The organism is Plantactinospora mayteni (assembly GCF_016862935.1).
Lineage (GTDB): Bacteria > Actinomycetota > Actinomycetes > Mycobacteriales > Micromonosporaceae > Plantactinospora > Plantactinospora mayteni.
Genome location: NZ_BONX01000050.1, coordinates 1 through 57,671, shown reverse-complemented (window position 1 = coordinate 57,671; position 57,671 = coordinate 1). Strand labels below are relative to the sequence as shown.

At 67.3% G+C, this 57,671-nt stretch carries 36 protein-coding genes; 18 read left to right on the top strand and 18 right to left on the bottom strand.

All coding sequences use genetic code 11. The features are described from left to right. Window positions 1-1,136: 1,136 nt before the first annotated feature. Window positions 1,137-2,279, bottom strand: coding sequence for a DNA cytosine methyltransferase (locus Pma05_RS33230; protein WP_203861469.1), 1,143 nt, complete (start codon window positions 2,277-2,279; stop codon window positions 1,137-1,139). A 309-nt stretch (window positions 2,280-2,588) separates the two neighbouring features. Here Pma05_RS33230 and Pma05_RS33225 point away from each other — a divergent pair, with 309 nt between their 5' ends. Genes Pma05_RS33225 through Pma05_RS33215 form a run of 3 tightly spaced genes read left to right on the top strand, consistent with a single transcriptional unit; the run spans window position 2,589 to window position 9,015 of the window. Continuing rightward, window positions 2,589-4,211 (top strand): sigma-70 family RNA polymerase sigma factor, encoded by a 1,623-nt coding sequence (locus tag Pma05_RS33225; RefSeq protein ID WP_203861468.1) that lies wholly within the window; start codon window positions 2,589-2,591, stop codon window positions 4,209-4,211. Then, the gene (locus tag Pma05_RS33220; protein WP_203861467.1) at window positions 4,208-7,267 is read left to right on the top strand and encodes a helicase-related protein; all 3,060 of its coding nucleotides are present in this window, start codon (window positions 4,208-4,210) and stop codon (window positions 7,265-7,267) included. The genes Pma05_RS33225 and Pma05_RS33220 overlap by 4 nt, the downstream gene beginning before the upstream one ends. An 11-nt stretch (window positions 7,268-7,278) precedes the next feature. Continuing rightward, complete coding sequence (locus Pma05_RS33215) at window positions 7,279-9,015, top strand: DUF8724 domain-containing protein (protein WP_203861466.1); 1,737 nt, start codon at window positions 7,279-7,281, stop codon at window positions 9,013-9,015. On the opposite strand, the gene Pma05_RS33210 is transcribed toward Pma05_RS33215, so the two are convergent. Beyond that, entirely contained in the window at window positions 8,951-9,430 is a 480-nt protein-coding gene (locus Pma05_RS33210; protein WP_203861465.1) for a very short patch repair endonuclease, read from the bottom strand. The two genes, Pma05_RS33215 and Pma05_RS33210, sit on opposite strands and share 65 nt — an antisense overlap. Window positions 9,431-9,592: 162 nt before the next feature. Here Pma05_RS33210 and Pma05_RS33205 point away from each other — a divergent pair, with 162 nt between their 5' ends. The 5 genes from Pma05_RS33205 (at window position 9,593) to Pma05_RS33185 (ending at window position 26,777) form a co-directional block, all read left to right on the top strand. Next, the gene (locus Pma05_RS33205) at window positions 9,593-12,439 is read left to right on the top strand and encodes a helicase-related protein (protein ID WP_203861526.1); all 2,847 of its coding nucleotides are present in this window, start codon (window positions 9,593-9,595) and stop codon (window positions 12,437-12,439) included. Then, the gene (locus Pma05_RS33200) at window positions 12,436-17,139 is read left to right on the top strand and encodes an Eco57I restriction-modification methylase domain-containing protein (RefSeq protein ID WP_203861525.1); all 4,704 of its coding nucleotides are present in this window, start codon (window positions 12,436-12,438) and stop codon (window positions 17,137-17,139) included. Before Pma05_RS33205 ends, Pma05_RS33200 begins: the two co-directional genes overlap by 4 nt. Beyond that, on the top strand, window positions 17,136-23,462 hold the full coding sequence (locus Pma05_RS33195) for a DEAD/DEAH box helicase (protein WP_203861464.1): 6,327 nt from the start codon (window positions 17,136-17,138) through the stop codon (window positions 23,460-23,462). Before Pma05_RS33200 ends, Pma05_RS33195 begins: the two co-directional genes overlap by 4 nt. Then, window positions 23,462-25,597 carry a UvrD-helicase domain-containing protein gene (locus Pma05_RS33190; protein WP_203861463.1) on the top strand — a complete coding sequence of 712 codons (2,136 nt, stop codon included), beginning with the start codon at window positions 23,462-23,464 and terminating at the stop codon, window positions 25,595-25,597. The genes Pma05_RS33195 and Pma05_RS33190 overlap by 1 nt, the downstream gene beginning before the upstream one ends. Window positions 25,598-25,748: 151 nt before the next feature. Then, window positions 25,749-26,777 carry an HNH endonuclease gene (locus Pma05_RS33185; protein WP_203861462.1) on the top strand — a complete coding sequence of 343 codons (1,029 nt, stop codon included), beginning with the start codon at window positions 25,749-25,751 and terminating at the stop codon, window positions 26,775-26,777. 722 nt (window positions 26,778-27,499) lie between these two features. Here the strand turns inward: Pma05_RS33185 and Pma05_RS33180 are convergent. From Pma05_RS33180 to Pma05_RS33165, 4 genes are all read right to left on the bottom strand, one after another. Beyond that, the gene (locus Pma05_RS33180; protein WP_239313631.1) at window positions 27,500-29,038 is read right to left on the bottom strand and encodes a tyrosine-type recombinase/integrase; all 1,539 of its coding nucleotides are present in this window, start codon (window positions 29,036-29,038) and stop codon (window positions 27,500-27,502) included. Between the two features lie 123 nt (window positions 29,039-29,161). Continuing rightward, a complete protein-coding gene (locus Pma05_RS33175; RefSeq protein ID WP_203861461.1) occupies window positions 29,162-30,133 on the bottom strand; it encodes a replication-relaxation family protein in 972 nt (323 codons plus the stop codon). Window positions 30,134-30,326: 193 nt separating this feature from the next. Then, complete coding sequence (locus Pma05_RS33170) at window positions 30,327-30,617, bottom strand: helix-turn-helix domain-containing protein (protein WP_203861460.1); 291 nt, start codon at window positions 30,615-30,617, stop codon at window positions 30,327-30,329. A gap of 129 nt (window positions 30,618-30,746) precedes the next feature. Next, window positions 30,747-31,658: a replication-relaxation family protein gene (locus tag Pma05_RS33165; protein ID WP_203861459.1), complete on the bottom strand. Its 912-nt coding sequence runs from the start codon at window positions 31,656-31,658 to the stop codon at window positions 30,747-30,749. 2,348 nt (window positions 31,659-34,006) lie between these two features. On the opposite strand from Pma05_RS33165, the gene Pma05_RS33160 reads away from it, so the two are divergent. Continuing rightward, window positions 34,007-34,477, top strand: a complete 471-nt coding sequence (locus Pma05_RS33160; RefSeq protein ID WP_203861458.1) for a hypothetical protein — start codon at window positions 34,007-34,009, stop codon at window positions 34,475-34,477. Window positions 34,478-34,924: 447 nt separating this feature from the next. Then, a complete protein-coding gene (locus Pma05_RS33155) occupies window positions 34,925-35,365 on the top strand; it encodes an NUDIX hydrolase (protein ID WP_203861523.1) in 441 nt (146 codons plus the stop codon). Here the strand turns inward: Pma05_RS33155 and Pma05_RS44120 are convergent. The 10 genes from Pma05_RS44120 to Pma05_RS33105 form a co-directional block, all read right to left on the bottom strand. Continuing rightward, window positions 35,331-35,795, bottom strand: coding sequence for a histidine phosphatase family protein (locus Pma05_RS44120; protein ID WP_372441602.1), 465 nt, complete (start codon window positions 35,793-35,795; stop codon window positions 35,331-35,333). The genes Pma05_RS33155 and Pma05_RS44120 overlap by 35 nt on opposite strands. Window positions 35,796-36,249: 454 nt before the next feature. After that, the gene (locus tag Pma05_RS33145; RefSeq protein WP_203861456.1) at window positions 36,250-36,885 is read right to left on the bottom strand and encodes an L-threonylcarbamoyladenylate synthase; all 636 of its coding nucleotides are present in this window, start codon (window positions 36,883-36,885) and stop codon (window positions 36,250-36,252) included. Window positions 36,886-37,172: 287 nt separating this feature from the next. Next, window positions 37,173-37,916 carry a phytanoyl-CoA dioxygenase family protein gene (locus tag Pma05_RS33140; protein ID WP_203861455.1) on the bottom strand — a complete coding sequence of 248 codons (744 nt, stop codon included), beginning with the start codon at window positions 37,914-37,916 and terminating at the stop codon, window positions 37,173-37,175. Window positions 37,917-37,941: 25 nt separating this feature from the next. Next, window positions 37,942-38,739 (bottom strand): creatininase family protein, encoded by a 798-nt coding sequence (locus Pma05_RS33135; RefSeq protein WP_203861454.1) that lies wholly within the window; start codon window positions 38,737-38,739, stop codon window positions 37,942-37,944. Next, window positions 38,736-39,527: a class I SAM-dependent methyltransferase gene (locus Pma05_RS33130; protein WP_203861453.1), complete on the bottom strand. Its 792-nt coding sequence runs from the start codon at window positions 39,525-39,527 to the stop codon at window positions 38,736-38,738. The genes Pma05_RS33135 and Pma05_RS33130 overlap by 4 nt, the downstream gene beginning before the upstream one ends. After that, window positions 39,524-40,189, bottom strand: a complete 666-nt coding sequence (locus Pma05_RS33125; RefSeq protein ID WP_203861452.1) for an HAD family hydrolase — start codon at window positions 40,187-40,189, stop codon at window positions 39,524-39,526. The genes Pma05_RS33130 and Pma05_RS33125 overlap by 4 nt, the downstream gene beginning before the upstream one ends. Beyond that, entirely contained in the window at window positions 40,179-40,676 is a 498-nt protein-coding gene (locus Pma05_RS33120) for a hypothetical protein (protein ID WP_203861451.1), read from the bottom strand. Before Pma05_RS33120 ends, Pma05_RS33125 begins: the two co-directional genes overlap by 11 nt. Next, the gene (locus Pma05_RS33115; protein WP_203861450.1) at window positions 40,676-41,728 is read right to left on the bottom strand and encodes an enolase C-terminal domain-like protein; all 1,053 of its coding nucleotides are present in this window, start codon (window positions 41,726-41,728) and stop codon (window positions 40,676-40,678) included. Before Pma05_RS33115 ends, Pma05_RS33120 begins: the two co-directional genes overlap by 1 nt. After that, complete coding sequence (locus Pma05_RS33110; RefSeq protein ID WP_203861449.1) at window positions 41,725-43,872, bottom strand: phosphoketolase family protein; 2,148 nt, start codon at window positions 43,870-43,872, stop codon at window positions 41,725-41,727. The genes Pma05_RS33115 and Pma05_RS33110 overlap by 4 nt, the downstream gene beginning before the upstream one ends. Then, window positions 43,869-44,990 carry a hypothetical protein gene (locus tag Pma05_RS33105; RefSeq protein WP_203861448.1) on the bottom strand — a complete coding sequence of 374 codons (1,122 nt, stop codon included), beginning with the start codon at window positions 44,988-44,990 and terminating at the stop codon, window positions 43,869-43,871. The genes Pma05_RS33110 and Pma05_RS33105 overlap by 4 nt, the downstream gene beginning before the upstream one ends. 395 nt (window positions 44,991-45,385) lie before the next feature. Between Pma05_RS33105 and Pma05_RS33100 the strand changes: the two genes are divergently transcribed. From Pma05_RS33100 to Pma05_RS43035, 8 genes are all read left to right on the top strand, one after another. Further along, window positions 45,386-46,018 carry a GOLPH3/VPS74 family protein gene (locus tag Pma05_RS33100; RefSeq protein WP_239313628.1) on the top strand — a complete coding sequence of 211 codons (633 nt, stop codon included), beginning with the start codon at window positions 45,386-45,388 and terminating at the stop codon, window positions 46,016-46,018. A 46-nt stretch (window positions 46,019-46,064) separates the two neighbouring features. Further along, entirely contained in the window at window positions 46,065-47,585 is a 1,521-nt protein-coding gene (locus tag Pma05_RS33095; RefSeq protein ID WP_203861447.1) for an APC family permease, read from the top strand. A gap of 5 nt (window positions 47,586-47,590) precedes the next feature. Next, window positions 47,591-48,238, top strand: a complete 648-nt coding sequence (locus Pma05_RS33090) for a GNAT family N-acetyltransferase (protein WP_203861521.1) — start codon at window positions 47,591-47,593, stop codon at window positions 48,236-48,238. Further along, a complete protein-coding gene (locus tag Pma05_RS33085) occupies window positions 48,235-48,825 on the top strand; it encodes a hypothetical protein (RefSeq protein ID WP_203861446.1) in 591 nt (196 codons plus the stop codon). Before Pma05_RS33090 ends, Pma05_RS33085 begins: the two co-directional genes overlap by 4 nt. Before the next feature lie 41 nt (window positions 48,826-48,866). Continuing rightward, window positions 48,867-49,679, top strand: coding sequence for an SAM-dependent methyltransferase (locus Pma05_RS33080; RefSeq protein ID WP_203861445.1), 813 nt, complete (start codon window positions 48,867-48,869; stop codon window positions 49,677-49,679). 71 nt (window positions 49,680-49,750) lie between these two features. Then, entirely contained in the window at window positions 49,751-50,425 is a 675-nt protein-coding gene (locus Pma05_RS33075; RefSeq protein ID WP_203861444.1) for a hypothetical protein, read from the top strand. Between the two features lie 199 nt (window positions 50,426-50,624). Further along, window positions 50,625-51,584: an FAD-dependent oxidoreductase gene (locus Pma05_RS33070; RefSeq protein WP_203861443.1), complete on the top strand. Its 960-nt coding sequence runs from the start codon at window positions 50,625-50,627 to the stop codon at window positions 51,582-51,584. A gap of 473 nt (window positions 51,585-52,057) precedes the next feature. Then, complete coding sequence (locus Pma05_RS43035) at window positions 52,058-53,848, top strand: S9 family peptidase (protein WP_239313625.1); 1,791 nt, start codon at window positions 52,058-52,060, stop codon at window positions 53,846-53,848. Here Pma05_RS43035 and Pma05_RS33060 read toward each other — a convergent pair. Both Pma05_RS33060 and Pma05_RS33055 read right to left on the bottom strand, forming a co-directional pair. After that, on the bottom strand, window positions 53,835-55,130 hold the full coding sequence (locus Pma05_RS33060; protein WP_203861442.1) for a helix-turn-helix domain-containing protein: 1,296 nt from the start codon (window positions 55,128-55,130) through the stop codon (window positions 53,835-53,837). The two genes, Pma05_RS43035 and Pma05_RS33060, sit on opposite strands and share 14 nt — an antisense overlap. A gap of 383 nt (window positions 55,131-55,513) precedes the next feature. Beyond that, window positions 55,514-56,521: a hypothetical protein gene (locus Pma05_RS33055; protein ID WP_203861441.1), complete on the bottom strand. Its 1,008-nt coding sequence runs from the start codon at window positions 56,519-56,521 to the stop codon at window positions 55,514-55,516. Window positions 56,522-57,671 lie beyond the last annotated feature (1,150 nt).

The following is a 57,671-nucleotide window of genomic DNA, read 5'->3' as shown; positions in this document are numbered from 1 at the left end:
GGGGATAGAGCAACGGTTTCCTAATCGTGGTCGTACACATTGGCGCAGGTCGACAACCTGCAACTTCCGTTACTAGCGTTCTGTATTTTTGTGCTACGCCGCTCGTTGCGTGCTCCCTGAATCAGCGGGGCTGAGAAATGCGCTGGCTGTTACTCCGCCCTCCATTTATCGAGAAGCAGAAGAGGTCGGGCATCTTCAGGCCGTTGAGGGCAAGGCGGCCGGCCGCACGTCGTCCGGGCCGGCGATCGGACCAGGCGGCTGGTCGGCCCGCTGTATCCGAGCATCGGTTGGGTCGGTTGAGCCGACATGATGATTGGCGTCGGAGACGGCTCGAGGCGGGTAGATTCGGCGGCAGCCACAGCTCGTACCGGCCTTGGGTGATAACGCCGCCGTCGATATGAGCAGACTTCGGCCACGGACGGAATGTCAGCTGTCCACGCCGCCGGACCAGGTTCAGTCGCGATCGGCGGAAACAACGCAGGCCCGGTGCGGACAGCGGTCAGCAGCACCGACGACCTTGGCGAAAGCATCACTCCTGAGGCACGGAGGTGTGACTGTTCGGACGCTGGTCTCCGCGTACCCCTGCTACGCTGCCCAGTCATCGAGGATCGCGGTGAACACGGTGGTTACCGCATGGGAAACGCTACCCCGTCCTTATCACGAGCGGAGCCGAGTCCGGCAGCTGAGCACCCTGGGCCAGACCGCCCGCCTCATCGCGGAGCCGCTGTCCACATTGTCGTCGCACTGGAACGTGTGGTCGACCTGTTGATCGGCAACCTCGTCTGCGCCTGGGCCGGGGCCTCCCGGGCGATCCGGATGCGCTCAGCGGCGCTTTTACGCGCGTCCTGCCGCTGGCGTGTCACAACGTCATGTCCGGCGCCTCCCCGCCGACGGATCCGGCAGCCTCGCATCAACGCCCACGACGGAGTAGGCGTTGCAACCGCGTCAGCAGCACGCCGACTGCAGCTAGACCGAAGGCTGTGACAGCGGACGGATTCCCGACGGACGCCATATTGGTGCGCCGTGGACCAGCTAACGGGGACGAGGTGTGGCGCTCGGTCCAGGGGGATCGCCGTCCCGGTTTCCACCTGGACTGACGATCTGAAGGTGCCTTGCGTGGCCCGGCCGGCACCAATTCATGCGACCGCTGTGGGCGACGGAACTGGGCATGGCGTCTTCGCAGATGAAGGTGGAATCGTCACACGCCGACGGACTCGACTGACTGGTACTCTGACGGTCGCTACATGCTCCACGATCGCTTCGCCCACCGCTTGAGCGAGCTTCGGCGGCACGGCGTTGCCGATGAGCCGCCCGAGAGGCGCGAACTGCACCGGTTCCTTGGGCGCGACGAACTCGTAGTTCCGCGGGAAGCTTTGAAGGACCGCAGCTTCGCGCAAAGAGATTGCCCGGTCCTGTTCCGGATGGCCGAAACGGCCGGCACCGTAGTTGTAGGACAACGTCGTGATGGTGGGTGATGGTTCGTCCCAGACCATGCGGGCGTAGACGTTGCGAAAGGTGGAGCCGGACGACTTGCGGTGGCACGGAGCGCGAAGCTCTTCACGCCAGTCCTCCCAGGTGCCGCCCGGTTTCGAGCTTCTGATCCTCGCCAGGTTGACTGGCGTCAGTGTGCGGCTCTTATGGAGGCGATCGGCAGAGTCGACTTCCCCGTGGCCGAGTGCGGGTAGCCCGCGAATGGCCTGCTCGACGGTGACGTAGTCGGTCGGTGCAACCGTGCCTCTGGGGACGCGGATCTCGCCGAGGAGTGAGGCGACGAGGACCAAGCGCCGCCGACGTTGGGGGACCCCGTAAGCCGGGCAGTGACAGGATTCGTACTGCACTGAGTAGCCGAGTTCTTTGAGCTTGGCGACGAATGCCTTGAAGATCGGAGTGCTTCCGATGCGAGGAACGTTCTCCATGGTGACGATCTCGGGCATGGTGCCCTCAATCAGACGGCTGACCTCGTCGAGCAGTGGCCACTGGGCTTCCTGGGAGGTGTCGGCGCCACGGCGGTACGAGGAGAATGGCTGACACGGGGCACAGCCTGCCAGCACGCGAACCGACCCCCTCGGCCACATGGCGGCAAGTTCCTCAGCGTCCAGCTCGCACACGTCCTTCTTGTGGAAGGGGGCGTGGACATTGGCCTGGTAGGGGTACGCGCACGCCGGATCGATGTCGACACCTGCGGCGACCTTGACACCCGCCGCTTGCAGACCGTATGAGAGACCCCCAACCCCGCAGAAGAGGTCGACTGCCGAGATCTTGATGGTTCGCGGGGCCATGCTGGGACTGTAGTTGGTCGACGGGCGTCGACGCCGACCGGCGTCGACGCTTGCACCTTCGGCCCCCGCGCCAGCGACGTACGGTCGGAATCTTTGACTGCTATGCGACGCAGCCTCGGCTCGATCAATGGCCGACAGGAAGGCTAGCGTGCCCACAGTGACTCTCGGCCTGGCGCTCGAGCGTTGCGTGCCACCTCGGGCGAGGTTGGCGCACCACCACCACCACCACGGCCAGAACATTTGTTCTAAATGTCCCTTCTTGTCGTACCCCAGCTCTACGCTCGGATCGCCATGGAGGGGGAGGGACCAATGACCGCAGCCACAAGGTCTTCGGTACTACCAGCCGCAAGCGTTTCTGCAGCTCTGGTCAACGAATTGCGGACGATTCTCGATCGCCACGAGCAGGGCCGGGCACAGTCCTTGGTGGCAGACTTCGTTCTCCGTCACCAGCTTACCCACAACGACGTTGACGCCCTGCTGGTGATGCTGACTCGCCAGCGAGCCCCGAACCGCCCGGTGGTTCCGCCCAAACGTTCCGCAAGTCAGACACATGCCCTGCTCGAGACGGACAATTCAGCCAGTTCATCGGTAGCCGAAGGTCGCGTAGCGGAGAGCAATCCACTCGAAGCCTCGACCGCTGGCGGGATGGACACCGGTGGAACTCGGGACGAGGAGACCACGGACGACGGCCTCGACTGGATGTTCGGCGAGGCCCCCGAGCAGCCCGTCTCATTGGCGTCAGACGAAGCTGTGGAGAAGTCGTTCGAGGATCTGCTCGGTGACTGGACCCGTACGGGCGGGAGGCTGACGCGCGCCGAGGTCGCCCTTCTCGTCACGCGGCGGGGCCTTTCCGCCATGCAGCATGGTGAGCTGCTGAGCCTGCTGGAGGAAGCTGGCGTAGACCTGCCCCCATCCGTTGACACGCGTCCGTCGCGGTCTGCCGTCAAGGGCTATGAGCTGCACGGGGACACGGTCCGCCAGTACTTGCGGGAGATCAGCCGATACCCGCTGATCAGCGCCGGTCGTGAGGTGGAACTCTGGTCGCTGATGAGGGAGGGCGATGCGGCAAGGCGCGCTCTCGACGCTGGGTGGGGCGAACTCTCACGCAAGGACCGACGGTCGTTGCGTGACCGCGTCGAGGAGGGTCGCAAGGCGCACGCCGCGTTGGTCTGTGCGAATCTACGGCTCGTCGTGTCGATCGCCAAAGCCGGGCGTTACAACCAGACCGGCGTCGAGTTCGCCGACCGCATCCAGGACGGCAACATGGGCCTAATGCACGCTGCCCATCTCTTCGACGGGTCCAAGGGCTACAAGTTCTCCACCTACGCAACCTGGTGGATCAGGCAGCACATCGAACGGGGCATCGCCGATCGCGGCCGGACGATCCGCATACCGGTCCATGTGCACGAGCAGGTTCAGAAGATTCGGAAAACGGCCCGGAAACTCACCGACCGTTTCGACCGAGAACCGACGCTCGAGGAACTGGCCGACGCCACCAGCATGGAAGCCGGCAAGGTACAGGCGATGCTGGAACTCGGCCAACCGGTGCGCAGCATCGACATCCTTCTCGGTGAGGAGGGTGACCTTCGCCTCTCGGACGTTCTGGTCCATGACGAGGAGCGCGATGGGCGTACCGACCCGGCGTCGATCGTCGAACACGCGATGCTGCACGACGACATCGATCACGTTCTTCGCGAGGTGCTCCCGGACCGAGCTGCCGACGTGATCCGACGCAGATTCGGTCTCGGTACCGGTGAGCAGGAGACTCTGGACGACATCGGTGCGGACTACGGCATCACCCGCGAACGGATCCGCCAGATCCAGGGGAAAGCCATGAGCAAGCTTCAATTGTCACCCGAGACGTTGGCGCTGCGCGTGTACTTGATCAACGAGCCGGGGAGCGGCGGTACAGCGGAAGGGAAGACTCGATGAGCGGCAAAGCGGTCCAGTCGCTGGAGGAGGCGTGCGAGGCCTTCGTCACCTGGCTCGATGGGCGGGTGGTCGCAGCAGGTCGAGGCGACGGCCTGGATCGACTGGAAGTGGATCCCTCGGGGACCTTTTGGCTGGGGCGGCTCGCCTGCGAGGACGAGGTGCGGAAGGGCACCAGCGACGACCGCGCGGAGCGGCTCGACCCGTGCGCAATCGGCATCCGGTTCCGTCCGGCCCAGGCCCCGCCGTGGTCGATGACGGTGACGGTGCGGGCCCGCGCCTGGGTCAAGGACCCCAAGGATGGTCCGGACCCGGACCGGCGCTGGTGGCGTACCGGTCTCGTCGAGGAAAAGATCTCCGTCGTGGTCGGCGCCGATGGTGGAATCTTCGGCGCGAAGCAGCTACGAGATGCCCTCGCCGCGGTCGGTGCGCCGGGCCTGACCGCTGAGGTTCGGGTCGACGTGGAGGATTGGCACCGGGACACCGAGCTTGTCGTACAGCTGGTAAACACCAGCCCGGAGAAGTCGCGCGGCGGTGTGACCGACTCGCACCTCTACGAAACGCAGCTGGAGGTCTCGGGGCTCGCCACCACCCCGTTTCAGTTGGAGGCCCTGCCGGACAGCTTCCGCTACGACCGCGACGTTCCGGCGTATGGCATCAACGTCGGTGTCGAGGTGCCAGCACCCGGGGTGTTCCGCAGCTCCGACACCATCACGGTGCAGACCGTCCGCCCCGGATATTGGAACAGCAGCCGGCCGGAGCCGACGCTGTCGTTCGAGCGGCTCGCCGCCGACCCGATGCCGGAACTCGCCGCGCTGGTCAAGGCGCTCGAAGAGTACGACCACACCCACTGGTCGGAGCCGGCGTTGGCGGCCAGGGAGGTGGCCGAGGGCTGGACATCGGGGATGCGTGCCGAGGCGGACAAGGCGGCAGCCGAGGTGTTCGCCGAACTCGGCCGGCTGCGGACCGGGCTGGAGCTTCTGCAGACCAATGGGGAGATCCGCCTGTCGTTCCAGCTGATGAACCGGGCGATCGGGCTGAGCGCGAAGGGACGCGGCTATGACGCCTGGCGACCGTTCCAGGTTGGCTTCTTGCTGTCCGCCATCCGCTTCCTCGCCGACCCCGCCGATGATGCGAAGATCGTCGACACCGTCTGGTTCGCCACCGGTGGCGGCAAGACGGAAACCTACCTGGGGCTGTTGTTGACGACGGCCTTCTTCGATCGGCTGACAGGCAAGCGTACCGGCGTGACGGCCTGGTCCCGGTTTCCCCTCCGGCTGCTGAGCTTGCAGCAGACGCAGCGTTTCGCCGATGCGCTCGCCGGCGCTGAGCTGGTCCGTCAGGAGGCGAACGTCAAGGGTGCTCCGTTCAGCCTCGGTTTCCTGGTCGGCAAGGCTGGTACGCCCAACAAGATCGTGCCCAAGCCGGAAGAGAACGAGATCGACCCGGACAGCCCGGGCATGCCTGACAAGTACCGGGTGCTGCTGCATTGCCCGTTCTGCCGCGACGAGAACCTGCGGATGAAGTTCGACCGGCAGCGGTGGAAGCTGGAGCATCACTGCGCCAACAAGCAATGCCCCTGGAAGCGGGGTGCGTTGCCGGTGTACATCGTCGACCAGGAGATCTTCCGCTTCCTCCCGACCGTCGTAGTGGGGACGCTGGACAAGGCCGCGTCGATCGGCCTGCAGCAAGCGATGCGCGGTCTCGTCGGGCCGCCGCAGAAGCTGTGCTCGGTCGAGTGGCACGGTTTCACCTACGCGACCAGGTCGAAGACGCCCAACGGCTGCCTGGTGCCCGACTGCCAGGGCACCCTCAACCCTCTGCCGATGCCGGCGGAGCGGTTCGCGCCGTCGCTGCGGTTGCAGGACGAGTTGCATCTGCTCCGCGACAGTCTGGGTGCCGTCGACTCGCACTACGAAAGCCTGCTCGACTACCTGCAGAACGAGCTGACCGGTAGCCACGCCAAGATCGTCGCCAGCAGCGCGACCCTCACCGGCTACTCCCACCAGGTCAAGGTCCTCTACCAGCGCGAAGGCCGGGTCTTCCCACAGCAAGGCCCCCGCTCCGGCGAGTCCTTCTGGACGGTGCGGAAGGCAGAGAAGCTGCGGCGCTTTGTCGCGGTCGCGCCGCGCGGGGTGACGCTGGAGCACGTCAGCGACCGGACCCTGGATGCCTTGCAGCGCTGCGTCCGCAGGCTGATCGACGAGCCGTCGGCCGTCTGCACGGAAGCCGGCATCGATCCGAAACATGTCGACGAGCTGCTCAGCCTCTACGGCACGAACGTGGTGTACGGCTCCACCCTGTACGACGTCGAGGCCGCCGGTCGAAGCCTCGGCAGCAACAACACCGTCGACGGCATCAACGTCGAGCAGCTCACCGGGCAGACCGACTTCGACGAGGTTCGCGACATCCTGGAACGGCTGGAGAAGCCCGAGGCGAAGTTCGAGGATCGCATCCACGTGATCGCGGCCAGCTCGATGTTGTCGCACGGGGTGGACATCGACCGGCTCAACACGATGGTCATGCTGGGTCTGCCGTTGACCACGGCCGAGTTCATCCAGACCACCGCCCGCGTCGGCCGCCGGCACCCGGGACTGGTGTACGTACTACACAAGATCGGCCGGGAACGCGACGCCCAGACTTTCCGGCACTTCGACAAATACGTGAGCCAGGGCGACCGGTTCGTCGACGCCATCCCGATCACGCGCCGCAGCCGGCGGGTGCTGGCCCTCACGCTGCCCGGGATGGTCGCGGCCCGCACTCTGATGGTGCACGAACCGGCCAGCAAGCAGCGATTGAGCACACCGGCGAAGCTGCGCCAGTATGTCCGCGACGCGAAACTGACGCCCGATGACGAGGCGTCGGCCGTGGCTGAGATTCTCGGCCTCGTCGGGCCGGAGGACACCCTGCACCGGCAGCAGATCGTCGAGTGGGTCCGTGACTGGTTCGCCGACCTTGAGGACCCGGCCACCAAGGCCCAGTTCATCAGTCAGATCGGCCACCCCTCCCCCATGAGAAGCCTCCGCGACGTCGAGGCCCAAGCTCCCATTCATGACTGAAGGCGGACGAGATGACGAAGCTGGGTTCTCGCAGCGGCAGCCAGATCCTGCGTACCTTCCTGCCGGAGCAGACGGTCGACCTGCGTGGTGACATCTACCGGGTCGACGAGTGGTCGGCCCCGAGCCCGATCGAGATCGACTCCGACGTGGTGCGGTGGAGTCTGTTGACCGAGATCGGTGCGTGGACCGCCAACGACAAGGATGGCGGGATGGCCGGCGATCTGCTGCGCAAGGTGCCGGTGGAGGTCGTCGAGCTCGACGACCGCCGTGGCGTGACGGTGGAGCGATACCCCCGAGTCTGGCTGTGCCGGGTCTGCAAGCGTATCGGCAAGTCCGAGGATGCCCGCTGCAAGTGTGGCAAGCGGGCCTGGGGTCAGCTCCATTTCGTCGGCGTGCACGAGTGCGGTGCGATCACCGAGCCGTGGATTCGGCGCTGCCCGCAGCACGACGACGTGCGGGTGGTCGTGCCGAAGAGCGCCAAGGCCGCGGATATCAGCTTCATTTGCCCGATCTGTGACACGCCGACCATGCAGGGGCTGGGTTTCAACAAGAAGTGCGTGTGCGGTGACGGTGCCGTGCGGTGGAACGTGCACAAGGCCCGCATGGTCTACGTGCCGCGCGGCATGGTGCTGATCAACCCACCGCGGCCCGAGCACCGGGAGAACCTGAAACTCGCTGGGGGCCCGCGTAAGGCGCTGATCTGGGTGGTCGAGGGGTTGGCAGCGGCCAAGCCCGCCGACGTGACGGCGAAGCAGACCCGCGAGGAACTGGTCGCCCAACTGGTCGCCAGCAAGATGCCGGTGGAGATCGCGGAGCAGATGGCGACGGTCGCCGAACAGGCCGGCCAATTGGCCAAGGCCGGCGATCATCCGGCCGACCGGCTCCCTGCGGCTCGACGGGAGGTGGCCGAACGGGAGGCCGTCGACATCGCGATGGCGTTGGCGGAGAGTCGGACACCGACGACGGCGTTGCGCCTGCCGGATCCCGACGACCCGCTCGAGAAACGCTACCGGGAGAAGTACCCGCCGGCCCTGCGGCGGGCCGGCATCGACGGGCTCGACTTGGTCGACAGGTTCCCGATCCTCAACGCCATGTACGGCTACACGCGGGGCGAGGACGATCCGTCGAAGTGCCGGCTGGTGCCGTTCCGGCGCAAGCGGGGCGGCTACCGGCTCTACGGCAACCTCGCCGAGACCGAAGCGTTCCTGATCCGGCTCGACCCGATCCGCGTCGCGACGTGGCTGGCCGGTCGCGGTCACCGGCTGCCGGGATGGACGCCGGAGTGCACCGACCCGGTCGTAGCGCGAGTCGCCATCCTGGAGTCGGCCCCGGTTCCCGGCAAACGCGACGACCCACAGGTGGAGTCGGTCGGCGCCGACGTGCTCAAGCTGATTCACACCTACGCCCACCGGCTCATCCGGCAGTCCGCCGTCTTCTCCGGCATCGAACGCGACGCGCTCAGCGAGTATCTCGTGCCTCATCATCTCGGTTTTTTCCTGTACGCCGCCGCCCGCGGTGACTTCGTGCTCGGTGGCATGCAGGCGGTGTTCGAGTCGAACCTCGACGACCTGTTGACCGCGTTCGTCGACGCGGAGCACCGTTGTCCCTTGGATCCGGGTTGCGGGATCGGAAGTGGGGCTTGTGCGGCCTGCGTGCACCTGGGTGAGCCGTCGTGTCGATTCTTCAATCGGTTCCTGGACCGTGGCGTGTTGTTCGGGCGAAACGGCTACCTCCGGATCTCGACATGATCCGCTGTCGCCAAATCGACTCCACGCGTTCCGCAGCGTCGGTCACCGTCTCGTGTTCCCACACATGGACGGCGATCCACCCCAGTTCGGCCAGCGCGGCGTCCTTGGCCCGGTCCCGGACGACGTTGCGATCGAGCTTGGCGTCCCACCAGTCGCGGTTGTTGCGGGGCGTCGTGCCGTGCTCAGGACAGCGGTGCCAGAAACAGCCATCCACGAACACCGCCACTTTCGCCCTGGTCAGCGCGATGTCCGGACGTCCGGGTAGCCCTGGATGGTTGATCCGATACCGTACCCCGCGCCGATGCAACTCGCGGCGCAACGCCAACTCCGGTTTGGTCGAGGCGCGGGCCTGCCGACTCAGGCGAGCCGAGGTTGCGGTGTTCAGGGGTGTTGGCGGGGTGGACTTTCGGCCCATCTCTCCAACCTATCTGGGGAGATCCGTGAGGCGGTCCAGAGGTTAGGCTGCCCGGACAGAACAACCGACTTATTGCTTGGTGTTCTTTTTGTCGAAATATTGGAGATCAGGTCTGTGACGACATCCAAGCCTGACGTCCGCCGTTGGCTCGCCCCCGGTGCAATGGTGGTGATCCGCGACGAGGAGTGGCTGGTCCGAGCGACCGAGGACACCACCGATGGTGTCGCGGTGCATGTGCAAGGTCTCGGCGAGCTGGTACGTGACACGACGGCGACGTTCTACGACACCCTCGACGACGTCACTCCACTGGACCCGGCTGAGGCCCGGGTCGTCGCGGACGCCAGTCCCCGATACCGCACCGCCCGACTCTGGCTGGAGTCCACCCTGCGCAAGACCGCCGTTCCGCTCGCCGATCAGTCGCTGTCGGTGGCCACTCGCGGCCTCGCCGATGCGCTCGGCTATCAGCAGGTGGCGGTCCGCAAGGCCCTGGATCCACAGAACTTACGACCGCGCATTCTCCTCGCCGATGCGGTCGGCCTCGGCAAGACCCTGGAAATCGGCATGATCCTGTCCGAGCTGGTCCGCCGCGGGCGAGGTGACCGCATCCTCGTGGTGACCCCACGCCACGTACTGGAGCAGATGCAGCAGGAGCTGTGGACGCGGTTCGCCCTGCCGTTCGTACGCCTGGACACCGCCGGTATCCAGCGAGTCCGGCAAAAACTGCCTGCCACCCGCAACCCGTTCACCTACTACCGCCGGGCGATCATCTCGATCGACACCCTGAAATCGGATCGCTACGTGGCCAGCCTGCGCAAACAGCGCTGGGACGCGGTTGTCATCGACGAGTCGCACAACCTGTCGAACGCCGAGACGCTCAACAACCGCCTCGCGCGGCTGCTGGCCCGCACCACGGAAGCGCTGATCCTGGCCTCCGCCACCCCGCACAACGGCAAGGCCGACTCCTTCGCCGAGTTGATCCGTATGCTCGACCCGGTCGCCGTCCCGCCGAGCGGTGAACTGGACCGGGACGAGATCCGGCGGCTCGTCGTGCGACGCCACCGGCACAGCCCGGAGGTCGCGAGCGCCGTCGGCGCCGACTGGGCCGAACGACGCGAACCGAACAACATCCTGATACCGGCCACCCCAGAAGAAAACGCGGTCGCCAGCGAACTGGAGCACACCTGGCTGTGGCCGGGCACCGGCGGGAGTCCGTACTCGGGCGCACGCGGGACGTTCTTCCCCTGGACCTTGGCGAAGGCGTTCCTGTCGTCACCGGCGGCGTTGCAGGAGACGATCGACGGACGCATCGAACGGGTCGCCAAGGACACCAAGGTGCCCTTCGATCGGGCCGAGGCAGAGCTGAGGGCACTGCGCCACCTCGCCATCCTCAACGAGCGCACCATGCGTACGCAGGCGGCCAAATACACCCGGCTGGTGGCGTACCTGAAGGAGATCGGCGTCGGGGCGGGCTCCGCCACCCGGGCAGTCATCTTCGCCGAGCGCCTTGAAACGCTGTACTGGCTGCACCGCAGCCTGCCGGGCGACCTCGGCCTGCCGGCCGACGCGGTCGAGCTGATGCACGGCGGCCTCACCGACCCCGAGCAGCAGGAACTCGTCGAGCGCTTCAAGCAGGAGCAGTCGGCGGTACGCGTGCTGGTCACCGGTGACGTGGCCTCCGAGGGTGTCAACCTGCACGCCCAGTGCCACGAGCTGATCCATTACGACATCCCGTGGAGCCTGATCCGCATCGAACAACGCAACGGCCGCATCGACCGCTACGGCCAGAAACACCCGCCGCAGATCACCGCCCTGCTGCTCGACCCGGCCAGCGAACGATTCGCCGGCGACGTCCGGGTGCTGGCCAAGCTGATCGAGAAAGAGGACGAGGCCCATGCCGCCCTCGGCGACGTGGCATCGCTGATGGGCCGCTACGACGTCAAGGGCGAAGAGGAGGAGATCCGGGCGGTGCTCGCCGGCGTCAAACAGCTCGACGACGTCCTGCGGCCGGTCACCGAGGTCGCCGCCGGTAACGACGTCGCCGCGATCTTCGCACAACTCTTCGACACGCCAGGGCAGGTCGACGAGCCGGCTGCGGCCCCGGAGGTCGTACCGGAGGCCGGAGCCGGCCTGTACGACGACGAAGTCTCCTACCTCGAGGAGGCGCTGCGGGAAGCCTTCATCGATCCGACGGCGACACCGGCTCGCGGCGGAGTCGGGTGGCGCCGGGACGAGGCGTTCGGCACCGTCGAGCTGACCCCGCCGCCCGATCTGGTGCAACGGCTGGAGGTACTGCCGCAGAGCTATCTCGCTGACCGCAAGGTGACCGAGCGTCTGGTGCTCGCCACCACCGCCGCCCGGGGCAAGGACAGGTTGGCCGCCGCGCTGCGCGACGACAAGGGTACGAGTTGGCCAGACGCACACTACCTGAGCCCGCTGCACCCGGTGCTCGACTGGGCCGCCGACCGAGCGTTGGCGGCGCTCGGCCGCAACGAGGTGTTCGCGGTCTGCGGCGAGGTGGAGTCGTCGACGGTGCTGCTGCTCGGCACCTTGACCAACAAGCGCGGACAAGTGGTCTCCACCGCATGGCTGACCGCTCAGTTCCCCATTCCCGACGACCCGTCGTTCGCGCTGGTGACCCCGCACGACTCCATCCGCGACGCGCTGCAGGCGCTCGGCTGGACCACGCCCCGGGCCAACCCGGGTGCCCTCGCCACGACCGATCACCTTCAGCCCTTGATCCGGCCAGCGGTCCATGAGGCTGCCGCCTACCTGGAGAAGACCGTCTTCGAGGCGGCGAGACGGGACGCCCAGCAACGCGTCGACGCCTGGCGCCGCAAGCTCGACGCATGGGACGGAGAGACGGCGGTCCTGATCCGGCGCAGCGACGCCGCAGCAAGTCGGGAACGCATCGCCGAGGAACGGAAACTGACCGAGTCGATGGCACCGGCCCGGCAACTGGTGCGCCCGCTACTGGTGGTCGTGCCCGACACCGAGGGGGAACTCCAGTGAGCAGGTCGGACGCGATCCTCGTCGGCGAAGGCTGGATCTCCGAGCACTACTTCACCACCGACGCCACCAAGGAGTCGTTCCGGGCGAAGATCCTGGAACGCCGCGCCGGATGGGATGCCGAGGAGGACGCCGGACGGTCGACACCGCGATCCCGATTCCTGGCGGCCCGCCGGAAGTTGGAAATCGACCTGGCCACCCTCTCCGAACTGTTCGACCCGGCGTCGGCCACCGAGCAGGCCGGAAGCCGAACCGCACACGAGGTGCCGGGACAGGTGCTCCGCGTGGTACGCGATGTCCTCGGTCTCGACGCGCCGGGCCTGATCGTCTCCGAATCCGGGCCGCTCAGCCGGGTTTCCTCAGTCGGCGCATCGGGCCCGGCACCGCTGGTCGTGCTCGCCGCCCTTCCGGTGGCCGCGATCGAGGAACTACTCGCCCGGGACGCGGTCACGCTCGGGGAGGCGGTTCAGCTCACCGAAGATGGCGAGGAGATCAAGAGCGCGGCCCGACTGCTCTCCGCGCTCTTCGTCGCCGACGACGCACCCGAGCTGGCGCTGGTGCTGGCCGGCCGGTGGGCGCTGCTCGCCGAACGTGAACGCTGGGCCGAGGGCCGCTACCTCGCCGTCGATCTGCAATCGGTCTGCGAACGCAACGACACCAGGAAGGGCGGAGAGATCGACCGGGCGCTGGCCTGCCTCTGCGCCGAGTCGATCGCCCCGGACGCGGACGGCAAGCTGTGGTGGCACGGCGTGCTGGAGGCGTCGGTCAAGCACACCGTCGGCGTCTCCCAGGACTTACGCGACGGCGTACGTCTCTCCATCGAGATCGTCGCCAACGAGGTCGTCACCCGCCGCCGCGCCCAAGGGTTGCCGCCGCTGCCGAAATCCGAGGCGCAACCACTGGCCCGGCAGTCGCTGCGCTTCCTCTACCGGATCCTGTTCCTGCTCTACGCCGAGGCGTCGCCGGAGCTGGGCGTCCTCCCGGTCGGCGCACCCGAGTACGACCAGGGATACAGCCTCGACCGGCTGCGTGAGCTGGTGCAGGTCGAGCTGGCCACACCCCGGGCCCGCGCCGGCACCCACCTCTACGAGTCGCTCGGCGTACTGTTCCGCCTGGTCGACAAGGGCCACACCCCGGCCGTCGCCGAGGAGAGCGACACGTCCGCCGCCGGGCTGATCTTCAACCCGCTGCGCGCCGACCTGTTCCGACCCGAGGCCACCGCCCACATCGACGAGGTGGGCCTGGGCAACGTCGCCGTCCAGCAGGTGCTGGCGCACCTGCTGCTCAGCAAGGAACAACGCGGTAGGGATCGGGGCTTCATCTCGTACGCCGAACTGGGCATCAACCAGCTCGGCGCGGTCTACGAGGGCCTGATGTCCTACACCGGTTTCTTCGCCGACACCGACCTGTACGAGGTGGCGAAGAACGGGGACGGGTCGAAGGGCTCCTGGGTGGTGCCGGTCGATCGAGCCGACGGCATCGCCGCCACCGACTTCGTGACGACCATCGACCCGGCAACCGGCGAGCGGCGGCCGGTGCTGCATCGCCAGGGAACGTTCGTGTTCCGCCTGGCCGGCCGGGAACGCCAGCAGTCGGCTTCCTACTACACCCCCGAGGTGCTGACCCGCTTCACCGTCGGACAAGCCCTGGAGGAGCGGCTCACCGACGACACACCGGCCGAGCAGATCCTCACGATGACGATCTGCGAGCCGGCACTCGGCTCGGGAGCATTCGCCATCGAAGCGGTCCGGCAACTCGCCGACGAATACCTCAAGCGCCGCCAAAAGGAGCTTGAACAGCGCATCGACCCGGACGAGTACCCGAAACGTTTGCAGGAGGTCAAGGCATATCTGGCCCTGCACAACGTCTACGGCGTCGACCTCAACGAAACCGCGATCGAACTCGCCGAGATCTCCCTCTGGCTGGACACCATGGTCGAGGGCCTTTCCGCACCGTGGTTCGGCCTGCACCTACGCCGCGGCAACTCACTGATCGGCGCCCGCCGCGCCGTCTACCGCCGCAGCCAGGTCACCGACAAATCGTGGCTGGGCGAGGTGCCGCAGGAAGTGCCCCTGACCCGGCTGGTAGAGGACATCGAAGCCGGGCGGACCGCCACCGACGGCATCCACCACTTCCTGCTACCCGCCGACGGCTGGGGTTCGGCCGCCGACGCGAAAGAGGCCGCCGCCCTGGCACCCGAGGCAGGGAAGCGCCTCAAGGACTGGCGACGCACCGTGAAGGCCAAGCCAACCAAGCAGCAGGTCGACGCCCTGGTCGAGCTGGCTCATAGGGTCGAGACGCTGTGGCAGATCGCCCACCGCCGCCTGACCATCGCCGAGCGAGAGATCCGCCGCGCCATCCCCGTGTGGGGCGCGAAGGACATCCCCGTCGGCGGCGCTGTGCAACGGGAGCAAATCGAGCAGGCACTCGCCGATCCCAATGGCGCCTACCGGCGGCTGCGCCGAGCCATGGATGCCTGGACCGCGCTCTGGTTCTGGCCGCTCACGGCCGAACTCACCACAGTCGACGGGGTGCGCGTCCAGCCGCCCTCTCTCTCCGATTGGATCGCCGGGCTCCAGGCGCTTCTCGGTCGCGCCCACGACCTTCGCCCGGAGAAGACGAAAGTCAAGGCATCGACCGCGCAACTCAGTTCCACGACCGACTGGGAAGAGCTGAACCAGGCGGAGCAGATCGACCTGGGTTTCGCACACGCAGGGCTTGTCTCAGACGTGCTACGCAACCACCCGTGGATGACTGTCTGCGAGCGAGTGGCCGCGCGGCAGGGCTTCTTCCACTGGAACCTGGACTTCGTCACGGTCTTCGCCCGAGGCGGCTTCGACCTGCAAGTCGGTAACCCGCCGTGGGTACGGCCCCGCTCCGACGTTGACGCTCTGCTCGCCGAGGGTGACCCGTGGTGGCAGCTCGCCCTCAAGCCGACTCAGGCTCAGGTCGCCGCCAAACGAGCCACCACCCTCGCTCTGCCAGGCATGACGGAATTCGTCATTGACGGCACGACGGACGTGTTGTCGACAGCCGCGTTCGTGGGCGCTCCCGCGCAGTACCCGCACCTCGTGGGGCTGCAACCCGATCTCTACCGCTGCTTCATTGAGGTGATGTGGCGGCATGGGTCTGCGCGCGGCAAAATCGGGATGATCCACCTGAACTCGCACTTCGTGGATGAGGGTGCTGGTCCACTCCGTTCCGAGCTATACCTACGGCTCCGCCGGAACTGGCATTTCATTAACGAGTTGAGCCTCTTCGAAATCGGACACCAGAAGCATTTTGGCGTATCCGTCCACGGCAGCCAGCAGTCCGCGCCCAGATTTCTGCACGCTAGTTGGCTGTACCACCCTGAAACTGTGGTGCGATCCTTGGCCCACGACGGTTCCGGGTTGGAACCCGGCCTCAAGGACGATGACGGAAACTTTGACGTGCGCCCACACGTTTCGCGAATCACACTTGTCACCGATGAGACGCTACGCGCCTGGCACGCCACGATGGAGACCGCCGAGTTGCCGTTCCGGCAGACCCGGATGGTCTACGCCGTCAACCGGTCCAGCGCGGCCGTGCTGGAAAAGCTCTCCCGGGCATCGCGTATCGGAGATCTTGGACTGCGGTTCTCCGCTGGCTGGCACGAAAAGAACGACCGAACGAAGGGCTATTTCGAGTCGGAGTGGGCGGTGCCAGCTTCTTGGGACGACGTAATCCTACAAGGGCCGCACCTCTTCGTCGCCACCCCGCTCTACAAGAACCCGAACCCGACCATACGAAACAAGCAGGACTGGTCTGCGACCGACTTCGAGCAGTTGCCGGCCGATGCCATACCGGCCACCGCATATCAGCCCATCGGCGACCGTTACGACTACGACTGCGCGTACACCGACTGGGGCGACGAGGACCACCCCAACCCCGCCCGCGATCATTACCGCATCGCCTGGCGCGATATGGCGGCAAATCAGGGTGAGCGCACATTCATTCCGGCGCTTATCCCGCCGGGTCCGGCACACGTTCATACCGTTAGGTCAGCGGCTCTCCCTTCGGCGCCGCAACGCTTGGCTCAGGTGCTTGGATTCTTCACATCGCTGAGTCACGACTTCTCCGTGCGTGTTGCCCCGAAGTCGACCATCTCGCCGGGAACCGCGAATCGCCTCGCCTTCACAGATTCACCTCTAAGTCCTGATCTCACTATTCGTACACTTCGCCTTAATTGCGCCACCACTGCATACGCTGATTTCTGGCAGTTGTGTTACCTGGACGAGTTCGTCAGGGACACCTGGGCTGGCGGGCTTGAGCACCGACGACGGGTGCCGCTCGGAGACGTCGGGCCGGAGTGGACGCCGGAGACGCCGTTGCGGATCGCGGCCGATCGACGGCAGGCTTTGATCGAGATCGATGCACTGGTCGCGTTGATGCTCGGGTTGACCGCCGACGAGCTCTGTTCGATCTACCGCACCCAGTTCGCCGTGCTACGCGGCTACGACCGCAACGTCTACTACTACGACGTCAACGGGCGGCTGGTGCCGAACTCGGTGCTCAGCGTGTGGCGGAAGAAGGGCGATCGGATCACTGCGGATGAGCGGACCGCGACGAACCAGGCCGGCTACACCTACACCTACGAGCTGCCGTTCGTCACCCTGGACCGGGAGGCGGACATGCGGCAGGCGCACGCGGTCTTCGAGCAGCGGTTACGGGAGCGGCAGTGACCGAGCTGCTCCCCACCTTCCAGGCGGCCCGGATCCAGCATGCCTTGGTCGACTACCTGACGACGACGTTCGGGCTGACCGACGGGGACGCGCGGGACGGACTGGACCGGTTCCTCTCCGACCCCGACAGCGGCATGTTCAAGGGCCCGTACGTGCGGCTGCGGTTGCCGTTCCGACCGGCCGACGAGGGATGGCGGTCCAGCCTGGAGTGGTACGAGGGGTTCCCGCCCTACGGACATCAGGCGGCGGCGTTCGCCCGGTTGGCGTCAGCGGTGGACGGTCAGCCGCGTCGGCCGTTGCCGACGCTGGTCACCACGGGCACCGGTTCCGGTAAGACCGAGGCGTTCCTGCATCCGATCCTCGACCATGTGCTGCGGGCCCGGCGTGCCGGGGTGACCGGCACCAAGGCGCTGATCCTGTATCCGATGAACGCGCTCGCCAACGACCAGGCGGCGCGGCTGACCAAGCTGCTCAGCACTGAGCCGGCGCTAGCCGGGGTGACGGCGGCGCTCTACACCGGGCAGGTGACCGCCACCCGAATGGCGGTCACCCCCGATGGGCTCATCAACGATCGTGCGGTCATCCGGGAGACCGCTCCGGACTTGCTGCTCACCAACTACAAGATGCTCGACCAGTTGCTGTTGCGCGCCGAGGATCAGGAGCTGTGGCGGCAGTCCGCGACCAGTCTGCGTTACCTGGTGCTGGACGAGTTCCATACCTACGACGGTGCGCAGGGCACCGACGTGGCGATGCTGCTACGCCGGCTCGGCCTGGCTTTACAGAGTCACTGGCGCGACGACGACCCGTTGATCGACGAGGCGGCCCGTAGCCGTCCGCTGGGTCTGATGACGCCGGTCGCCACGTCCGCGACGCTCGGCGACAAGGGCGACCCGTCGGTGATGCGTGGGTTCGCCGCCACCGTCTTCGGGGAACGGTTCGACTCGACGTCGGTGGTCACCGAGACCCGGCTCAGCCTGGCGGAGTGGACCGACAGTGCGACCGAGACGGTGGGGGCAGCTGGGTTCGCCCCGGTCGCCGTGGGCGAGCTACGCGCCGCCGGGCTCCGGCGACTGCCGGAGGTGAGCACGGACGCCTCCGGCGAGGAGGCCGCGTACGCCGTACTCGGTCTGCTCTATGGGGTGACCGCCGACAAGCTGGCTGGTGCGACACCGGCGCTGTTGTCGGCGTTGTGCCGTGCGCATCCGCTCGTGGTCGAGCTGGCCCGCACGGCCGGTCAGGCCGTCGCCCTCAGCGACCTGGCCCTGCGGGTGTTCGGTCCGCAAGACGAGCCGGAGCCCGCCGAGGCGCTGTTGTCGCAGGTGTTGGCGATGCTGGGGCACGTACGCAAGGTCGTCGGCCGGGATGCTCTCTCGGTCGAGGCGCACCTGTGGGTGCGGGAGCTGACCCGCATCGACCGGTCCGCGGCGGCGGCGGCCCGGTTCCGGTGGAGCGACGACGGTCCGCCGGTCGCTGCAGACGAGGCCGAGGAGGCCCGGCCGTCCTTCCCCGCGATCTACTGTCGGCATTGCGGGCGATCCGGCTGGGGTATCGGTCTCGCACCGGTGGGCGACAGCCTCGCCTCAGACGACGAGGGCATTCGCCGGCAGCACGCCGCTCGGGAGGGACGGTTCCGGCCCCTGCTGTACGCGCCTGCCGAGGCGATCGTCCGGTGCGACGGCGAGGAGCCGCCAGACGGACTGGTGTGGTTCGCGATCCGCAGCCGGGAGCTGCTGCACCGGGTCGCCGAGGACGACCCTGATCTTCGCGACGGCTGGATCCTGCCGGTGCTCACCAACGTGGGTGCCGCCGCCGACGAACTCAGCCGCAAGGACACCTGCCCGTCGTGTGGGCAGGAGGACGGCATCCGGTTCCTCGGCAGTGCCATCGCCACGCTGTTGTCGGTGTCGCTGTCGACCCTGTTCGGGGCGCCGAAGCTGGCGCCCGAGGAGAAGAAGGCCCTGGTCTTCACCGACTCGGTGCAGGACGCGGCGCACCGGGCCGGGTTCGTGCAGGCTCGGTCGCACATCTTGACGCTCCGTTCGGTGCTGCGCGAAGCGGTCGTGGACGGAGCACTGACTCTCGACCGGCTGGTCGAGGAGGTCCTGGCGCAGGCCGGCGACGATCCGATCCGACGGTACCGACTGCTGGCCCCGGAGTGCGCCGACCGGGAATCCTTCACACCGTTCTGGCAGGAGCCCCGGCAACGGGCGGTCAAGCCGTCGGTGCAGTCGCGGGTGCGTAAACGGTTGGCCCTCGACGCGGCTCTCGAGTTCGGCTTGAACTCGCGTACCGGCCGCACCCTAGAACTGACCGGATCCGTCACCGTCGAGGTCGAGGCCGGGCTGCCGGCGCGCGTCGCCGGCCTGGCCCGGGCCGCGCTGAGCGGCACCTCGTGGCAGGAACGTCTGGGCGAGGCGAGCGTCGGCGACGCCGCGCTGGTGCAGTGGGTACGCGGTGTCCTGGACCGGATGCGGGTCCAGGGCGCGATTGACCATCCATGGTTCGAGCGCTATCGGGCGGAGGACGGCCGCCGCTGGTCGATCTGGGGTGGCCGGCCCCGGAGCGACGGCATGCCGGCATTCCCCCGCGACCGCCCCGCCCCCGCCTACCCGAAGGTCGGCGGCCCCGCAGATTTCGGCGGTCTCGACCCGGTGACCTCGCCCCAGTCCTGGTACGCCCGCTGGACCTCGCGGGTGCTCGACGTCTCCCCGCTCGATGGCGGTCGACTCGCCCGGGTGTTGTTCGACCGGCTCGCCCGCGACGGTGTGCTCACCACGACGACCAGCCAGTCCGGCGCGACCGTCTACGCCCTGCCCGTCTCCGGAGTGGTGGTGGCCCCCACGCAGGAGAGCGACCTCGCCGCCGGACGGCACCTGCTGGTCTGCGACACCTGTCGAGCCGGTACCCCGGGCAGCCTCGTCACCGTCGACCAGTTGACGGACGCGCCCTGCCTGAACGTGCGTTGTCGCGGACGGCTGCGCCAACAACCGATGTCGCCGCGCAACTTCTACCGAAGTCTGTACGCGTCGCCGGACATGCGCCGGGTCGTCGCCCGGGAACACACCAGCCTGCTCGACGACGCGACCCGGCTGGCGTACGAGGATGGTTTCCGGGACGCGGCGACCAGCCCTCAGTCGCCGAACGTCTTGGTCGCCACGCCCACCCTGGAGATGGGCATCGACATCGGCGATCTGTCGGCGGTCATCCTCGCCTCGCTGCCCCGTACCGTCGCCTCCTACCTGCAGCGGGTCGGGCGGGCGGGCCGGCTCACCGGCAACGCTTTCGATCTGGCCTTCGTCACCGGCCGTGGGGAGCACTTGCCGAAGATCGGCGACCCGTTGTCGGTGATCGACGGCGAGGTGCGACCGCCGGCCACCTACCTAACCGCCGAGGAGATCCTGCGCCGGCAGTACACGGCGTACCTGATCGACGCGTTCGCGCGGGAACCCGGGCGGCGTCGTCCGCGCAAGGCCAGCGGAGCGATCGGTTCGTACGCGCCAGGAACCTTCCTCGGCGACCTGGTGTCGCACGCCGAGCAGTCGTGGGAAACGGATCTGGACCGGTTCGCGGCAATGTTCGACGCGCTTCCCGTCGAGGTGGTGGACCGGCTTCGCGACTGGCTGAAACCGGTCGCCGGTCCGCGCAGCAGCGGCTTCGCCCACCGCGTTCGCGACGCCAGTGACCGCTGGCGGCAGACCGTGACGCTGCTCGAAGAGCGGCAAGCGGCGATCACCGAGCTGCTACCCGAGCTGGAGGCCCGGGTGCAGTCGCAGGCGGCGACCGACGACGACAAGCAGGCACTGCGGTCGGCACAGGCGACCCGGCAGTTGACCAGAGGGCAGCTCGCTCATCTGCGGAGCAGCTACTGGATCGGTGTCCTGGAGGAATACGGACTGCTGCCCAACTACACCCTCCTCGACGACAGCGTCACCCTGGACGTCGGCCTGTCCTGGATCGACCCGGACGACGGCAAGTACCGCTACGACAGCGCCCAGTTCCAGCGAGGTTCGGCACAGGCCCTGCGTGAGTTCGCCCCCGGGGCCACCTTCTACGCTCGCGGCTGGGAAATCGAGATCGACGCGGTGGATCTGGGCCTGGACGGCGCGTCGATCCGTGCCTGGGTGTTCTGCCCAGCCTGTGGTCACGCGTGCGACATCGCCGCGACCGGCCGCGAAGCTGTTCCCGTCGTCTGTCCGCGCTGTGGCAGCCGGGGCATTCACGACACCGGCCAGCGCCTCGACGTCGTCGAACTCACCCGGGTGTCGGCCGAGGTTCGCCGGGACGAGGTCGCCATCTCCGACCGGCACGACGAACGCGGTCGCGTCGCGTTCCAGATCGTGACCGCTGCGGATGTCTCCCCCGAGCACATGGATGACCGGAGATTCGTCGAAGGAACCGGGCTGGGCTGGGTCCACCTGCGGTCGGTCGACATCCGATGGCTCAATCTCGGGCCGACCGGTCACGGCACGGCCCGAACCATCGCCGGAGCCGAGCGGCAGGGAACCTTGTTCCGCGTCTGCTTTGGCTGTGGAAAGCGCGACACCGAGAGCGGACGCAACCGCGCCCACGAACACCGTCCATGGTGTCCCTACCGGACCGCGCCGAACGAGGTGACCAGCACCGTCGCGTTGTCCCGAACCCTGCGTACCCAAGGGTTGTTGATCCGGCTGCCGCACACGGTCAGCCTCGGCGACGACTTCGCGGTGCCGAGCCTGTCCGCGGCGCTGCTGCTCGGACTGCGGGAACAGATGGGCGGTCACCCCGACCACATCCGGGTCGAGCAGGTCGTCGACCCGACGCTGTCCGACGGCAGCGACAACCACGATGCGATCCTGCTGCACGACACCGTTCCCGGTGGCACCGGTTACCTGGCGGGTGTCGCCGAGCCGGACCACCTGCGCGAGTTGCTGGTCCTTGCCTGGGACCGGGTGCGGGACTGCCCCTGCCGCCACGAGGAGCGCCTCGCCTGCCATCGCTGCCTGCTACCGTTCACCGCACCGGGAGTGACCCGGCGAGTTTCGCGGGCATCGGCCGAGCGTCACCTCCGTACCCTGCTCGGGTTGCCTGCCGACGTTCAGACGGCCGAGGACACGACCTGGACGGTGACCAAGCTGGCTCCACGCGAAGAACCCGAGTCACATCTGGAACGCTCCTTCCACCGGGTGTTCCTCGGTCGGCTACGCCGCATCGGCGCCGCCGTCACCGAGACCCCGTCGCCGGTCGGCAACACAGCCCGGTTCACCCTGCCCGGCACGCACCGCCAATGGACCCTCAGCCCGCAGGTCAACGTCGCGGACTCCCGGCCGGACTACCTGTTGAAGACCGGCGACATGAACGTGCCCGACATCGCGATCTTTACGGACGGGCGGGCCTACCACGCGACCGCCGCGGTCAACCGCCTCGCCGACGACGCCGTCAAGCGGGCCCATCTGCGCGAGCTGGGCATCCTGGTCATCACACTGACCAGCGCCGACGTCGCCGCCGCCGAGACCGCCACGAACGTCGCACCGCCATGGTGGAATCCGACCCTGGCCGGCAGCCTGGTGAACGTCCCCGGCTTCCAGGCCCCGCCGGAAACCTACAAGGCCCTGGGACACGGCATGGTCGACTGGCTCGTCGGCTGGGTTCGCGATCCCAACCCGGCTGCGGTTCAGGCCACCGCCCGAGCCGTGCCCATGTTCCTGTCGGCCGGCGCCCAGCCGATCCAGACCTCCACCACGGTCGCCCTTCCCCAGATTGGTCGAGCAGCGCTGCTCGGGGAGGACCTACCCGCTGGTGAACGCCGGGTCCACCTGCGCCGCTTCGGATCCCTCGCGGCGGTCATCGAGATGATGGGCGGCGGTGTCGAAGTCGCTGTGGTGCTCGACGATCGCAGCGAGATGCTCGGCGACAACCACGCCGACTCCTGGCGGGCCTGGCTGCGGCTCGCCAACGCGCTCGGCCTGCGCGACTGGCCGACGACTGTGACGACGACCAGTCTGGTCGAGCCGGTGACCGCGCAGCCGGACCAGGCCGGACCAGGCCGACCGGTCGGAGCCTGGGCCGACGCCTACGACGCGGCGTTGACCGAGAACGAGAAGGAACTGATCAGCGCGCTCGCCGGCGAGAACGTCGCACCGCCCACCATCGGCGCGGAAGGGCCCGATGGCATTCCGCTCGACGTCTGCTGGCCCGCTCTCCGGGTGGCTGTCGCCTTCGCCCACATGTCGCAACAGGACCGAAGCGACCTGGCCCAGCACGGATGGCACCTGGTGGAACCCGACCCTGCCAAGGTCGTCACCGCCCTGACCCACGCCGCCACCGAGACGGACGAAGGAGACTGATGCCGACCATCATCATGGGAAAACTCGCCAGCAAGATCGATGGGTCGGTCCGCGGCAAGGCGATGAGCTTCCTGCAGAAACTCGGGGCCGACGACACCGCCCCCGGCCTGCACATCGAACCCATCCAGCACAGCGCCGACCCGCGGGTTCGTACCGGACGGGTCGACGAGTTCTGGCGGGCCGTCATGTTCCGCCTCGACGGGGACGGCGACACCCACTACGTCATTCACGGCATCTGGCCACACGATGACGCCATCACCACAGCGCAACGCGTACGCCTGAAGGTCAATCCGATCAACGGTCTGCCCCAGGTGGAGGAGATCGAACCGGCGTTCGTCGCCATGACGCCGCCCCCCGCAACCACCGACCCGGAGTCGGCGAAGCCGCTGTTCGCTCGCCTCGGCCACGAACACGCCGACCTCGTCGACAAGCTCGGACTTCCCGAGGACGTCGCCACTCAGGCAGCGGCAGCCGCAGACGAGGACGCCATCCTCACGCTCGCCGAACGTCACGACGGTTGGATCGGCACCATCCTGGTCGACTTGGCAGCCGGCGACGACATCGACGCGATCGTCCAGCGGATGCAGCTGGAGAAGACCTCCTCGTCCGACGACGACGCCGACGTGCTGCAGTCCCTCAAACGACCGGCGGCTGCGCTGCAATTCGCGTTCATCGACGGCCAGGAAGAACTCCGCCGCGTCATCGAAGGCGGAGACTTCGGCGCCTGGCGCATCTTCCTGCACCCCGAGCAGCGTCGGTACATCGACCGGCCGTACAACGGGCCGTTCCGGCTCGCTGGCGGCGCCGGCACCGGCAAGACCGTCGTCCTCGTCCACCGGGCGCGTGCCCTCGCCCAACGCGACCCAGCGGCCCGAATCGTCCTCACCACCTTCACCACCAACCTCGCCGACGCACTCGGCGACAGCCTCACCCAGCTCGACCCACGGGTACCCCAGACCAAGACGCTCGGACAGCCGGGCGTGTACGTGATCGGCGTGGACGCGCTCGCCGCAGCCGTGTTGCGGACCGCGGGAAACGGTCTCGCGCCGGCCATGCGCGACGTCCTCGGCGAGGAGCGCGCGGCGCCGCTGTCGCGTACTGCACCGAACCTGTGGCGTGAGGTCGTCGAATCGACCGGTACGTCGCTCCCGCCAGAGATCGCCAACGAGACGTTCCTGGCCACCGAGTACGCGCATGTCGTCCTTCCCAACAAGGTGCACGACGAGACCGGCTATCTGAGGGTGCGGCGGCCGGGAAGAGGTGTCGCCCTGGACCGCGCCAGACGCCGTGCCGTCTGGGCATTGATCGATTCCTACCGGGCACGATGCCGGATTGACGGCAGCCTCGACTTCACCGAAGCCGCTGCGGTCGCCGCGTCACACCTGGCCGCAGGCGAGGACCGCCCTGCCGATCATGTGCTGGTTGACGAAGGGCAGGACCTCTCTCCCACGCACTGGCTCCTGCTCCGGGCCGCCGTCGAGGAACGTCCTGACGACCTGTTCATCGCCGAGGACTCGCACCAGCGCATCTACGGCAGCCGCGTTGTTCTCGGGCGCTACGGCATAGCCATCGTGGGCCGGTCCCAGAGGTTGACGCTCAACTACCGCACCACGGCACAGAACCTGCGCTACGCCATGTCGGTCTTGGACAATGGCCAGTACGTCGACCTGCAGGACGAACCGGAAAGCACCGGCTACCGATCCGCCCGAAGCGGTCCAGCGCCCACCGAAGTGATCGTTGACTCGCTCTCGGACGAACTCCAAGCCATCGTCCACCACGTTCGCTCGTGGCTAGGAGCCGGAGACGCTCACGAGACGGTGGCGGTCCTGGTGCACGACCGGTTCCACCGCGACCGGGTGGTCACTGCTCTCACCGAGCAAGGAGTGGACGCACGGGCCGTCGACCGCGATCGTCCCTCGCCCGGCCGGGTGCCGGTCCTGACGATGCATCGAGCGAAGGGCACCGAGTTTTCCAAAGTCGTACTGGCGGCGGGCAAACCATCGCCAGCCGAACTCGAGCGCCTCGCCATGCTCGACCCCGCCGAGCGCGCAGACGCAGAGCTTAGGGGCCGGTCGCTGAGATACGTCGCGGCGACCCGGGCACGCGACCAGCTTGTGGTGGTGCAGCGCAACTGATGGCCTCGCTTCGACCCCGGCGTCTGATGGCGATGCCCGCCTCACCGCAGGTCCTCGCGAGTTTGCGGCGGGAGTGGTGGAATCGTCTGATTCGGGCACACTCCCGTTGGACACTGACAGTTGATTCACGGCGTACTAAGGGTGTCGGACCTTGGTCTTTGATTTTCGCGACTACGTCGAGATCCAGCCCAGCGCGGCGCGTGAGCAGTGGCGCTCGGTTGGGGCGCGTTCGCCCGTCGTCGCGGGGAGACAGGTCGCGTTCCTCCCGGTCGAGACGCTCACCTGCCTCGCGGCGAGTCTGTTGGTTAACCATCGCCGGTACGGGGGATCAACTGCGCATCGGGCGGCCGAACCTGTGCCGACTCTGGCGCGCCTGATCCGACGGCCGAACAGCAGTGTCCTAGCAAAGATGGCCAACCTCGACGGGAGTCGACGCAACGGCGCGAAACACGAGGTCGAGGTCGCGGCTCAGCTCCTGTGCGAGCCGGGGCGGCTCGGCGCAGTCTATCGGCTCGTCCTGAGGGCCGCGCGTGGCGTTGGTATCACGCCGGAGGCGTTGCCTGATTTCCTCGGGCTCGCTGACGATGACAGGGAATTGGTCCTAATCGGCCAGCGTGAGTTGGACGAGGTGGATGTCGCCGCCGCCGTGCGGCCGGCGGCGGCGGGGTGGTCGCGGGAGCGGACTGACCTTGAGGAACGGGTGACCGAGCGTCTCCTCATCGCCGCAGTGCGGATCGGTCAGCATCGGTTCGCAGGGGAGGTGCTCCGCAACCACGCGCACCGATGCGTGTTTTGTGGGTTGTCCGTCGACCTATCGGGCAGACGCGCAGCGCGGATGCTGGTCGCCAGCCACATCAAGCCGTGGCGAGTGAGCACGCACGCCGAACGACTCGACGCGCGCAACGGGCTGGCCGCCTGCCCGACCCATGATGTTGCATTCGACACCGGGCTGATGACCGTCAACGGCGGTTTGCGGATTCATCTCAAACCCGCGCTCGCGGCGGCTGTCCAGGCCGACCCGGCCGCGCGGGCCGCGTTTGGTCGTCCGCCGTTGGCGGAACGGCTTCTGCTGCCCGCCGCCGCCTCGCCGCCCCGGGAGAGGTATCTGCGATGGCACCACCAGCACGTCTTCGGCGAGATGATTCCGTCGACCGAGACCTGCGGGGATGGCCCGGACTGACTCGCATGAGAGTGATGCGCCGGACCCTGTGAGGCGAGGAATCCCTGGGTGGGACGCACGCGTCATGGGCGGCAAGGGCGATGGCAGATGGCCGTTCTGGAGGAGGACGCCACCCAGCCTTTGGCGGACGCGCTGACCGCTGTCCTACCGTGTGCCTCATCCTTTGTTGATGTTGGCATTCCGGCCCACGTGACCAGGCCCATCACGATGAAGGGCTCAATCCTTCGTCGGCGCGGGCACCCCCCGTCGATGACGGCCACCGCCGGAAGCTCACCGAGACCTTCGTTAGCTCGCCGTCGTTGAGTGGTCGGCCGGCAGGTGAGCCCGCCACCCAGTGGCGCAGCGGCTGGCCGCCATGGTCAGCGACGGGTTGGACATCGACTGCCTCATTGTGGCCGTGGGCTCCGGGGCGTCGCGGTAGGGGCCTCTGCGATCTTGCCGCTCAGCGGACGAGGTTGGGAGTTCACCAACGCGAGTCGACGGTGCACACCAAACACCCCCGATGTCCTCGGGTGGCGAACAGCCGGCGGAGGGGGCCGGCGTTGCGCACCGGCCCACCTCGCGGCTGCCCGCGATGATGTAACTCACTCCCGAATCGTGACCGCCGCCAGACGGCGAATCGTCGCACAAAATCGCACTCCATCTGGTGCCCCCCGTGGGCTGATTGTGGTCGGGCTGCCACCATTGATGCGCCCACGCCAAAGCTTGGTTGCTTTGGAGTATCAGGCGCTTCTACGGCGCTTCTTTTTGATTCTTTCGGCGACTGCGTCGGCGGCGTTGTGGTGGAGTTCTTTGGTGACGCTCTGATAGGTGTCGCGGGTCAGTGTGGTCGTGGTGTGGCCGAGTTGTTCGGAGACGACTTTGATGTCGATGCCGGCGTCGAGGGCGATGGTGGCGGCGCCGTGGCGGAGGTCGTGGAGGCGGATGGGTGGTAGTCCGGCTCGTCGGACGAGTTTGTTGAAGCGTTGGGTGACGAGGTTGGGGTGCCAGGGGTGTCCGTTGGGCCGGACGAAGAAGAGTCCGGTGTCGGGCCAGGCGGGGCCGGCTTTGAGGCGTTGGGCGGCGCGGCGTGCGCGGTAGGCGGTGAGGACGGTTGCGGTGTCGGCGTCGATGGTGAGGTCGCGGTTGCCGGCTCTGCTCTTGGGTGGTTTCTGTCGCGTCCGGTGGCCGTGGGTGGCGATTTGGTTGTTGATGGTGACCTCTCGTTTGTCGAGGCGGACTTCGGAGTCTCGTAGGCCGCAGGCTTCGCCGCGGCGGGGGCCGCGGTAGGCCATGAAGTGGAACAGCGGGTGTAGGTCGGGGTCGTGCTCGGCGGCGTGGTCGAGGAACTGGGCGAGGAGTTCGTCGGTCCAGACCATGACCGGGCCGGGGACCTTGCCGGTGGTTCTCCAGTGTTCGACGCGTTCGGGTTCCCAGACGATGGGGTGCGGGCGGTCGCCTCGGGTTTTCACGAGGGTGGCGGGGTTGGTGACGCCGACGATGATCTCTTCGGCGAGGGCGTCGTTGATGGCCTTTCGTAGCGTGGCGCGGATGAGTCGGCGGGTGGACGGGCCGCAGGGCCGGATGCCCTTGACGGTGGCCCGGACCTTCGGGTCGGGGCTTGTCTTGGCGGCGTGGACCTCGGCTGTGCGTTGTTCGATGGCGGCGAACATGTTCTTGATGTGGTGGGGGCGGAGTTTGTCGAGGGGGATGGTCCCGAGGTGGGGGATCAGGTAGTTACGGACGTGGGATTCGTAGCTGAGGATCGTGTTCTCGTCGATCTGGAGGCCGGTGAGCCAGGTCGTCAGGTGTTCAGCGACGGTGGGGGCGTCGGCGAGCGTGCCGCCGGTGCGTAGCCGTCGGCGGATCTCATCGGGGTCGGGTAGGGGGCCGCGGGTGTGGGCGACGTGTTGGAGCATGTCGCCGATCTCGACGCCGCGGGCGCGGTCGCGTCGGGCGAGGGCGAGCAGGGAGCGGGCCTGGTCGAGTTCGTCGGCGGCTTCGGTGCGGGCGTTGAAGCCTCCTCGGCGGAGTGGGCGGCGGCGGCCGTCGGTGGTTTTAGGGAGTTCGAGTTGGTAGTGCCAGTGGCCGTGGTCGGAACTCCACGAGCCGTTGGCGCGGCGGAGTTTGGGGCAATGGATGCCGATCAGCTTGCCGGTGTTGGTGTCGCGGCAGCTGCATCGTTTGAAGATTGATCCGTCAGGCATGGGATCGGAAAGCTCCTTGGTGAGGGGTTTGCTGGTTGTGGTGCTCGGGTGAGCAGCGGATTCGTTGACTGACATGGACGCGTGCCTTGCGGGTGGGATCAAGTCGTCACCCACGGCGCGGTCGTGGCTGGTGTCCGCTGGCGCCTCCCTGACCGCCTCGGCGATGGGCCGGGGCGGTCAGGGAGGCGGGTCTGGTTGTCAGCGGTGCGGCTGGTAGCTGTAGTCGCCGTCGGCGATGGCTTCGTCGCCGGGCCGCTCGGGGTCGTGGATGGGGTGTGGGGCGAGTGGCTCGACGTCGCCGCGGATCGGGTCGTCGGGCGGCCACAGCTGCCGGGTGTGTGGGAGTTCGGTCAGGGCGAGCCGGTGGCGTTCGCCGGTCGGCTGCCACACCGGGTCAGCAGGGTGGCCCTGTTCGGGGTTGCTGGTGGCGATGGTGAGCTGCCGCAGGTTGTGGCGGTTTAGGTGCCATCGCAGTTCGTCTTCGCGTTGCGGGTCGGCAGCCTGGAACAGCAGGGTCGTCAGGCCGGTGCGTTTCGCCAGCGGCGGGTAGGCGTGGACCCGGTCGGCGAGGGCGGCGGTGCCGATCCCGCCGGGGTCGGGTTCGAACCAGAAGCCGTGCCGGCCGCGGTTGTGGATGTACTCGCCGTGCCAGGTGGCACGCCGCTCAGGCCGGGTGACCATGGCGCAGGTGCGCGGTGACCACCAGGTACGCAGGTCGGTGCCGGGCTGGGTGCGGGCGCGTGTGGCGAGGTCGACGAAGAACTGGTTGGTGTGGAGCAGGCTGAGCAGGCTCGGGTGGACCCACAGTTGGTCGCGGGCGCGGTACACCCGGGCCGGGGTGACCCGGCCGGCGCCGTCCGGTTGGGTGATCTCGGCGCCGAGCGGGCCGAGGCACCACCAGGTGTCGAGGGCGTTGAGGTGGATGTTGGTGGGGAGGCGGTCGATCCAGCCGCGGCGGGCCAGGATCATGAGCCGTCGGGCGGCCGACGCCGGGGTGTCGGCGAAGCCGAGGTCGGTGAGTTGGGTGGTGGTCAGGGTCCGGTGTTCGGCGAGCATCTGGACGGACCACCGGTCACGGGGGTAGAGGCGGCCGAGTTCGGCGATGAACAGTTCCGCCGGGATCGGCCTGGTGGACGGGACGGTGAACTGAGGATGGTGTGGGGTCTTCACGACCTGTGCCTCCGGTAGGTGTGCCGCGGTTCGCGGCGGGGTTGGGACAGGGATCCCGCCGGGGGCGTCGTTGCCGTTCGGCGGGTGAAAATGGGTCCGCCGCCCGGCGCGGTGCGCGGGCGGCGGAGGCTGAGAGGGCTGGGCCGTCGGCCGGTGTCGGTGTCGACACCGCCGGACGGGCGCGGGTTGCGTACTACGGTGGCGGGCCGTCGGCCCGCCTTGGTGCTGTCGGCGTGAGGCCGAGGGCGGTGAGGATCGGGGCGACGGGTACCCGGTAGTGGGCGCCGGCGCGGATGACGGGTACGGGGAACGCGTTGCGTTTGACCAGCCGGTAGGCGGTGGCGATGGAGAGGTTGAAGATCTGGGCGGCGGTTGTCAGGTCGGTGCTGACGCCGAGGGCGTGGATCGTTTCGGCGTCCCAGACCGGGCTGGCGTCATCAGTTCCGGTGGAAGGGCGGGTACGGCTTGTTCGTCGGGTGGTCACAGGTAGCTCCTATGGAGAAGGGGTGAGCGGGGGTGTGCTCGAGGTCGTATGCCGTGGCGCCTCCCTCCGTCCGGGGCGGTGACGGTCATCGGCCACGCGACGGAACCGTGCGTCGGCGATGTTGACCGGTCAGATTGAGCTCGATGGGGACACGATCGAGTCGGGCCCGTGCTCGGGCTCTTCGAGGTAAGGGAGCGCGTCGGCGAGGCCGGCCAGGGTGACCAGGCCGTGGTGGCGGTGGAGCCACCACAACGGGCCGGCGGGGCTGCTGCCCGCACGGTCGGCGTGGTCACGGCTCGCGGTCGCGACCGGAACGAGCAGGGCCTCGCCGGCCAGGCGCTGGTGGAGGTGGTGGGCGCGCTCGGCGGAGTGGAGCCAGAACAGCACGGGCCAGCGGGGGCCACGGTGTTTGGCCATCAGGTGGTAGCCGGCGAGTTTGCGTACGAGTTCGGTCAGTGGCTCGGTGCCGGTGTCGTACTCGAGGAAGAACGGCACCCGGTGGTTGTCGGCGCGCCAGACGGCGTGCCCGTCGGGGTGGATGGGCGCGGGGTGGCCGCCTAGTTCGATCAGGGCGTCGGGGCCGGCGAGGGCGCCGGGTTCGCGGCACCGCGTTTCCGACCACCACCGTTGCAGTTCGTGGTCGGGATGGGTGCGGGCGTGGCCGGCGAGGTCGGTGAAGAACTCGTTGACCCCGAGCTGGTGGGCCAGGACGCGGGCGACGGTCCAGCGGCGGCGTCGGGCCTTCGTCTGGCTGGGGCGGGGCGGCGGCTGGTCTCGTTGGGCGGCGACGATCTCGGCGCCGAGCTGGTCGAGGACGTAGTGGTACGGGTAGGTGCCGCCGTCGGTCTTGAGCGGGCGGAACCGGTCGACGACGCCGACGTTTCGTAGCCGGCGGAGCCGGCGTTGGGCGAAGTCCAGCGACGGGAACAGGGCGTGGGCGATCTGGGGCGTGGTCAGTACGCCGTGGTCGGCCAGCCAGTCCAGGAGTAGGTAGTCGCGGGCGATCAGCGTGGACTGCACACGTAGAACCTGGTCAGACACTGTTTTCTCTTTCTGCATGGATAGGGGAGGAGAGACCGGAAGGTCTCTCTGAGTCGAGGCGGGATCTGTCAACGGCGCGGCGTGCTGGGACGACAGGCACAGCCGCAGTCCGTGTCGGGGTCAGGTTCAAGAGCGACCCAGGAACGTGGGCAGACACCGACGGAAACACCGACCGCGGAACCGTCCCGGCACCGCCCGACCTGCAGCAGGGCCAGGGCGAGCAGGTATCGCTGGGGTGCCGGCACAGTGAGACGCTGCGGCCCGAGCGACCCGATCGGCCCTGGCCAGCATTGGAGATCCGCCGACGGTCGCCATGACGTCGCCTGCCCGGCGGTGACGGCGGCGCGGTGGATGAATCCCGGGATGACGGCGGCCGAATCGGCTCTCGCGCACAGGGCTGGACGGGCCCCGTGCCTGCCTGACCGTGCACCTTGTGGCCGCCCGCCGCCGTGGGGCGCTTGGCTGGTTCCGGCGTCGCCGCCACGCCCTCGTACCCAAACCGGTGTTTGTGTGCTCTGGCGAACACATGCCGATCTCACAGGCGCTCACAGCCGCTTACAGGGCGAACGCCGTCCGCGCGGCGGCTTGCTGGGAGAATCACCCTCCGTGTCGGTCAGGTTATCCGCCGCTGGACTGTGAGCGGGGCAGGGGTACGGATGCGATGCTGATCGACCGGGCGGCCGACACGGTGGATGCCGCTCCGCGTCCATCCCCAACCGGTCCGGCCGGCTGCCCCTGCCACCATCTGTGCTCCGCATCGGGGCCGTTACCCGTCACCTCGAACAACGCTGTCGATCGAAAGGGGCACCTGCGGTGCGAGGATGGCGGACACGGCGATGTCCGTCGTCTGTCCGGCGCTGAGGACAACCACTTTCTGACATCGAGGATCGTGTCTGGACATGACATGGCACCGATGTCCATGACATCGCATGGCGTCGATGTCCGTGACATTGATTGACGTCGGTGTCACGGGTTGTCCGAGGGAGGTCGTGTCATCGACGTCTGTCTCCCGACATCGGATCCCCTGGCGCTTGTCAACGGAGATGACATCGATGCTCGACCGAGGTGGCCCCGACGACGCGGTGGTCGCCGATGTCGGTCTGCCCGGACGCGTTGACCGCCGGTACCGAGCGCCGGTCTCCGAGGGGTCCGCCAAGCTGCGTCCCCTGGCCTGGCGGGAGCGGCGGCGAGCCGGAGGATGCACCGTCGGTCCAGCTCACGGTCGTCCCCGTCAACGCAGGCTTTAGGCGAGGTGGGCGCCTTCGGCGCGCCGTCGTACGCCTCGGCGGATGCGTGGCCAAGGGCGCACCGCGGCCTTCGTGACGTCTCAGGGCCGCTGACAACTGTCATCGCCCGACCCGTGACAGTCATCGATGTCGTGGACGCCCGAGTGCCGCCGACAGTTTTGACATCGGTCAATATCTATTGACAGCCGGTAGGTCGCGAGTCCCGTGACATCGACGTAGATCGTTGACATGAGGGTGCTGTCAAAGGCGTCCGGAGGGGCGGACGCCCCCGGGATGCCGAATGACCGGCGTCGCGACGGCCGTCGCGGCCCGCCACCCCGATGTCACCGACCTTGCGTGCCCCGCGCCTGCCTCGGCGCCTCGGCGGGCCCCGGCCGAGGTCCGCGGCGACCGGCATCCGACCGCGCTGCTCCGCGTCTCCCACATCTACCAATCGGGCTTTGTCAGACGTAGCGAACACTTGCCGATCTGACACGATCTGACAACGCTGAGGACTCATCCGCTCAGGCCGCCACTGACAGACGCGTAGCGTAACCGCCGTCGGCGTATACGGTCTGTCAGGCCAGGTCAGGTGCCCGACTCGGACGCCGCCGCCCGTCACATCGGCTACCAAGAGTGATTCTCCTGGCGCCTGCCCGCAGGCGCCACCGGTCACACCGGTCTGCCGGGTTCTTTCGTGCTGCCGGCGTCGGGCCCGCCACCTTGTGAGAACGCTGTGAGCGCCCTGTCAGAAGCCGCCGGCCCGCCCGCAGGTGTAGGCCCTATGTAGCCGCTGTGATCTCTGACGGAACAGCTCAGACATAACAATTTATCCGCAATAGTCGATCTAAAAGATCAACTCCTGTGAGGGGTGGTGTGGTACGGGCCTTGCGGGCGGTTGCCGCTGTGAGACCCGTGTCAGATCGCCGAGTGTTCGCTACGTCTGACAAAGCCCGATTGGTAGATGCGGGAGACGACATCGGGCCGAACGCTCCGGACGACTTGATCCCCGGCAAGAGGTGAGCGTGGATCGTCCTGGCCGACGTCGAAGCCCGGCCGCAGTCCCGCCGATGCGGCCTCGACGACGGCCACGTTGATGTCGTCGACGCGAGGAGATCGAACATGGCCACCGGGAACACCGCCCTGGACCTCGGGAGCACCACCCACGACTTGGGCCAGAGCGTCCCGCAGGACGTCGTGGACGTACTGCTCTGGCGTATGGCCGCCAGAGTCATCGCCGTCCACCAGCCCCAGCCGGGACAGCCGACCCGATGCGTGAGCCTACTCTGCACTGGACAGCGCTACCCATGCCAGCCGGTACGCGCCGCCCACCGCGCGCAGCAGGTCAGCCGCCGCGTAGCGGCGGCAACGGCGAGACCCGAGGTGCAGGCGGCACGTCAGGTGCGGGTGTACGGTCGACCGGCCGAGCACTCGGCACGCCGCAGGTTCGCCGACTGGTACGCCGCCACCCGCTCCATGATCAACTCGCAGCGGATGAGGGGGCGGCCGTCCGTGCCGCTCTCCGTTCACGCGCCGTTGACCGTACTCGTGACGACAGATCCCGTTCCCATCCGCGGCCTGTCGACCGGTTGATCTCCACAACATCAACTGCGGGACCGGCTACGTTTCGGCATTGGTCTGCTGGACGACGGGGTTACGGTGCTGGACGAGCGGGAGTGCTTGAATCGGTGGCGGGTTGATCCGGCAGGGTCACCGGCGCGCTGCGGAGCGGCACGAGCGCGAACTCAGTGACGACGCGATGAGCTTCGGCGCCACCGCGTGGCCCACCTGTCCGACCTCGGCGAAATCACCTTCGACGGCATCGACGATGCTACGGGTCCGGCTCGAGGAAGAACTCGCTGGAGGTAAACGCTTCAGTTCTGCTCCGGTCGCGAAAGCACGGAATCTCCCGTCAATCATCTTCCTTTCCCCGCGACCAAGACGCTTTCGGTGGTACGTCTCGTTGTGCTGCTCAGTTGTGACCAGGTACCTTCACCCTGCTGTCAGTGAATCGTCCCGTGCGTGGATAGGGGGCAGGTCGTGCGTCAAATCATGCGTAGGTCGGTGCGGGCCATCCTTCTGGATGAGGACGACCGACTTGTGTTGATCAAGCGGACCAAGCCCGGCCAGGCTCCGTACTGGACAACGCCGGGTGGTGGGCTGGAGTCGACGGACGCGTCGCTGGAAGCAGCACTGCGCCGAGAGCTACGCGAAGAGCTCGGTGCCGAGGCAGACCGGTTTGCCCAGGTGTTTCTGTTCACCGCCCCTGATGGTGGGGGTGTTTCCGTCCAGCACTTCTTCGCTTGCCGGCTACTCCAGATGAACGAAGACGCGCGTACCGGGGAAGAGTTCGTCGATCCATCGCGTGGTGACTACCAGCTTGACCGGGTGGGGATCGACAAGCTGCCCGCAGTGGATCTCAAGCCGGACGTGCTGAAGGAGTTCATCATCTCCAACGAGGAGGCGCTGCTTTCGGTGTAGGGCAGGCTGGCCAGATCATTGCCGGCCGAGTGTGAAGTCTCGGGTTGCCTGGAATGTTTCTTGAGGGCTGCGAGCGCCTTGTAGGCATGCGGCCACGGCGGCAATGAAGACCGATGAGAGTCATGCCGTCCCGGGCAGCCTCGTCTCGGCCGCGCGATGCAGCTTTCATCGCGCCTCGCCGGAGCTCGGTCAGACTCTCCCCGCGTGGTAGAGCCGACTCCGGACGACGGAGACGCTCGCTGCGCCACGCCTGGTGCTCGCTCGGATAGTCGTCTGGGCCTACGCCGAGTACGCAGTCCGGGGCGAGCCACTCCGCGTAAAGCGGATCTGGCGGTGCGATCGGCGCGCCAAGGATTTCGGCCAGGATGCGGGCGCTCATCGTCGCCTGCGGGAGAGGGCTGGCGAGGACCACCTCTGGCTGATGTTCCAGTCGAGCAGCCGGCGGCCTGTGGTGACAAACTCGATGACCCCACGCATGGTCAGTGGCGTCTCGGGGCGGGCATGGGCGGTGGCGGCGGCAGAGGCCGTCGAGGCTGGTGCCGTAGCGGATCCAGAGAACGCGTTCCCCGACACAATCGCAGCACGACTACGACTACGGGCGTTCACCGGCTTCACCAGCCAGGGATAACCCGACGAGGTGCGGGGCGGGGGACCAGCCGTGTTCCCTACCCCCACCTAAGCTGATGTCTCGGGAGCAACACCGACGGGACAACGGTTGTTGGTCGCACGGGTCCAGTTCTGACCAAGATGCTCCTGGTAGACATTCTCGACCCGCCAGTCACCCGGAACCGCAAGCCCGACCCGTACGACGTTCCGCTGCTCGCGTTCGGTCCGCCGTCTCCGCCATCTGCTTAGCGACAGCGATGGATTAGGTAGCCCGGGTGTCATTCAACCGTCGGCAGTGTCGCCATGATCGCGCGGATGTGCACCGCGCCTTCGCGGACCAGTTCCGTTCGGTCGTCCGCGCAGCGCACGATCGTTAGATGGTTGGCGGTGGGGCAAACGCCGCCGTCGATCACGACCGACACGTCGGCTCCGGACTTCGCGACGAACTCCCGGACCTCGGCGAGGTTGATGGAGGGTCCGGGGGCGTTCGGGAGCGAGAGGTTGGCCGTCGTGGCGGCAACCAGACACGACGCTCGCGCCGCCAGGTCGCCCAAGACGCCGGAGGCATAGGTGACGAGAGCCTCCGGGCTGCCCACCATGTGGTACCGCGTTTCGTCTGCCGGCTCACGCCACGGGAGAAGCAACGCCAGCTCCCCTGGCCAAAACGAGTCAGCCAGCCGCTCCGCGTCCGTACTCAGGCGGAAGCGCTGCCGCACGGCGTCCATGGAACGCGCCACCAGAACCATGGACTTCTCGATTGGCCGCTGCTTGGCTGCGAAAATCCGGGCGCAGGCATCTACATTGCCCGCATCACAGCAGATCATGTACCACCGACTCGTTGGGATGACGACGAGATTGCCGGCCTCCACGGCCTGCATTGCGAGGTCGACCTCGGATGGGGCTACGACGCGCATGTGATCTCCGGTTGGCTGAGTTTTTCCATGGAAGAGGCTGCGCCAGTGGCGGGGCGTGTCCGGACGCGCCGCAGCCGGTCCAGCGGTGAGCTCGCCTGTCCGATCGCGGCCATCCCTCCGGGCACGATGCTCGTCGGCTCACAACTGAGGCATGGTTACTCAGGGCATGCGGTACAGCGGCCATCCGGTCGAGGGGCCGGACGACGAGCAGAGGCGTAGCGATTGTTCTTCAGCAGGGCTACGGGCACGACGTCATGGTCGCCCTGGCGCGTTCTTTCTTGTCCAGGTCAGACTGCAAATGACCGCAGCGGCGCATACTCCAGCCAAGGGTCGCGCAGCGCCTGGAGCCGCTGGTGGGCATGGCGGGTGTGCGCGACCCTGAAGTACGCCATCACGCGGGGTGCCGTTGACGAGTTTTGGCCAACGGCGTGCGGTACGAGGTGGTGCATCAGCAGCACATCTCCTGGTTGTCCGAGCAACGGTGTGCCCTCTTCGCCGTCGATGTGCGGTGGAACCTGATCGGTCATGCCTACCGACCACTCAGTGCTGAACCACTCCGCCATGCGTAGGTGCCCGCCAGGCACGTAGCGCAGCGCGCCGCTGTCGCGCTCGTTGACCTCGGACAGCACGATCCCGACCAGGAGTGTGAACGTCCGCAGCTCGGCCGGATCGAGATGAGGGCAGGACACTCCGTCTACATGCATGGCCTTCGCCGACTGGGTCACACCGGTGACCGCGTCGGGTACGCGAATCTGAATCTGGGTCGTCGAGACCGGCTGCGTGTCGGGAACCAGGGATTCGACAAGGTCTGCGACGCCGGATCGGTGGAACAGGGCAAGCACATCCGGGTGCGTTCCCAGTCCGGGTGCGAATGTTCGCTGCGTGTATGACTCGATAAGGTCTGGCTGAAGCTCCCGGCGGTACCAGTCATCAATCAACGAGCGCGCCCGGTTAACGAGATCAGAGGGTACGAAATTGCGCCGGATTATGGCGCCCTCCCGGACAAACTCGGCCATTTCCTGTTGCGTCATAGCGGGCATATAAGCCTCCGAGGGGTCACAGTCCGGACGGTAGCGGCTTTGCCTTGGTCAGGCGCATGATGACATCGGGGCACTGGTCGAGGGCACTGGAGACGATCTGCTCGCCGAGTTCGGCGGTTGCGCGACGGGGGTCTCCGCCGATGATCCCGAGCCGGCTTATGGACGGGTCGTACGAGTCCCAGGGCCAGGCGGTGCCTCGGTCGAGAATGAACCGGTGAATGTTATCGGCTTGGGCCGGGTCGGGGGCGTGGTCGTCGGGTAGCCGGTCCAGCCGTACGTCCTGTGAGGACAGGGTCAGCATCATCGAGGTTTCCCGGAGCCCCGCGTGGATATCCGGCAATTCACTGTCAGGTCGGAAGGTCGCCATGGAGCTGGGGTGCAGGACGCAGACGTTGACCCGATGTCGTTGACGCAACTCGTAGACGACGGCTTCGAGGATGCCGCGGTTTCCGCCATGCCCGTTCACGATGAGCAGGTTGCGGGCCGCGGTGGCGCGAATGTACTCGCCGGACACGGCGTCCAGGAGGTTCGTCAAGACCGAGAGAGGCAGAGTGATCGTGCCGGGCGCCCAGGCGTGCTCGGGCGATAGCCCGTACGGAATCGCTGGCAACGCCCATAGGTCATGGCTGTCGCCGTAGCGTTGGATCAGGCGGTTGGTGAACCGCTCCGCGATCACGGTGTCTGTCGACAGCGGCAGGTGTGGCCCGTGCTGCTCGTATGAGCCGATGGGCAGGCAGAGTACCGATGTCTCTGTGATCGCGGTGCGGATCTCGTCGGTGGCCAGCTGACCGAGTTGCCGGCCGGACCGGGTCATGACCGGCTCCGGCGGCCGATGCGGATGAGGAACTCGTTGTCTTCTTCGAAGATGTCGTTGTCACTGAACCTGGCAAGGGTTCGCTGGATGGCTGTCTCGAACTCCTTCAGTCGGTCGCCGAACAGCTGGGGCGCGGCGAACGAGGTGGAGTAGAGATATCCGAGGATGCTTTCGGTCGACCAGGTTCGATGTACTGGCACCCGCAGTTCTTCGACGTCGTTGAAGGTGGACTCGTGCATGATCTCGCTGTACGGGCGGTCGTGATGGCGGAATACACCGCCGCCAGCACGGCGTTCTTCACCCAGGAAGTCCTGGATGACGCTGCGGACGGCGGACTTCCAGGGGCTGCCTGCCGCCCAGAAGCTGCTGTCCCCGAAGATCGCGACAGCGCCGTCGGGAGCGACCTGGTTGTCCAGGCGATGTAGCACTCCAGCCTGGTCGAGCCAGTGGAACGCGCGACAGATGGTCACAAGGTCGGCCTGCCAGCCACTCGGCGGAGTGAAGTCCTCGGCCGCGCAACTCTGCAACACCATCCGGGTTCCGGCCGGGACCTGTGGTCTGATAGCCGCCTCCGCTGCGGCCAACATGTCGGCGTCGGTGTCGATGGCGATGATGTAGTCAAACTGCGTCAGCAACGCCTCGACCACCAGGCCGGTGCCGGTTCCCACATCGAGCAGGCGCCTTGCCTGGCGCTCGGGCGTTGCCCCTGCCAGGATTTCTGCGACCTCGGCAGGAATCCCCGGGCGGTACCGGCGGTAATGGTTAACCGTTCCGGCGAACGTACTCATTGGGGTCTCCTCATGCACAGGTTGTGAACATGTTCGACGGCAGCTCCGAGATCAGGTGCCGTCAGCACGTTCGACCTAACGAGCCGGTCTGTATCGGGCATCGTGCGACCGCCGGAAATCCAGACAGCGCGTGCCCCGGCACGGACAGCCCCGATGATGTCACACTCCCAGTGATCCCCAATATGCACAATCTCGCGGCTCTTCACGCCCCGCTGCGAGGCCACCGTCTCGAACGCACGACGGTCAGGCTTGGCGTACCCGATCCGGCAGGACGGAAAGTGGTCCACCACCCAAGGGCCCAACATTGATCTCAAGCCGTCGAGGTCCGCTTCGACGCAGGCGACGTTCGACAGGGTCACCACCGGGAGCAACGCGCTGATCTGCTCAAGCGCTTGGGTCGCTCCGGTGAACAGCCGTAGCGGTGCGGCGGTCGTGTCGCGGGGAAACTCCGCCATCGGTATTCGCAGGGCCGCGCACACCTCGGCGACGAGTTGATCGGTGATCGACGGCGCGGTGTGCAACCGGTGCCGAAGCACCCGCACGGCGTCGCGGGCGTCCAGGGGAGAAGCGGCCACGAGCGCGGCGGTGATCCCGGGACGGTCGGCTATGCCCAGTGTGCCGCCCACGTCCACCGTGACGAGCGCTGGTGAGTCAGCAGCCATCCGGACGCTCATTCCTTGGTCGCGCCGTTCCGCCGGCCCGCCGCGCTGCACGTTCGGCCACCGGGGGCAGTGCGGCAACAATCGCGGCGATGCGGACCTGCCGAATGTCGTTCGTGGTTGCCTCTTCCAAGAAGGTCAGCGCGTAGCGCAGTTCGGCGTCGTCGAGATGGTCGAGCACCCGCTGGTGTCGGTGCGCTGCGGCCGTCAGGTCGGCGGGTATCGCACGCCGTCGGACGCCGTGCGGTAGATGCAGCAGCCCAGCCCAGGTGGCTTTAAGGTCGGTGAACGTCCCCGGGGCAACAGGGCGCAGTACCGTCACGTCGTCCAGCGTGATGATCCGAACGGCGATTCGCCGGTCGCCGAGTTGAAGCACACCGGTGAGGAACGTGTCGTGGCCGCTGAGCCGCTCGGCGAGTACGAACTGTGAAGTGCCCTCGGCGTGGCTGACCGATCCGGCCACCGCCACGCTCCCTGCGGTGGCGGGCATCAGCGCCTCCTGGGCGTGAGGCCAAGGCCTGGTGCCTCGGGCACGAGCGCTCGACCGGCGTCGCACTGGATTGGGTCGACGAACAGGGTTTGCCGCCGCGGTTCCCACTGCACCTGGTACTCAACCGCGGCGACAGCGTCGGGGAACGCGGCGGCCAGGTGCACAGCAGGGACGAGAGACCGTCCGTGCGGGTACACCGGTACGCCGATGGCCATCGCTTGCCTCACCATGGACAACGCGGCGGTGAGACCACCACAGCCGACCACGTCGGGAGTGAACGCCCTCAGCGCCGGCAGGCCCAACAACGGCATGGGATCGTCGCCCAGATGCAGACGCTCTCCGAGTGCCAAGGGCGGGCGTGGCGTGGCCAGCGCTCCGTATCGCGCCATGTCGTACGCGTTCAGCGGTTCCTCCAGCCAGACCAGCCCGGCGGGGTCCACCAACTCGCCGAAACGCAGCATCAGCGCGTCATCCCACGACCACAGGGCATCGAAGGCAGCTGGCGCGCCCACGGTTTCGCTGACCTGTCGGACGATCAGCGCCAGCCGTTTCGCGTCGGCCTCGACATCCAGTTGCGGGTCAGGTCGCAAGCTCCATTTGGTGAACCACCATCCCTGGCCGGCGACGCGCCGAACCATCCGCGCACTGAAGCCGGCGCCGAGGTCGAGGCGCAGCCACGAGGCGTATGCCGGAACAGCAGATTGGTCACCAGACGATCCGAGAAGTACGGAAACCGGCCTTTCTTCCATCCGGCCATGAAGATCCCAGACCGCGCAGTCGAGAGCACCGATAGCCCATGAGGCCAGCGTCCCGAGCGGCGCGCCCAGAGCACGGTGTAGCCGAATCAGCAGATTGTCGTGGTCGACGACGGGCACACCGATCGCGAATGGCGCGACGCAGGTGTCGAGCAGAATCGCGACCGGGCCGCTCACTGGCCCATACCAGCCGGTGTGACCGGCAGCGCGTACGGCAATGAGGTAGGCGTCGTCGCCGGGCATCACCAGATCCGAGCAATCGACGGTCTCGATGCTCTCTATCCGTGGCCGACTCACGCCGGGACTCCGTCCACAGGTCGGCGCGGGGTGGACAGGGGCATAGGCGCGCCACCGGCTTGTCCGCCCGCCGCCGACGCGAGTTGGCCGGCTCCGGCGGCCCGGTTTGTCGCCAGCAGGCGTTCCGCCGCCGCGCATAGCCCGGCGACGTTCATCCCAGCCGCTTCCGCCAGCCGGTGCTGTGGCATCGGGCCGTCCGGTTCGCACCACCCGATCACTTCCACCGGGCGGTGCAGCCGATCCTCGATCAGACCCCAGACAGCCGCAGGGTGGCCGAGCGTTGCGATGACCAGTGGCGCGGTAGGTCCGAAGTACCGCTGCAACTCGGCGTCCGACAGACCCGACGGCCAGGTCGCCGGGTTCCCGAGGACGGTCAGATCCTGCACGGCAACAACTCGGACCCGGAGGCCGTGGCGCAGTCTGAGGGACAGCGCCGTGGTGCAGGCGGTCGTTGCCGGCAGGTCCCCTGCGGCCAGGAGAACGATTTCTGGCTCGCCCTCGTCGCTGGCGTGTGGCCAGACCGCCAGGCCGCGACTGCACTCCTGTTCGAGGGTGTCCAATGGCTGCTGGTCAGTCGGATGCTTGCCCGCGAGAATCACGTTGAGCTGACCGGTCGAGCCGAGCACGCGGTCGAGGGCTATCGCGAGCCGGCTCGGATCCGCCGGAGTCAGCACCCGGACCGACGGATCTCGGATCGCGAGCAGGGCCGTGACCAGCGACGGATCGCCGTGAGTGTACGTGTTGTGCCAGCCGTACGAGGTGAGGAGCAGGTTCAGGCTGGGCACTCGCTCCGACGGGACTACGAGTCGACGTTGCTTGAGGAACTGGACAAGGCCGGTCAGCAGAAGCGGCGCGAAGGCCTCGTACGAGATGAGCAGCCCGCGCCGGCCCGTGGCGGTCCAGCCGCCGAGCCAGCCCAGCAGCACCTCTTCCGCGAGAACCTCGGTGGCCCAGGGTTCTTCGGCAAGATCCCCGAGCCGATTCGATGCCAGCTCGTCGGGACTGAACAGATGGAAATCCCCGTCCCTGGCGTGCTTTCGGAGCACCGGGGCCACCGCGTCGGCGAAGCTGCCGTACCGGCGAGCGGGTGGACGGCCGCCGGTTGCGTGATGTGACGCCGTCCGTCGTGCCTGCCCACGCCGGCTTACGACCTGGACGGCTTCGGCCAGCGCGCCCGTCGCGGCTCCGCCGCTGGTGAAGAGCTCGGCCGGGCGGTACGAGGCGAGCCAGCACCGAAGCGCGGCCAACTGGTCCGGGTGCCGTCGGGGATCGACAAGAGGCGTCTTGTGGGTGCGTGGAGTGCCCAAGAGTTGATGTCCCGCCAGCTTCATCGGTCCGCTCCATCCCTTGGGGCATCTGAGGAAGATCACCGTGGGAAGCTGCTTCCTGGTCGCGTTGACCGCCGAGACGAGCGTCGTGTGAAAGCTCAGGTGTTCCCCTGCCTCGGCCGCGTTGACGTGGACGACGTTGGACCGCCAGCCCAGCCCGGTCGCGTACGCCTGCAGCGCGTCATCGTCCATGGCTCCGAGCAGGGACCGGTTCCCCATGCGGAAGCCGTTGACGTGGATGACGGGCAACACCTGGGTACGGTCGGCCAGTGCGCGGCCGGCCAGCCACGCCGCGGCCGTTGCGGGCGTCTCACACTCACCATCACCGAGCAGGGGAACCACGATCCGGTCCGGGGCGTCGAGCGCCGCGCCCTGCGCGAAGGCGAACGCGCCGCCGATCTGTCCGCCGAGGTACCAGCCGCCCGGGAGGGAGGGCGACACCTCGGCACCGAGCCCGTCGAGATCGGGAAACGCGGCGACGAGCCGGGAGAGGCCGTCGACGTCCGTGCTGAAGCGGGGCCGGACTGCGGCGAGGTCCCCGGTGAGCCACGCCATCGCGACCTGGGCGACGCCGGCGTGGCCGGCACCGATGACGGGCACGAGGTCTGTGTCGCCGCCTGTGCCCGCCAGCGCTACGTGGCTCAGCACGAACGCCGCGCCCGGCACCGTGCCCCAGTGTCCGGACGGGTGCTTTTTGACCTGCTCCGGAACCAGCGGTCCGGTCAGCAGCGGATTCGACTTCAGGTGGAGTTGCGCCACGCTCACGTATGTGACAGCGCGCCACAGGGCATCCGCCCGCCGTACGAGGTCGTTCATCGGGCGGTCCTCGGTATCCTGGTGTCGACCAGCGTTTCGCGGTCGAAGGTGAAGTACCACAACGGCCGATAGCATTCCCACGCCGCTGGGCGGAGACCTGTCGGCCCGATAACTGCCTCTATAGCTCGGCGCGCCCTCAGGTAGAACTCCAGGTCTGCCGCCCCTGGTGATCGCAGTCCGGCCATGATCGAGTTGTGTGCCTGGTAGACCTGGAAGTTCGGAAAGTCTGTGATGTGCCTCGTAAGATCCGTAACCCCGGTGACCAGGTCGGTCAACGGATCGAGGCCGACGATGTAGGTGTACGACGTATCCAGGCCGGCGCGGCGTGCTTGGGCGAGCAGGTTGGGCATCTCCGCCGAGGGCAGTTCCGCCTTGCTCGCCTTAAGTAGCAGGTCACGTCGGGTGAAGCACTCGGCCGTCAGCCGAAGTACGAACGGCGACACGCCGGCAGCCAGTTGCTGGAAGGCACCGAGGCTGCGGATGACGGAGGTCAGGAAGCCGATCCGAGCGGTGATTCCGTGCCGTGTGAGTGCGGCCCGCAGCCCGAGCAGATGCTGTACCGCAGCAGGCTCACGTTCGAAGCAGCCGGTCGAAACCGTTACCTCCCGTAACTCTGTGAGGTCTCGGCGGGGGTGCTGCTCGACCAACGCCGCAAGGAGTTCGTCCAGCGCCCGGTCCTCGGCGAGCCGGGGATCGGCTGCGGCCTCCAGAGTGTTGGGACAGAACGCGCATCCGGTGCAGCGGCTACGGGCATTCGGGTTGAGGGTCGCGGCACGCCCATCGTCGCGGTAGTAGCCACCCACGGCCTCGTCGGCGTCGATCCCCTCGACGTGCGCGACGAGCTTTCCCTGAAGCGTGAGGTTCCCCTCGTGCAGCGTGAACGGCGAGACATCGGCGTTGAGCGGCACGATCACCTGCCACGACACCTGCGGATGCCTGGCGAGCCGGACGGAGAGCCGAGCGCGATGCCGGCCCTGGTCTGACGAGATTCCGTACAGATTGATGGCAATCAGGAGAACGTCCTCGACCGGCACAGAGTGTCGCAACGCGGATCGTTCGAGCTGCTCAACGGTGATGAGTGTGCCATCGGTCCGCCTGAGATTGGGGGTGACCGACACGGTCTCTCCTTCGTCCGCGTGTTTGAGCCGGGCTGTCTGATGCGGCTCGTTCTGCCGAGCAACGCAGGTCTACCAATTCACTCGAAGCGCGGCGACGCGCACAACGTTCCACATGCGGACAGCTGTCTTGTCCGCATGCTGTGGACGGCGCAGAACCTTCCCACAGACGTCGTCTTCGCTCGTTGATCTGGGCACCGCGTGCGGCGATGCGGACAAGCGGGCGGTCCGCATGCGCGGTCTCGACCCACGCGGCCTCACCCGCGATCGTCTGTCATGTACGACATCGGATAGACAAATCCCCCGGGAAGAATCGGCGTACCGCGACGCCGCTCCTGAGCGGCGGAATGGTGGACGCAGTCGTTCCTGATACGGCCAGATCAGGCAAGGGAGGTGACATGATGCGGCTTGCCGACGATTTCTGGCGCCTTTCCCATCATGACGTTTCGGGTAAGCCTCGCTTGAACGGGCGAGCGGCCGGGCTCGGGCTGGCGGCAGCGTTGTTGGCCGAGCTGATGTGGGCCGGAAAGATCGACGTACGCGACGGGACGCTCTGGGTGGTGGACAAGCGGCCGCCGGCCGACGTCCTCGAGCACACCGTCCTGGAGCAACTCCTTGCCGAGCCACAGCACACCACCGTACGGATCTGGCTCGACTTCCTTGCCAAAGATGCCGTCGAACAGGTCGCACAGCGGTTGTGGCGTGCAGGGCACCTCCGGAAGGAGACATCGTGGCGGCTGCTTCGACCGGCCGGCGTGCGGTGGGTGCCGGTCGACTGGAACGCCGCACACTGGCCGACAGCCCGGCTCTCGATTCACCTTCGCGACCGCACCCCGATGAAACCCGCCGATGCGTTCCTCGCCAGCCTTGCTGCGGCGACAGGCTTTGACGAGGACTTGTTGGAGGACGCACCCGCCGCCGGCCGCGAGTACCTGCGTTACCTCACCGCCACTGCGGCGCCGCCGCTACGTGAACTCCTCGTTCGTACAGAAGCTGCTGTCGGGGAGTCGGTGCTCTCCTACCGCTCGTGATCCAGCCCGGTGGCTTACCCCTCGCCCGTGAATAGGAGGCTCCCACATGTCGCCATCCGCTCCGCCGGGTCGTACGAGCCCGGTAACGGCCACACTGGCGGAGAACCGTCTCGGTGTGCCGGCTGTGCTCTTCTTTGTGCTGTCTGCGGCGACCCCGTTTACCGTGGTGGCGGGGGTCATCACGACCGGGTTCGCCACGACCGGCCTGACGGGCATCCCCTTCGCCTTTTTGCTCGTGGGGTTGCTGCTTGGCCTGTTCTCGGTCGGGTACGTGTCGATGGCCCGGCACGTGGCCAACGCCGGGGCGTTCTACTCCTACATCGCCCAAGGAATTGGCCGTCCGGCCGGTGTCGGCGCGGCGTGGGTGGCGTTGCTGGCGTACAACGCGTTGCAGGTCGGTTTGTACGGCGCGATCGGTGCGGCGACTCAACCCCTGCTGTACCAGTGGTTCGGTATCACCCCGTACTGGTGGGTCATCGCGTTGGTGGCGTGGGCGGTCACCGCGACGCTCGGGGTGCGGCGGATCGATCTGAACGGTCATGTGCTCGCTGTGCTGTTGCTTGCCGAGGTCGCCGTCATCATGGTCTACAACGTCGGTAGCCTGGCGCATCCCGCTGACGGCCGGTACAGCTACGAGGCTCTCGATCCGGGGAATCTGCTCGGTCCGGGTGTCGGCGCGATCCTGATTCTGGCCGTGCTCGGCAGTGTCGGCTTCGAGGCCGCGGTCGTCTTTTCTGAGGAGTCCCGGGACCCGCGGCGTACCGTCCGCACCGCCACGTACCTGTCGGTAGCGGTAATCGCGGTCCTGTACGCGCTGTCCGGGTGGGCGATGACCGTCGCTGCCGGTTCCGACCGGATCGTCGAGGTCGCCCGCGTGCAGGGGACGGAGGTTGTCTTCAACCAGGCTGGCGCGTACCTCGGCAACACGTTGGTCGAGATCGGGCACGTCCTGTTCGCCACGAGCCTCGTCGCGGCGATGATCGCGTTCCACAACACCACCGCCCGCTACATGTTCGCCCTCGGCCGGGAGCGCGTCCTTCCCGCCGGATTTGGCCGCGCCGACCGGGTTAGTGGCGCGCCCCGGACCGCTTCGCTCTGGCAGAGCGCCGTCGGCCTGACGGTGATTGTCGCCTACGCGGTCGGCGACGGGGACCCGCTCATCCATCTCTTCTACTGGGCCGGCACCTCCGGCGGCCTCGGCGTGTTGTTCCTGATCGCCGCCACCAGCGTGGCCGTCGTCGCGTTCTTCGGCCGCTACCCCCACGGCGAAAGCGTGTGGCGGCGTCTCATCGCCCCCACGGTCGCGACCCTCGCCTTGACCGTGGTGGTCGTCCTCGCCGTCGGCAATGTCGCCGCACTTCTCGGCGTCTCTGACGCTCACCCCATCGCCTGGGCGGTTCCCACCGGCTACCTCGCCGCCGCCGTCGGCGGCACCGCTTGGGGACTGATCCTGAAACGGACCCGTCCGGACGTGTACGCCACGATCGGCCTCGGCGCCCGCAGCGTCGCCGCCTCCACTCTCTACACGCCCGGACATGTCTCTGCCGGTCGGGAGGCGGCCCGGTGACCCGGCTGCCGCCGGTCGTGAAGGCTGACTACCACGACAAGGACGCCGTCGCCGCACTGATCGCCGATGCGTTCCAACCGCTGGGTCCCGTCGCGTGGCTCGTGCCCGACCCCGGCCAGCGCCGGCCGATCCTGACCGCGAACTTCCGCATCCTTGTCGAACACGCCTTCTTCTTCGGCGTCGTTCACATCCTCAAGGACCGCAGCGCCGTCGCGGTGTGGTTCGACCGAACCCGACCGGTACCCCCGCCGGTGGACTACACCCGGCGACTCGCGGCCGCCTGCGAACCGTACACCGACCGGTTCGACCTCCTCGACAAGCTGTTCGACATCCACCACCCGACCGAGCCGCACCACCACCTGGCGTTCCTCGCCGTCACACCCGACAGGCAGTGCACCGGCCGCGGCACCGCACTTTTGCGACACCACCACGAGACCCTCGACCGCGACGACGTGCCCGCCTACGTCGAGGCGAGCAGCACCGGAAGCCGCGACCTCTACGCCAGACAGGGCTACCACCAGCGCGAACGCTTCCGCCTGCCCGACGGCAGCACCTTTTACCCGATGTGGCGACCCGCTGGCGAGCACCACCGCCGCGGCACTGCTGAGGACGCCGGGCTGGGCGGGCGTCCGTCGAAGGATCGGTTGCGGTGACCGTCCCACTCACGATCTCGCTGTTGAACTACGAGGCCGGCGGACTCAGGGCCGATGGTTCCTACGACCTTGCCCCACTGGTCCGCGCGTTCCTCGACGACCCCACCCCGGACCTGATCATGCTCTGCGAGGCCGAGTTCTGGCACGCCTGCGGTAAGCGACCATTCCACGCTGCGATGAAGGACCTCGGCGTGCTGACCGGCCGCCCGTACGTCGGCGGGCTGTTCACCGGACCTCTGGGTACCGCCGTCATCTACGACCCGATCGTGCTCTGCCTCGACGCCGGCGCATCAGCTGCACCCTCCACGTCCATACCGGAACCCCAACCGGCGCCAGCCACACCAAGACGAACCGGCAATAGGACACCGATACGAATGCCAGCCAGCACTACCCAGCCAACTCGGCATACGACAGCGGAGGTCAACCCTCCCGAATACCCGATCGACCAGGGCCAGTTCCTCTCCGGAATCGCCTACTACGCCCGCCCCGCCCGGAAGCGCGGACGGCAGCAACGCCCACGACGACCGGCTTGTCCCGCCACCGCATCTCGTCACCCGGCAATCCCGACGCGGGACACCCACGAATGACCACCACGAACCGCCGCAGCCCCGTGAACCCCGCTCCAGCCATGCATCAGGAACGCCCACCCGTCGACACGTCCCGACCCAACCCCGCCAGACGCTACGACTACTGGCTCGGCGGCAAGGACAACGTCGCCGCCGACCGCCAGTCCGCCGACCAGATCGCCCAAGTTTTCCCCCAGATCCGCACCGCCGTCCGGGAGAACCGACGCTTCCTCCACCGGGTGGTCGGATTCCTCACCGCCGAGGCCGGCATCCACCAGTTTCTTGATATCGGCACCGGCCTCCCCGCCAGCCCGAACGTCCACCAGGTCGCCCAGAATATCGCCCCCGCCGCCCGAATCGTGTACGTGGACAACGATCCGATGGTCGTCACCCACGCCCGCGCACGGACGACCAGCACCCCACAAGGCGCCACCGCCTACGCCCACGCCGACCTGCGCAGCCCCCAAACCATCCTGACCGACCCCGCCATCCACGCCACCCTCGACCTGACCCGACCGGTCGGTCTGCTCCTCGTCGCCGTCCTGCACTTTCTCGACGACCACGACAACCCACACGAGGCCGTAACCCAGCTCATCGAAGCCCTGCCGCCCGGCAGCTACCTGGCGATCTCCCACGCCTCGCTCGACCGACTACCGGTGCACACCGCCGGACAACTCGCCGCGCTCACCGCCACCGGCGCACACGGCTCCTTCCACCCCCGCACCCGGGACGAGATCACCGCGTTCCTGCACGACCTGGAACCCGTCGACCCTGGTCTCGTTCCGATCACTCAGTGGCACCCCCAACGCGCGCCGAAACCCGAAACAAGTACCGAAGAGACCGCGATCTACGGCGCCGTAGCCCGCCTGCCCTGACACAGCGGCGGCCCGACACCCCTCGACAGCTGCCGCCCGAACCGTCCCCTCCCAGCCCAAGGACCACCAGCATGCCCTCGACAACCAGAGCGCTACCCGACAACCAGGAGATCCGCCACGCGGCCCTGTCCGCCGAACTCGCCCGACGACGAGCGGAAGCCGCATGGAACCAACTCGCCACCGCCTACAGCCCCAACCACGCACGCAGCCAGGACGCGTGCGAGATGCTCAGGTTCGCCGCCCAACACCTCCACCACGTCCGCGAACTCCTCACCCACCCCCAACGCGCACGCCTGCGCGTACTCGCACCCGCCGCAGCCGGCGTCCTCACGGCGAGCCTCACGGGCGTCCTCGACGCCCTGGCACCCGCCGCCGCGGTGATCGTCGGCTGCGCCGTCGGCAGTGGCACCGTCATCACCACCCGGCAACTCGTTGAGGCCCGACACGAAGCCCGGCTCGCGGCCATCCCCGCCGTGCCGCCGTACACCCCCACCGTTCTGTACCCACCAGTCAGCATCGGTCGATTCAAAGACCACATCCGCGCAGCGGAACGACACTTCCAGGCAACCGTCGAACTCACCACCCGCCTCCGCGCCGTCCTGCCCCTCTCACCAGCCACCGAACCGGAAACGGAGGCCAACCGCCGGATCTACGGGGCGGGAATGCACGCCGTATTCGCCGAACAGTGGTTGACCGATGCCGCACCCGAAATCCACCAACACCTGGCTCACGCCGAATCGTTGTAGCGAAAGGGACGACGGCGCCATGGCCAATTCACCGGAGCCCTGTTGGGTTAATCTTGATCATCAAACCCGCAACACCGTGCTACTTGACGCCCTCGCCCAAGCACTACGGCGACGTAGGCGCAGCCAGGCCGACGTCGACCTGCCGCCGGAGCTGGAGAACACGCTCGCGCGTCAGTCGGCCTGACACTACGCTCGATGGGTGAGCCGCAGCGGCCTCGACGCTCTCGTCATCGGCGCTGGCGTCTCCGGCCTCACCACCGCCGTTCGCCTGGCCGAAGCCGGACTGCGGGTCACGATCTGGGCGGCCGAGCCACCCGAGCGGACCAACTCGTACGCGGCCGGGGCGATGTGGGGCACATACCATGCCGAACCCGTCGACCGGGTAGGCGTCTGGAGCGCCCAGACCCTCGAAGTCCTGCGACAGCTCGCCGCCGACCCGCAGACCGGGGTGCGACTCGTCCCCGGACTCGAAGCCTCTCGCGAACCCGCTGATCCGCCCGAGTGGGGGAACCAACTCGACGGATTCCGGATGTGCGAGGCAAGTGAACTGCCGTACGGATTCGCCACCGGGTGGCGGTACACAGCTCCACTGGTCGACATGCCGGTCTACCTCGGCTACCTGCGAGGGCGGCTGGAGGAGGCAGGCGGTGGGATCGAGATCCGCCGGATCGACTCGTTCAACGAGGCGGCCGGCTTCGCCTCGGTCGTCGTCAACTGTGCAGGGATGGGGGCCCGCGACCTCGTGCCCGACCTCGACCTGACGCCGATCCGCGGACAGCTCGTCGTGGTCGAGAACCCTGGCATCACCGAATTCTTCTCTGAAGACACCGGCCCCTCGCCGGACCTGCTGCACTTCTACCCGCAGGGCGAAACCCTGGTCCTCGGCGGTACCGCCCAACCCGGCGAGTGGAGCCGAGAACCGGATCTGGACATCGCCGCCATCATCGTCGCCCGCTGCGCCGACATCGAACCGCGCCTCCGTGATGCCCGGGTCATCGAGCACCGGGTCGGCCTACGTCCCACCCGGCCGTGCGTCCGCCTCGAAGAGCAACGGCTTGCGGGCACGCGCCTGATCCACAACTACGGCCACGGCGGAGCAGGACTCTCCCTTTCTGCTGGCTGCGCCGCAGAGGTGCACACGAGAATTGTCCAAGGGTAGATACCAAACGGTTCAGGAGACTTCGCGGTGTGGCGGTGGCGGACGTCGATGGATATCCGGCGAGGACGAGCGGAGTTCCATTGGCCGCAAAATGCCGGGCGTACCGGCGAACGGTCGGCAGGTGCTATCGCCGGGGCCAGAGATGACGACTGAAATCGCCGACGCACATACTCACGTCGCGATCTCCGGTGCGCGCTTCGTTCGGTCGTGGGCGAGTCCATCCCTGGGCCCGTGTTCCCGGCTCTGCCTGCCAACCCAGCAGACCGGCCGAGTGCTCACGGAGCGGAAGCAGTCGACTCCACCAGGCCAGCATTGGCCGGCTGCTGCGGCCGCTGGTCCGGCGAGAGCAGCTGGCGGTACCTGTGGACTGGGCATCCCGGGCAGAGGACTCCGGGGATGTTCGGCGACGAGACGGTTCAGCCGTTTCGGCCCGGATGTGCTGTGATCGAGAGGTGGGCGAGAGGACTGAATCGGTGCTCGAGGGCATCGGCGTTGAGACGGTAGCTGTCGATCCACGCTCTGCGGAGGTCGGCGCCAACTTCGACTGGTTGACGAGTGTCGGTGCCAGGCTGAGCTGGGTCGAGACCCAGCCGTCGACGGGCCGAGCCATTGCGGTGCTCTCGGCCTCCACCGGACTCACCGGCTACAGCGTGCCCGGGGGGAGCGTGGGCAGTTCGCTGCACGCGTACGGCGGTATGCCACACCTCTTCGCGCCGTCGGGCGCGTTGGTGGCGGTCGACGCTGCCACCGGCCGACTGATTACTCCGTTCGGGCATACCGGCGACGACGGGTTCACATACGGCGACCTCGCCGGCTGCGGCGATGAAATGCTCGCCGTTCGTGAACACGAGCGTGGCGATCAGCTCGTTGCCCTCGATCGGGCCTCAGGCGAGCTGCGGGTGCTACTAACCACAGATGGCTTCCTCGCATCGCCGCGCTTTCATGAGGGTCGCCTGGCGTGGACGCGATGGACCAACGACGTGATGCCCTGGGACTCCTGCGAGATCTGGATCGCCAACTACACCCCTGGCCAGGACCTGAGCCGGCCACGGCGCCTGGCCGGCGGTCCCACGGAGTCTGCGATCCAACCGTGCTGGGGGATCGATGGAACCTTGTATTTCATGTCGGATCGCTCTGGCTGGTGGAATCTGTACCGTTGGCGTAACGGCCCCGTTGAAGCGGTGGCGCCGATGTCGGCCGAGTGCGCGACGGCGCCCTGGGAGTCCGGCTATACCAACTTCGCCCTACTCCCGGCCGGACAAGTCGTCATGACGGTGCAATCCGGGCCAGAGCAGCAACTGTTGGTCGTCGAACGCGACGGCGCGAGTCGAGTCATCCAGACGCCCTATACCTCGACCAAGCCCTATATCGCGGCGACGGGGAACAGGGTCGCGTTTATCGGCGCGTCACCGACGCGGGCGCCGGAGATCGCTGTAGCCACGACGGATGGCAGTGACAAGATCGAGATCATCAGACGCTCGACCACTCGGGTCGAGGAGCCTGCCGCGTCGACTCCCGAGCTGCACCGCGTTTCGACCGGTGGCGGTACGACGATCACCGTGCTGCTCTATCCTCCCTCGCCCGTTGAGGGTAGGTTGCCGCCGTTGATAGTCCGCCCACATGCCGGCCCGACCTATCACAGCGAGTTTCGACTGGATCGTGAGGTGCAGTTTTTTACCAGTCGCGGTTTTGCGGTCGCCGAAGTCGACTACCGGGGCAGCACGGGCTACGGCCGCACCTTTCGGAAGGCGCTTGACGGGAACTGGGGCCGCTTCGATGTAGAGGATTGTCGCAACGCTGCCCTGCATCTCATCGCGTCCGGGCGGGTCTGCCCGGACGCGGTGTTCATCTCCGGGGCGAGCGCGGGCGGCTACACCGCATTGAAAGCGGTTTGCGAAGACGGTCCGTTCGCCCTCGCGGTCGCCCGTTCGGCGATCATCGATCCGGAACGGTGGCGGACGACCGCGCCACGGTTCCAGCGTCCGCATGCGACGATCCTGGCGTCGGCGACATCGCCGGTAGTCGCAGCAGCGGTGCGGCAGCAAGTGCTGCTGGTACATGGGGCTGCCGACCAGGTTGCGCCGGTCGATGACGCTGATGAGCTGGCGACGGCCCTGCGACAACGCGGGCTGCTCGCCGGCCTGGTGCGGTTCGACGGAGTGGGCCACTATCTGTCGGGATCCGCGCAGCAGGTCGCCCTCGATGCGGAACTGGCTACCTACCGGAAGGCGTTGCTGGATCTGGGGATTGTCATGCCGGCATGATCAGCGGCTGCAGGGCCGCGTGGGCGTAGTCGGCGACCTCGCGCACCTCGGTCAGGTCGGCATGCGGCTGCAGTTCGGCGAGCACGAGCACGATGCGATGGGTGGTGCGGAACGACGCTAGGCCGGCGGCGTGGTCGATGGCGCGGCGTGCGGTGGCGCATGCCCGATCCAGTTGGCCAGCGCGCGCGAGCGCCGCAGCCTGTAGCGCGGTGTCAATGCTGATGCGCCGTGCCCGGTCCGGCGGTAGCAGTCGCAGGGCACTGCCGGCTTCGCGGTGTGCGAGTTCGTAGAGGCCCAGGTCGAAGAAGCAGTGGGCCTTCTCGTCAGCGAGGTCGGCCTCACCGAAGTAGCCGATCCACTCGGGTTCGTCGGCGGGGCGGCTGCGCCCGAGGTCCGCCTCGGCCTGCCGTAGTGCGGCGGTGCAGGCGGCTTCGTCGCCGCAGCGAGCGTGAGCGCGGGCGAGTACGGTGCGGAGTGCGGCCCGGACAGCGGGGGTGGCATGCTTTTCCGTACCGTGGAGCCCGGCCGTAGCCAGCCGTAGCGCTTGAGCCGGGTCGCCGCAATGCAATGCCAGGTGGGCCAGGCTGACCGCGACGAGGTAGCCGCCGTAGAGATGGTTACCGGACTGGGTTGTGAGGTCGAGGGCGCGCAGGTAATGCTGCTGTGCGAGTCCGTCGACTCCCAGGTCGATCGCCTCGTAGCCGGCGAGTTCGAGCATACCGGTGGCGATCTGCGGTGCCGCGGTGCAGAGGCTTGGCAGCTTGCCGTGCAGCGCTGCTGCCAGCGTTGGGTAGGTCACGCCGGCGCCATGCACATGGTCCTGGCTGCGCAGCTGCTCCAGCATCGCTGCGGCGCCGGTTACGGTGTCATCGTCGGGGGATGAACATCGGCCGTTCGACGGTTTGGCCAGTAGCCAGTCCAGGACCGGGCGATCAGTGGCGGCACTACGGAACACGGTTGACCGCGCCTCGCCGTCTCGGTTCGAACGCAGCAGTCGTTCACGCTCGATCAGCGGCAGCAGCCGGGTCAGGGAGCCGCGACCGTTGAGTAACTGGTCGCAGCGTTCGATGATCTCGTGTGACGGGATCCGCTCGGCCGTCTCGATCTTGCGGACGAGGTCACGGTGGACGAAGATCCGTGCGCCGAGTTCAGCTTGCGATAGATCGCAAGCTGTACGTAGATGGCGGATCCGGGCGCCGACGTAGTCCAGCACGGAGCGCGCCGGCACCAGTGATTTCGGAGCCTGTCCCACGTGTTCGGCCGTCCTCACGACATCGCCCACAGCAACCGAGCAAGTGCTGATTGTCGCCGAAATCGCCGCAACAGGCAAGATCCGGACCTATGTTCGCCTCCCTGCTCGCGTGGCGCCGACGATTGACGGGATCCATCGGACGGTACGACTGTCCGCATGGGCGGCATCGACGTGAGCCGCCGAGTTGGGCGATCGCCGTAATATTGCCCCGGCCGGACGCGACATGAGACTCCGTCCGGCCGGGTAGCCCTCCTGTGGGCCGGTATGTCCATGTGTCGACGTCTGTCGTTTCGGTGCGCGCGACTCGCGGCTATGAGAGTAAGCCGCTGGACCTCCCTTCGATCAGGTGAGCACGCCGCATCTCGTCGCCACTCGACGAGGATTGATTGCGACGGCGATACCGTGTGCGGCGGTCAGGCGGGTGGCCATAGTTCCCAGCTACCATGCCGACCGTTGCGGACGACAGCATCCGGGAACTGCGCCTTCGCCTCGGCCAGCTTCGCCATGACCTCGTCGATCGCGCCAGCTTTGATGACCGCCAGCGGCTTGGGGCGGACGACGGGCTGGCGCGGCTTCGGCGGGTCTGCGGCGAAGATGGCCTTCAATGTCGGTGGCAGCATCGCGGCCCACTGCTCCCCGTCGAAGTCGGGCAGGGCGAACGATCCTCCCCAGACATGTTCAATCTGGTAGGCGGTGCAGGCGTAGCAGCGTGCCCACCATCCAGGCATCATCCTGGCGATCGTTTCAGCCTGAGAGCCCGGCTCCGGCTTTCCCCGGAACAGGCACAGCGACAACGCGTACGAATGCCACTGTGAGGGCGCCTGGCACTCCGAGCACATCGCGGCACAGTCGACCGGACGCATCGCCAGCAGAGCGTTGTACCGCTTGCGCTGTTTGCTCTCGTGCAGCCCGCGCAGCATCGGGTGCCGCCAGACGCTCATGTGGGAGCTCAAGTTCATCTCGCGGCGCTGTGCAGGGAAGAAGCCGTTGCGGTCGACAACGTCCTCTGGGTCGCCGAGCTGCTCGCGCATCGTGACGGCAACCGCGCGCTGTTGCTCCATACGCTGCTCGGCCATGTCCCGCTGCACTGTGGTGGCTGGCCGCTCCAACACGTGGCCGAAGAACGCCGCATCGGCCTCGGCGGCCAGCATCCGCAGCCGCATGCTCTCGCGATCCCTGTCGTACCGCACAGCGGCAAGCGCCTCCCGCTCGCGACGCTGTTCCTCCATCCGGCGGTCGAAGTCCTCCATGCATGCCTTCGCCGCCGCGTCGGGATCGAATCCGGGAGGATCTTTCGCCCCGTTGTCCCACTCGCCGAGCACCGCCCACTGGCGCTCGTGCTCCTTGTCCCGTCGGCCTTCCTCCCACCAGTCCCACTCCCGCTCGATGTGGTCCTTGGCAAGATCGGCCAGCTCCCGCAACAGGTCGCTGGCGCTGCTTCGCCCCCCAGGCTTCCGCGTCCAGACCACCCCGTTGGGCGCCTGAGCCGTCAAAGCTTCGGTCTTCGCTGAATGGACTGCCACGTTGCGCCTCCCAGATGGCTCCCGCCGCCATGGTGGCCGGGCGGCTTCCCGAACAAGCGCTATCAGCGCCAGGCGAACGTTCGGCGGACACGGCGTCCGAGTAACACGAGCATCGTCCGGCGTGTGGGGACGGATGAGACATCACAGTCAAGGGTGGAGCTGGTTCCAGGATTTTCGTGGATCTAGATCTAGATTCTGACGACAGCGGCGTACAGGAGCTGAGTAGTTGCCGCCAGGCACGCAGCGACGAACCTGAGAGTCTTAGCCGGCTCCTCGTTGAGAAAGTCCAGCAGGCCCGGCTCATCCCTTGTGGCGTCGGCAGCGCGGACCCGGCGCGGCTCGAACCCGCCCGGTCCGCATACCTGCCCAGCAGGTCATACAGCGGGTCCGGCCCAGGGCGGCCACAACGGCGGCAGTGGCGAGTTGCCTGCCGTGTCATTGACCAGGCTGCTGTGACGTACCCAAACCCACCGCCACCCGCAGTCGAGAACGGGTTCACTCCGGTTGACCCGATGGTTGGTGTGGTGAGTCTGATGCCGTCCGCTGTGCACATTGCTGGGCACGTTGGTGGGTAACTCATCGTGTTGCTTGAAGGCGATCTGCCGAGGCCGCGCCGGAGCGTTCGTTAGAACCGCCGCGTCGGTGCGCTGGACGCCATCCAGATCTCTGACTCGTGGACCTGCTTCGGCTCGCCGCCAATGCATGGTCGGGCGCGGAGCCGCCAGGCGTTGTGGCTGGCGGTCCGAGCTCACCGTCTCGGTATCGATGATCTTCGCGCGTGTGCGCAGTGTGTGCTCCTGTGCAGCGATCAACGGTGGGTAACGTTGAGCGATCATGCTCGCCGGTGACGGTCGGTCGGCGAAGCCGTGATCACGTGCGGTCGGTGTGCGATCCGCTGGTGGCGGTGCCAGCGCTGACCACCCGTGTGGCTCCCTGCGGTACGCTGACAGCCGCCGCCAGCTAGCCTGGATCATGACGCCCTCGTAGCTCAGGGGATAGAGCAACGGTTTCCTAAACCGTGTGTCGCAGGTTCGAATCCTGCCGGGGG

Bases quoted from the DNA above. Each gene is read 5' to 3' on its own strand.
- Pma05_RS33145 (WP_203861456.1), bottom strand. From the start codon at position 36,885: ATGCGCGTCGTAGCCCCATCCGAGGTCGACCTCGCAATGCAGGCCGTG.
- Pma05_RS33210 (WP_203861465.1), bottom strand. From the start codon at position 9,430: ATGGGCCGAAAGTCCACCCCGCCAACACCCCTGAACACCGCAACCTCG.
- Pma05_RS33125 (WP_203861452.1), bottom strand. From the start codon at position 40,189: ATGGCTGCTGACTCACCAGCGCTCGTCACGGTGGACGTGGGCGGCACA.
- Pma05_RS33180 (WP_239313631.1), bottom strand. From the start codon at position 29,038: ATGTCAGTCAACGAATCCGCTGCTCACCCGAGCACCACAACCAGCAAA.
- Pma05_RS33230 (WP_203861469.1), bottom strand. From the start codon at position 2,279: ATGGCCCCGCGAACCATCAAGATCTCGGCAGTCGACCTCTTCTGCGGG.
- Pma05_RS33160 (WP_203861458.1), top strand. From the start codon at position 34,007: ATGGCCACCGGGAACACCGCCCTGGACCTCGGGAGCACCACCCACGAC.
- Pma05_RS33110 (WP_203861449.1), bottom strand. From the start codon at position 43,872: ATGAACGACCTCGTACGGCGGGCGGATGCCCTGTGGCGCGCTGTCACA.
- Pma05_RS33220 (WP_203861467.1), top strand. From the start codon at position 4,208: ATGAGCGGCAAAGCGGTCCAGTCGCTGGAGGAGGCGTGCGAGGCCTTC.
- Pma05_RS33075 (WP_203861444.1), top strand. From the start codon at position 49,751: ATGCCCTCGACAACCAGAGCGCTACCCGACAACCAGGAGATCCGCCAC.
- Pma05_RS33135 (WP_203861454.1), bottom strand. From the start codon at position 38,739: ATGACCCGGTCCGGCCGGCAACTCGGTCAGCTGGCCACCGACGAGATC.
- Pma05_RS33205 (WP_203861526.1), top strand. From the start codon at position 9,593: ATGGTGGTGATCCGCGACGAGGAGTGGCTGGTCCGAGCGACCGAGGAC.
- Pma05_RS33120 (WP_203861451.1), bottom strand. From the start codon at position 40,676: ATGCCCGCCACCGCAGGGAGCGTGGCGGTGGCCGGATCGGTCAGCCAC.
- Pma05_RS33140 (WP_203861455.1), bottom strand. From the start codon at position 37,916: ATGACGCAACAGGAAATGGCCGAGTTTGTCCGGGAGGGCGCCATAATC.
- Pma05_RS33080 (WP_203861445.1), top strand. From the start codon at position 48,867: ATGCATCAGGAACGCCCACCCGTCGACACGTCCCGACCCAACCCCGCC.
- Pma05_RS33190 (WP_203861463.1), top strand. From the start codon at position 23,462: ATGCCGACCATCATCATGGGAAAACTCGCCAGCAAGATCGATGGGTCG.
- Pma05_RS33225 (WP_203861468.1), top strand. From the start codon at position 2,589: ATGACCGCAGCCACAAGGTCTTCGGTACTACCAGCCGCAAGCGTTTCT.
- Pma05_RS33130 (WP_203861453.1), bottom strand. From the start codon at position 39,527: ATGAGTACGTTCGCCGGAACGGTTAACCATTACCGCCGGTACCGCCCG.
- Pma05_RS33095 (WP_203861447.1), top strand. From the start codon at position 46,065: ATGTCGCCATCCGCTCCGCCGGGTCGTACGAGCCCGGTAACGGCCACA.
- Pma05_RS33100 (WP_239313628.1), top strand. From the start codon at position 45,386: ATGATGCGGCTTGCCGACGATTTCTGGCGCCTTTCCCATCATGACGTT.
- Pma05_RS33215 (WP_203861466.1), top strand. From the start codon at position 7,279: ATGACGAAGCTGGGTTCTCGCAGCGGCAGCCAGATCCTGCGTACCTTC.